At 58.4% G+C, this 57671-nt stretch carries 44 protein-coding genes and 3 pseudogenes; 24 read left to right on the top strand and 23 right to left on the bottom strand.

Features of this window, described 5'->3' with window-relative positions; translation table 11 throughout:
• Positions 1–4 precede the first annotated feature (4 nt).
• The 7 genes from EQW76_RS19515 to EQW76_RS19485 form a co-directional block, all read right to left on the bottom strand.
• The gene (locus EQW76_RS19515; protein WP_142831703.1) at positions 5–853 is read right to left on the bottom strand and encodes an ABC transporter permease; all 849 of its coding nucleotides are present in this window, start codon (positions 851–853) and stop codon (positions 5–7) included.
• A 3-nt stretch (positions 854–856) separates the two neighbouring features.
• On the bottom strand, positions 857–1780 hold the full coding sequence (locus EQW76_RS19510) for an ABC transporter permease (protein WP_143123076.1): 924 nt from the start codon (positions 1778–1780) through the stop codon (positions 857–859).
• Positions 1781–1898: 118 nt separating this feature from the next.
• On the bottom strand, positions 1899–3434 hold the full coding sequence (locus EQW76_RS19505; protein ID WP_142831705.1) for an ABC transporter substrate-binding protein: 1536 nt from the start codon (positions 3432–3434) through the stop codon (positions 1899–1901).
• A gap of 40 nt (positions 3435–3474) precedes the next feature.
• A complete protein-coding gene (locus tag EQW76_RS19500) occupies positions 3475–5295 on the bottom strand; it encodes an ABC transporter ATP-binding protein (RefSeq protein WP_142831706.1) in 1821 nt (606 codons plus the stop codon).
• On the bottom strand, positions 5292–7070 hold the full coding sequence (locus tag EQW76_RS19495) for a biotin carboxylase N-terminal domain-containing protein (RefSeq protein WP_142831707.1): 1779 nt from the start codon (positions 7068–7070) through the stop codon (positions 5292–5294). The genes EQW76_RS19500 and EQW76_RS19495 overlap by 4 nt, the downstream gene beginning before the upstream one ends.
• Positions 7070–8671 (bottom strand): 5-oxoprolinase subunit PxpB, encoded by a 1602-nt coding sequence (gene pxpB / locus EQW76_RS19490; RefSeq protein ID WP_202617184.1) that lies wholly within the window; start codon positions 8669–8671, stop codon positions 7070–7072. Before pxpB ends, EQW76_RS19495 begins: the two co-directional genes overlap by 1 nt.
• Before the next feature lie 50 nt (positions 8672–8721).
• Positions 8722–9489: a 5-oxoprolinase subunit PxpA gene (locus tag EQW76_RS19485; protein WP_142831709.1), complete on the bottom strand. Its 768-nt coding sequence runs from the start codon at positions 9487–9489 to the stop codon at positions 8722–8724.
• 273 nt (positions 9490–9762) lie between these two features.
• Between EQW76_RS19485 and EQW76_RS19480 the strand changes: the two genes are divergently transcribed.
• Positions 9763–10491, top strand: coding sequence for a GntR family transcriptional regulator (locus EQW76_RS19480; protein WP_142831710.1), 729 nt, complete (start codon positions 9763–9765; stop codon positions 10489–10491).
• A gap of 184 nt (positions 10492–10675) precedes the next feature.
• Here EQW76_RS19480 and EQW76_RS29855 read toward each other — a convergent pair.
• From EQW76_RS29855 to EQW76_RS19470, 3 genes and pseudogenes are all read right to left on the bottom strand, one after another.
• A pseudogene (locus EQW76_RS29855) lies at positions 10676–10951 on the bottom strand (hypothetical protein); the annotation flags it as partial.
• Between the two features lie 143 nt (positions 10952–11094).
• A pseudogene (locus EQW76_RS29850) lies at positions 11095–11364 on the bottom strand (FCD domain-containing protein); the annotation flags it as partial.
• Positions 11365–11588: 224 nt separating this feature from the next.
• Positions 11589–12299 carry a GntR family transcriptional regulator gene (locus EQW76_RS19470; RefSeq protein WP_142831711.1) on the bottom strand — a complete coding sequence of 237 codons (711 nt, stop codon included), beginning with the start codon at positions 12297–12299 and terminating at the stop codon, positions 11589–11591.
• A 166-nt stretch (positions 12300–12465) separates the two neighbouring features.
• Here EQW76_RS19470 and EQW76_RS19465 point away from each other — a divergent pair, with 166 nt between their 5' ends.
• The 5 genes from EQW76_RS19465 to EQW76_RS19445 are packed head-to-tail and all read left to right on the top strand — an operon-like array spanning position 12466 to position 18222.
• Positions 12466–13488 carry an amidohydrolase family protein gene (locus EQW76_RS19465; RefSeq protein WP_142831712.1) on the top strand — a complete coding sequence of 341 codons (1023 nt, stop codon included), beginning with the start codon at positions 12466–12468 and terminating at the stop codon, positions 13486–13488.
• Positions 13485–14375, top strand: coding sequence for a VOC family protein (locus EQW76_RS19460; protein ID WP_143123075.1), 891 nt, complete (start codon positions 13485–13487; stop codon positions 14373–14375). Before EQW76_RS19465 ends, EQW76_RS19460 begins: the two co-directional genes overlap by 4 nt.
• Positions 14376–14421: 46 nt before the next feature.
• Positions 14422–15984, top strand: coding sequence for a bifunctional 3-(3-hydroxy-phenyl)propionate/3-hydroxycinnamic acid hydroxylase (locus EQW76_RS19455; protein ID WP_142831714.1), 1563 nt, complete (start codon positions 14422–14424; stop codon positions 15982–15984).
• Positions 15985–16038: 54 nt separating this feature from the next.
• Positions 16039–17349, top strand: coding sequence for an MFS transporter (locus tag EQW76_RS19450; RefSeq protein ID WP_142831715.1), 1311 nt, complete (start codon positions 16039–16041; stop codon positions 17347–17349).
• 30 nt (positions 17350–17379) lie between these two features.
• The gene (locus EQW76_RS19445; protein ID WP_142831716.1) at positions 17380–18222 is read left to right on the top strand and encodes a fumarylacetoacetate hydrolase family protein; all 843 of its coding nucleotides are present in this window, start codon (positions 17380–17382) and stop codon (positions 18220–18222) included.
• A gap of 686 nt (positions 18223–18908) precedes the next feature.
• On the opposite strand, the gene EQW76_RS19440 is transcribed toward EQW76_RS19445, so the two are convergent.
• Positions 18909–19916: a LacI family DNA-binding transcriptional regulator gene (locus EQW76_RS19440; protein WP_142831744.1), complete on the bottom strand. Its 1008-nt coding sequence runs from the start codon at positions 19914–19916 to the stop codon at positions 18909–18911.
• Between the two features lie 186 nt (positions 19917–20102).
• Here EQW76_RS19440 and EQW76_RS19435 point away from each other — a divergent pair, with 186 nt between their 5' ends.
• From EQW76_RS19435 to EQW76_RS29845, 9 genes are all read left to right on the top strand, one after another.
• Complete coding sequence (locus EQW76_RS19435) at positions 20103–21131, top strand: ABC transporter substrate-binding protein (protein ID WP_142831717.1); 1029 nt, start codon at positions 20103–20105, stop codon at positions 21129–21131.
• A 70-nt stretch (positions 21132–21201) separates the two neighbouring features.
• Positions 21202–23436, top strand: a complete 2235-nt coding sequence (locus tag EQW76_RS19430) for an iron ABC transporter permease (RefSeq protein WP_142831718.1) — start codon at positions 21202–21204, stop codon at positions 23434–23436.
• Entirely contained in the window at positions 23433–24497 is a 1065-nt protein-coding gene (locus EQW76_RS19425; protein WP_142831719.1) for an ABC transporter ATP-binding protein, read from the top strand. Before EQW76_RS19430 ends, EQW76_RS19425 begins: the two co-directional genes overlap by 4 nt.
• A gap of 49 nt (positions 24498–24546) precedes the next feature.
• Positions 24547–25347 (top strand): inositol monophosphatase family protein, encoded by an 801-nt coding sequence (locus tag EQW76_RS19420; protein WP_142831720.1) that lies wholly within the window; start codon positions 24547–24549, stop codon positions 25345–25347.
• A gap of 550 nt (positions 25348–25897) precedes the next feature.
• Positions 25898–27190, top strand: coding sequence for a sn-glycerol-3-phosphate ABC transporter substrate-binding protein UgpB (ugpB, locus tag EQW76_RS19410; RefSeq protein WP_244615513.1), 1293 nt, complete (start codon positions 25898–25900; stop codon positions 27188–27190).
• Positions 27191–27253: 63 nt separating this feature from the next.
• Positions 27254–28135 carry a sn-glycerol-3-phosphate ABC transporter permease UgpA gene (ugpA, locus tag EQW76_RS19405; RefSeq protein WP_142831745.1) on the top strand — a complete coding sequence of 294 codons (882 nt, stop codon included), beginning with the start codon at positions 27254–27256 and terminating at the stop codon, positions 28133–28135.
• 9 nt (positions 28136–28144) lie between these two features.
• The gene (gene ugpE, locus EQW76_RS19400) at positions 28145–28993 is read left to right on the top strand and encodes a sn-glycerol-3-phosphate ABC transporter permease UgpE (protein WP_142831723.1); all 849 of its coding nucleotides are present in this window, start codon (positions 28145–28147) and stop codon (positions 28991–28993) included.
• The gene (locus EQW76_RS19395; RefSeq protein ID WP_142831724.1) at positions 28993–30048 is read left to right on the top strand and encodes a sn-glycerol-3-phosphate import ATP-binding protein UgpC; all 1056 of its coding nucleotides are present in this window, start codon (positions 28993–28995) and stop codon (positions 30046–30048) included. The genes ugpE and EQW76_RS19395 overlap by 1 nt, the downstream gene beginning before the upstream one ends.
• A 96-nt stretch (positions 30049–30144) precedes the next feature.
• On the top strand, positions 30145–30432 hold the full coding sequence (locus EQW76_RS29845; protein ID WP_244615511.1) for a hypothetical protein: 288 nt from the start codon (positions 30145–30147) through the stop codon (positions 30430–30432).
• Here EQW76_RS29845 and EQW76_RS30250 read toward each other — a convergent pair.
• From EQW76_RS30250 to EQW76_RS19375, 3 genes and pseudogenes are all read right to left on the bottom strand, one after another.
• A pseudogene (locus EQW76_RS30250) lies at positions 30354–30684 on the bottom strand (PIN domain-containing protein); the annotation flags it as partial. The gene EQW76_RS29845 and the pseudogene EQW76_RS30250 overlap by 79 nt on opposite strands.
• On the bottom strand, positions 30681–30935 hold the full coding sequence (locus EQW76_RS29840) for a plasmid stabilization protein (protein ID WP_142831726.1): 255 nt from the start codon (positions 30933–30935) through the stop codon (positions 30681–30683). The gene EQW76_RS29840 and the pseudogene EQW76_RS30250, both read right to left, overlap by 4 nt.
• 316 nt (positions 30936–31251) lie before the next feature.
• On the bottom strand, positions 31252–32049 hold the full coding sequence (locus tag EQW76_RS19375; protein ID WP_142831727.1) for a transporter substrate-binding domain-containing protein: 798 nt from the start codon (positions 32047–32049) through the stop codon (positions 31252–31254).
• A 173-nt stretch (positions 32050–32222) separates the two neighbouring features.
• Here EQW76_RS19375 and EQW76_RS19370 point away from each other — a divergent pair, with 173 nt between their 5' ends.
• Positions 32223–34520 (top strand): EAL domain-containing protein, encoded by a 2298-nt coding sequence (locus EQW76_RS19370; RefSeq protein ID WP_143123074.1) that lies wholly within the window; start codon positions 32223–32225, stop codon positions 34518–34520.
• A gap of 353 nt (positions 34521–34873) precedes the next feature.
• Here the strand turns inward: EQW76_RS19370 and EQW76_RS19360 are convergent, their stop codons facing one another.
• Positions 34874–36808 carry a DUF4139 domain-containing protein gene (locus EQW76_RS19360; RefSeq protein WP_143123073.1) on the bottom strand — a complete coding sequence of 645 codons (1935 nt, stop codon included), beginning with the start codon at positions 36806–36808 and terminating at the stop codon, positions 34874–34876.
• Between the two features lie 1298 nt (positions 36809–38106).
• On the opposite strand from EQW76_RS19360, the gene EQW76_RS19355 reads away from it, so the two are divergent.
• Genes EQW76_RS19355 through EQW76_RS19340 form a run of 4 tightly spaced genes read left to right on the top strand, consistent with a single transcriptional unit; the run spans position 38107 to position 41774 of the window.
• Complete coding sequence (locus EQW76_RS19355; RefSeq protein WP_142831730.1) at positions 38107–39273, top strand: Toxic anion resistance protein (TelA); 1167 nt, start codon at positions 38107–38109, stop codon at positions 39271–39273.
• A 16-nt stretch (positions 39274–39289) separates the two neighbouring features.
• Positions 39290–39985: a TerD family protein gene (locus EQW76_RS19350; RefSeq protein ID WP_142831731.1), complete on the top strand. Its 696-nt coding sequence runs from the start codon at positions 39290–39292 to the stop codon at positions 39983–39985.
• Positions 39986–39996: 11 nt separating this feature from the next.
• Entirely contained in the window at positions 39997–41001 is a 1005-nt protein-coding gene (locus tag EQW76_RS19345) for a hypothetical protein (protein WP_142831732.1), read from the top strand.
• Positions 40998–41774: a VWA domain-containing protein gene (locus EQW76_RS19340; protein WP_142831733.1), complete on the top strand. Its 777-nt coding sequence runs from the start codon at positions 40998–41000 to the stop codon at positions 41772–41774. Before EQW76_RS19345 ends, EQW76_RS19340 begins: the two co-directional genes overlap by 4 nt.
• Before the next feature lie 190 nt (positions 41775–41964).
• Here the strand turns inward: EQW76_RS19340 and EQW76_RS19335 are convergent, their stop codons facing one another.
• Positions 41965–44562 carry a heavy metal translocating P-type ATPase gene (locus tag EQW76_RS19335; RefSeq protein ID WP_162854788.1) on the bottom strand — a complete coding sequence of 866 codons (2598 nt, stop codon included), beginning with the start codon at positions 44560–44562 and terminating at the stop codon, positions 41965–41967.
• A gap of 291 nt (positions 44563–44853) precedes the next feature.
• Between EQW76_RS19335 and EQW76_RS19330 the strand changes: the two genes are divergently transcribed.
• From EQW76_RS19330 to EQW76_RS19320, 3 genes are all read left to right on the top strand, one after another.
• Positions 44854–45477, top strand: a complete 624-nt coding sequence (locus tag EQW76_RS19330) for a DUF433 domain-containing protein (protein ID WP_142831747.1) — start codon at positions 44854–44856, stop codon at positions 45475–45477.
• A 114-nt stretch (positions 45478–45591) separates the two neighbouring features.
• Positions 45592–45852 carry a hypothetical protein gene (locus EQW76_RS19325; protein ID WP_142831734.1) on the top strand — a complete coding sequence of 87 codons (261 nt, stop codon included), beginning with the start codon at positions 45592–45594 and terminating at the stop codon, positions 45850–45852.
• 1042 nt (positions 45853–46894) lie between these two features.
• Positions 46895–49324, top strand: coding sequence for a GGDEF domain-containing phosphodiesterase (locus EQW76_RS19320; protein WP_142831735.1), 2430 nt, complete (start codon positions 46895–46897; stop codon positions 49322–49324).
• Between the two features lie 225 nt (positions 49325–49549).
• Here the strand turns inward: EQW76_RS19320 and EQW76_RS19315 are convergent, their stop codons facing one another.
• The 6 genes from EQW76_RS19315 to EQW76_RS19290 form a co-directional block, all read right to left on the bottom strand.
• The gene (locus tag EQW76_RS19315) at positions 49550–50302 is read right to left on the bottom strand and encodes a hypothetical protein (protein ID WP_142831736.1); all 753 of its coding nucleotides are present in this window, start codon (positions 50300–50302) and stop codon (positions 49550–49552) included.
• Positions 50303–50744: 442 nt separating this feature from the next.
• Positions 50745–51095, bottom strand: a complete 351-nt coding sequence (locus EQW76_RS19310; protein WP_142831737.1) for a hypothetical protein — start codon at positions 51093–51095, stop codon at positions 50745–50747.
• A gap of 748 nt (positions 51096–51843) precedes the next feature.
• Positions 51844–52614, bottom strand: a complete 771-nt coding sequence (locus EQW76_RS19305; protein ID WP_142831738.1) for an MBL fold metallo-hydrolase — start codon at positions 52612–52614, stop codon at positions 51844–51846.
• Between the two features lie 69 nt (positions 52615–52683).
• Positions 52684–53487, bottom strand: coding sequence for an alpha/beta hydrolase (locus tag EQW76_RS19300; protein WP_143123072.1), 804 nt, complete (start codon positions 53485–53487; stop codon positions 52684–52686).
• 49 nt (positions 53488–53536) lie between these two features.
• Positions 53537–54211, bottom strand: a complete 675-nt coding sequence (locus EQW76_RS19295) for an alpha/beta hydrolase (RefSeq protein WP_142831740.1) — start codon at positions 54209–54211, stop codon at positions 53537–53539.
• Positions 54212–54265: 54 nt separating this feature from the next.
• Positions 54266–54949 (bottom strand): HD domain-containing protein, encoded by a 684-nt coding sequence (locus EQW76_RS19290; protein ID WP_143123071.1) that lies wholly within the window; start codon positions 54947–54949, stop codon positions 54266–54268.
• Between the two features lie 231 nt (positions 54950–55180).
• Between EQW76_RS19290 and EQW76_RS19285 the strand changes: the two genes are divergently transcribed.
• Positions 55181–56149, top strand: coding sequence for a GlxA family transcriptional regulator (locus EQW76_RS19285; protein WP_143123070.1), 969 nt, complete (start codon positions 55181–55183; stop codon positions 56147–56149).
• A gap of 335 nt (positions 56150–56484) precedes the next feature.
• Here EQW76_RS19285 and EQW76_RS19280 read toward each other — a convergent pair whose 3' ends face one another.
• Complete coding sequence (locus EQW76_RS19280; RefSeq protein ID WP_142831743.1) at positions 56485–57420, bottom strand: helix-turn-helix domain-containing GNAT family N-acetyltransferase; 936 nt, start codon at positions 57418–57420, stop codon at positions 56485–56487.
• Positions 57421–57671 lie beyond the last annotated feature (251 nt).

Below are 57671 nucleotides of genomic sequence, written 5' to 3'. Positions count from 1 at the left end.
GGTGCTACCTCGAGGTTCTGCCGGTCGGATCCAGGCTGTCGCGCAGCCAGTCGCCGAGAAGGTTGAGGCCAAGCACCGTCAGCAAAATGGCAAGGCCGGGGAAGACGCTGACCCACCAAGCGGTCTGCAGATAGGTGCGTCCGTCGGCCAGCATGCCACCCCAGCTCGGAATGGTCGGGTCGACGCCGAGGCCGAGGAAGGTCAGGCTGCTTTCCAGAAGAATGTTGTTGGCAACATTGAGCGTGGTGAGCACGATCACCGGGCCGACCAGGTTTGGCAAAAGGTGCTGGAAGATGATGCGCCAGTCGGCGACCCCGATGGCGCGGGCCGACAGGATGAACTCCCGCTCACGCAACGTCAGCACGGAGCCGCGCACCAGCCGGGCATACTGCACCCATTGCGACACGATCAAAAGGACGATGGTGTTGGTCAGGCTACCGCCGACGATTGCGATGAAGGTGATGGCGAGCAGAATGAACGGCAGGGCCAGCTGGATATCGGCAAAGCGCATAACGAGCATGTCCCAGAAGCCGCGATAATAGCCGGCCACCAGCCCCATCACCACGCCGATGACGACGGCGCCGGCGACTGAGGTAAAGCCGACCAGCAGCGAGATCTTCCCGCCGGCCACGACCCGGGCAAGGACATCGCGCCCCAACGGATCGGTGCCGAAGGGGTGGGCCAGGCTGACAAAGGGCCTCATCAGGCGCGCCATCAGGTCGAGGCGGTCGGCACCACCGGGAAAGAGCACGTCGGACAACAGCACGCAGACGCAGATGATCAGCGTCAGTGCGGCGCCGAGAATGAATTCGAGGCTGGCGAAACGCGAGCGGCGAGATGTGGCGGTGGCCATCTATTACTCCGTACGGATGCGCGGATCGACAAGCCCATAGGCGATATCGACCAGGAGGTTGATGCCCACGATCAGCAGCGACAGGACGGTGATCACGGCCTGCAGGACCGGGTAGTCACGGGCCGACACCGCATCGAAAGCCAGCGTGCCCAAGCCCGGCCAGTTGAAGACCCGCTCGATGACGACGATGCCGCCGAGAAGGCCGCCGAACTGCAGACCAAAATAGGTGATCAGCGGGATGGCGCAATTGCGCAGCGCGTGCTTGTAGAGCACCTTGGTTTCGCTGAGGCCCTTGGCCCGCGCCACCATGACGTATTGCGACTGCAGCGTCTCCAGCATCGAGGTGCGCACAAGACGCACATTGGTGGCGGTGAGGATAATGCCCATGGTGAGCGCCGGCATCACATAGCTTGCGGCCCCCGACATGCCGCTCGGCGGCAGCCAGCCCAGCGTGATGGCAAACAGCAAGACCATCATGGTCGCCAGCCAGAAGTTTGGAAACGACAAGCCGATCAACGACAAGATCCGGATAGCCTGGTCGGCGCCCCTGCCCTTGGCAGTGGCCGCCTTGATGCCCAGCGGGATCGACAAGGCGATCGAGACGGCCATGGTGATGAAGGCAAGCAACAGCGTGGCCGGCAAGGCATTGCCGATCAGAAGCGAGACCGGCGTGCCACCTGTAAAGCTGCGACCGAAGTCGAGCGTCACCAGGCCCTTGAGGAAGTTCAGATACTGGACGATGAACGGCTGATCGGTGCCGAGTGCTGCCCGGATGCGTGCCAGATCTTCGTCGGTCATGCTACCACTTCCCTGGAACATCATCGTCGCCGGATCGCCGGAGAGGCGAATGGCGAAGGAGACGATGAGCGTGATGGCAATCACGACGAAGATCGCCTGCAGCACACGCTTGATAAGGAAACTGGCCACGATTTCTGTCCTTCATGGTAAGCGGCAGGGTGCCACCCGGATCTGGGCGACACTTGGACATCGCTGCCGAGATCCCGATGGATCTTTCTGCAGGATGTCCATCTGCCAGTGCGTCAAACTACTCGACGGTGACGTCGGTCAGTTTCAGGCGGTTGTCTGGCGGTGCAATGAAACCCTTTACGCGCTTGGAAATGCCGTAGATGGACTTGCTGTTGTAGAGCGGCAGTTCAAGCGCCCGGTCGGCTGCGTAGTTTGCTACTTCCTTCAGGATCTTTTCGCGCGCGGCCTTGTCGATCAGCGGGCGCTGCGATTCCAGCAGCTTGTCGAGGGTTGCGTCCTTGTCGTAGGGGTTCCACTTTTCGCCCGAGTGGTACATCGCATAGGCCGTGTTGTCGAAATCGAAGGTCCAGCCTCCCCACTTCTGCTGGAACATGCCGCCGGTCTTGCCCTGCGGGATGATATCGTTCAGCAGCACGTTGGTCTCGTACGGCTTGATGCTGGCGGTGATGCCGACCATCTGCAGGTAGCTGGCGACGACCTGCGCCACTTCATTCATTGTCGTGTCATTGCCGCGTATATCGATCTGCAGCGTGGCACCCGGCTTCACGCCAGCCTCTGCAAGGAGCTTTTTAGCGGCGGCCGGATCGTAGGGGAGACCCTTCAGGTCCTTGTCGTAGCCGAAGGAGAGCGAGCTCTGGAAGCTGACGATCTCCGAGGCCTGGCCGGCCAGAATGGATTTCACGATGGTCGAGCGGTCGACGGCCATGATGATGGCCTTGCGCACCTTGGGATCGGCGGTGATGCCGTCACGGGTGTTGAAACGCAGCGCATCGACGGTCGGGCCGGGAACGCTGACGACTTCCAGCTTTGGATCACCTGAAATCACCGGGATCATGCCGACTGGGATGGTCGGCGGAATGACGAGATCGACGCGGCCGGCCTGCAGTTCGGCGACGGCGGTAGCAGGCTCCGAGATGAAGCGGAATTCGAGCTGAGACAGTTTGGGCGCGCCGCCCCAGTAGTCCGGATTGGCTTCGAGTGCTATGTTGACCTTCGGCTGGTAGGAGACGAACTTGAACGGGCCGGTGCCGACCGGGTGGGTATTAAAGTTGTCCTCGCCCTTTTCCTTGATGTACTTCGGCGGCACGATCATCGCGCCATAGCCCGCAAGCTTTGTCAGCAGCACCGGATCGGGGGATTTCAGCTTCATGTCCACCGTGTCGTCGTCAACGACCGTGACGCTGTCGATGGAAGTGTAGTTGGACCGCTGCGGACCCTTGGCACCCTGCTCGCCCAGCAGGCGCTCGAAGGTGAATTTCACCGCTTCTGCATTGAAGTCTTCGCCATCGTGGAATTTCACGTTGTGGCGCAGCTTGAAGCGGATGCGCTTTCCGCCGTCGAGCTCTTCCCAGGATTCGGCAAGACCGGGGACGACCTTGAGATCGGGGCCGCGATAGGTCAGGCCGTCGAAGATGTTGGTGGCGACCGATGCCCACTGCACCAGGAATGTATCGATCGGATCCCAGCTGCCCGGATCCTGCGGCGACGAGATCGTCATCTTGCCGGCGGCCGCCGCCGGCGCGGCGTAGAAGGCCGTTCCGCAAAGGGCAAGGGCCATGAAGGTTGCGGTCAGGCCGCGCGTGAGACTGTGCATATGCTGTTCCTCTTCAGATGCTTTCAATTGTTCGCAGGTTTCAGGCCTGTCTCGCGATGAAATGGCCTGGGCTTATTTCCTCGTGGCGGAAGATGTCGGGTTCCTCGTCGATCCTGTGGACAGGATTGGGAATTTCTCCCTCGATCAGTGTGGTGCTGCGGCCGCGCCCTGGATCGGCAACCGGCACTGCCGACAGCAGGCGGCGGGTGTAGTCGTGCTGCGGCGTTTCGAACACCTGCCGGCGGCTGCCTATTTCCATGATCTGCCCGAGATAGAGCACGGCCACCCGGTGGCTGATCTCCTCCACGACGGCCATGTCGTGACTGATGAACAGATAGGCCAAGCCCCGCTCGGCCTGCAGGTCCATGAACAGGGCGATGATCTGTGCCTGGATCGACACGTCGAGCGCCGACAGGGCTTCGTCGGCGATGATCAGCTTGGGGTCGGAGGCGAGCGCACGGGCGATGCAGACACGCTGGCGCTGGCCACCGGAGAACTCGTGCGGATAGCGGTCCGCATGGGTCGATGTCAGGCCGACGCGCTCTAGAAGTTCGTCCACCCGCCGGCGCACGGCCTTGCCGGACAGCACCCCGTGAGTGTTGATCGGCTCGGCAATCGAGAACCCGACCGTCTTGCGCGGATCGAGCGAGGCGAACGGATCCTGGAAAATATATTGCACATCCTTTCGCAGGCGAAAGCGTTCCGCTGCCGACATGCTCGCGAACGATTTGCCATTGAAGGCGATATCGCCAGAGCGGCTTTTCTGCAGCTGCTGGATGGTGCGCCCGATGGTGGACTTGCCGGAGCCGGACTCGCCGACCAGCGCCAGCGTCTCGCCGGGATAGATATCGAAGCTGACCTTCGACACGGCGTTCAGCCGATGCGTCACCCTGCCGAGCATCGTCCGGCGGATATCGAAGGTGACAGAGAGATCGTTGACCGATAGGAGCGGCGGTTCGTCGTAGCGCGCCGTGTCCTGCACGCGCTCAACGCCGACGAGAACGGGCTTGCCGTCCTCAAGCACTGTAAACGGCATGCGCTTGGGGAAATCCTGGCCCGCCATGCTGCCCAGACGCGGCACGGCGGCCAGAAGCGCGCGGGTGTAGGGATGCTTGGGATTGGCGAATATCTCGGCCACCGGGCCTTCCTCGACTTTCCTGCCCTTCCACATGACGACGACGTCGTCGGCCATCTCGGCCACCACGCCCATGTCGTGGGTAATGAAGATCATTCCCATCCCCAGCTCCGACTGGAGATCGCGTAGGATGGTGAGGATCTGCGCTTGGATGGTGACATCGAGCGCCGTGGTCGGCTCGTCGGCAATCAGCAGTTTCGGGCGGCAGGCGAGCGCCATGGCAATCATCACCCGCTGCCGCATGCCGCCGGAAAGCTGGTGTGGATAGCGCTTCAGCATCTGCTTGGAGTCGGGCAGCCGGACCCTATCGAGCAGGCGGCGCGCCTCTGATGTGGCTGCCGTCTTGCTCATGTTTTCATGCAGCAGCAGCACTTCGCAGATCTGGTCGCCGATGGTGAAGACCGGGTTCAGCGAGGTCATTGGCTCCTGGAAGATCATGGCGATCTCCTTGCCGCGAATGCGCCGCATGTCCTTGTCGGACGTCTTCAGCAGATCGCGCCCGCCAAACAGGATGCGGCCTTCGGGAAACGTCGCGCCCATGATGTCGGCAAGTCGCATGATCGAGAGAGAGGTGACGGACTTGCCGGAGCCCGATTCACCGACCACAGCCACGGTGCGCCCGGGCGAAACCGCGAAGGAGACGTTGTCGACGACACGGTTGCCGCCGAATTCGACGCTGAGTCCTTCGATCGAGATCAGGGGCGGGCCCGCATTGGTCGGTGTCATGTCAGCGCCTCCGGCCGGGAGCTGGCATCGGGTGGAGATGAAGCTGCGGCCGGGCCCGGCGTGATATGCGCGAGGATGGTTCCGGCGGGCTGGAAGGAGCCGGCTTCGACAGCAATGGTGAGAATGCCGGACCATGGCGCAGTGACGGCGGTTTCCATCTTCATCGCATCCATCATGGCAACCACGCTCCCCTGTTCGACGTGTTCGCCGCTCGACACCGTCCAGTGGACGAGGTTGCCCGACAGGGGGGCGAGAAGGGCCGTTTTGTCCGCCGGGTCTGGTGCAGGATGTTTGCCGTTTGCCGGTGCGCGTCCGAGGAGGCTGAGGAACGACGCAGGCAGACGCAGTTCGACGCGCTTGCCGTCGATCTCGACATGACCGCTCAGCGTTTCCTCAACAGCGACGGGCGCTGGACGGCGCTGGCTTTCCAGATTACCGGCGAAATCGGTCTCAATCCAACGGGTGTGCACTTTGAAATCGGCTCCGGCGAAATCCGGATGCTCCAGAACGGCGCGGTGAAAGGGCAGCACCGAGGGCACGCCGTCGATCGCAAATTCCGCCATTGCGCGGCGGGCCCGGGCAATCGCCAGCGCACGATCCGGCGCCCAGACGATGAGCTTTGCCACCAGCGAATCGAACATGGCAGCGACGTCCGCGCCGCTGGAGACGCCGGTGTCGAGGCGGACGCCTGGACCGGAGGGCGGTGCGAACCGCGTGATCCGGCCGGCAAATGGCAGGAAGCCCCGCGCGGGGTCCTCGATGTTGATGCGAAATTCGATGGCATGGCCCCGCGGCGCCGGCATCTCTGACACCTCCAGGGGCTGGCCTTCTGCAATGCGAAACTGTTCGAGAACGAGATCGAGACCGGTGGTCTCCTCGGTGACCGGGTGTTCCACCTGCAGGCGCGTGTTGACCTCGAGGAAGGAAATGATGCCGTCGGCGCTCAGCAGAAATTCCACCGTGCCGGCCCCGACATAGCGGGCTGCCTGGCAGATATCGCGCGCGGCCTTGTGGATGACATCGCGCTGTGCGTCGGAGAGGAATGGAGCAGGCGCCTCCTCGACCAGTTTCTGGTTGCGGCGCTGGAGCGAGCAATCGCGCGTGCCGACCACGAGCACGGTTCCGTGGCGGTCGGCCAAAACCTGCGCCTCGATATGGCGCGGGCGATCAAGAAACTGTTCGACATAGCATTCGCCGCGGCCGAAGGCGGCAACGGCCTCGCGGGTCGCCGAATTAAACAGGTCTTCGACCTCGTCAAGATGCCGTGCGATCTTGATCCCGCGTCCGCCACCGCCATGGGCGGCCTTTATCGCGATGGGCAGGCCGAAGCGGAGGGCAAAGGCCCGTGCCTCGAAAGCACTGGAAATGGCCCCGTCGCTGCCGGCCACCAGCGGCGCTCCGACGGAGCGGGCGATGTCGCGCGCCTTCAGCTTGTCGCCGAGCGCCTCGATGACATCAGGGTCCGGGCCGATCCAGGTGAGCCCGGCGGCCATGACGGCGGCGGCAAAGCGCGCGTTTTCCGACAGAAAACCGTATCCCGGATGCACCGCATCGGCACCGGCACGCCTGGCTATGGCGATCAGTTTCTCGCTATCGAGGTAGCTGTCCCGGGGGCTCGATCCCTGAAGCGCATAGGCCTCGTCCGCAAGTCCGACGAACAGCGCATCGACATCGACATCCGCATAAACGGCAACCGAGGTAAGGCCGTAGTCGCGGCAGGCCCGGATGAGGCGCACGGCAATCTCGCCGCGGTTGGCTATCAACACCTTCTTCATCACTGCTGTCTTCCTGCTATGGGCTGCGTGGCAAACGGAGCGGACGCAACAAAGCGGATGCGCGTACCGACTGGGATCTGCCCTGCAAGATCGAGATGATGGCCAGCGATATTGGCAATCACCGGATAACCGCCCGTCAGCGGATGATCGACGAGGAACAGAACCGGCTGACCGCTCGCAGGCACCTGAATGGCGCCGCGGATCGTCGCCTCGCTCGGCAGTTCCTTGACGATGGACCGCTCCAGCGCGTCGCCCTCGAGGCGCATGCCGACGCGGCTCGATTGCAGCGAGACGGTCCAGTCCTGCGCGAGGAAGCTTTCGATTGCGTCAGGCGTGAACCAGTCCGTGCGCGGGCCGAGCACGACGTCGAGGCGGACCGTTTCGCCAGCGCGAGGCATGGCAAATTCCGGCTCCTGGAGGAGTGCAACCGCAGAATGAGAGCCAGCCTGCACATTGGATATCGAAATGAACTCCCCGACCCTCAGCGGTTCCGGGCCGATCTGCGCCAGCATGTCCGTCGCGCAACTCTTCAGAACGGGGGCCACATAGAAGCCGCCTCTGATCGCCAGATAGCTGCGCATGCCGGACGTCGCGATGCCGAGCGTCACCAGGTCGCCATCCTCGACGGCAAAGGCACAATGATGCGGAGCCTCGATCGCCGCTCCCTCAGCCGTCGCGACGGAGACCCTTGCCTGCGCGCCTGTCATCGCCATGACGCCTTGGCCGTGCATGCGGAAGGACAGCCCGCCCAGCGGGATTTCCAGCGCGACCGTATTGTCCGGATTGCCGACAAGGCGATTGGCTGCTGCAAAACTTTTCCGATCGGCGGCACCGGAGCGGCCGATGCCCTGGTGTACCAGCCCCGAACGTCCGAGATCCTGAAACAGAACGGGAAGTCCGACGGAGACGATCTCGATGGCGGTCTGGCCATCCGTTGGAACGGTTGCGGGGCGTGTGGCAAACGACGGACCGGAAGACCTGGTCTGAATGGTGTAGGCGTGGTCGGTTGCCATGTCGCAAAACCGCACGCGCTGACCTGGCTGCAGCAGCGAGACCGGCTCGCGGGCAATGTCGAACATGTCGAGAGGGGTTCTCCCGATGAGTTGCCAGCCGCCTGGGCTCGCCTTGGGATAGACGCCGCTGAAGGCGCCTGCGAGGCCTACGGAACCGGCGGGAACCAGCGTACGCGGCGATTGCCTGCGCGGCACGCTAAGGCGCTCGTCGCCCTGGGTGAGATAGGCAAAGCCCGGCGCAAAACCGGTGAAGGCAACCAGATAGTCATGTCCGGTATGCAACCGGACCACCTCCTGCGGAGTCATGCCCAGCAGGGCGGCGACTTCCGGCAGGTCTTCACCCTCGTAACAAACCGGGATTTCCAATAACGGACCCAAGGCGGGCCCGGTCCTCGACAGGTCCAGGTCGGCGATTGCAGCATTCAGCATCGCGGTGGAGAGAACCGACGGATCGAACTCGATCATTAGCGTGCGCGCCGCCGGAATGAGTTCGCGAATCCCCAAAAGATTGCGGCGCAGAAGAGCATCGTAAAGGTCCAGTGCCGCTTCCAGATCGACGAGTTCGACAAGTACGCAATCGGCCCGCATGGGCAAAATCTGTGCATCGCAGGCTTTCTGGGGATCCGCCCCTCCCCTGATCATGCGGCGCCCGTAAAGGCGCGCACGGTCAGGCCCGCTTCTTCCAGGCGCCGACGCAGGGTCCTTGCCATCCGCACTGCGTCGGGGCTGTCGCCATGCACGCAGATACTCTGGGCCTTGATCCGCGTGGGCTTGCCGTCGATCGAGTCGACGACCCCTTCGCGAACGAGCCGCACCATGCGTTTGGCGACCTCTTCGGCATCATGTAGAACGGCGCCCGCTTGCCGGCGCGAAACGAGATGGCCATCGCAGGTGTAGGCACGGTCGGCAAAAGCTTCCTCCACCACCCGCAGCCCGGCGGCTTGCGCCTGCGCCACCAGGGGCGCGCCTGCCAACGCCATCAACACCAGTTCCGGATCGACCGCGCGGATCGCGGCAATCACGTCGGCGGCCTGCCGGGTGTCGGTGGCGATGGTATTGTAAAGGGCGCCGTGGGGTTTGACATAGCTGACGCGCGTTCCGGCAGCTTGGGCAAGACCCTTCAGCGCACCGATCTGATAGATGACGTCTCCGATCAGCTCTTCGCTCGTCGGGTCCATATTGCGGCGGCCAAAGCCGACAAGATCGCGGTAGCCGACATGGGCACCGATCGCCACGCCGCGCGCGGCGGCAGAGCGCAGCGTCCTTAGAATGCCGGCCGGATCGCCGGCATGAAAGCCACAAGCCACGTTCGTGCTCGTCACGACTTCGATCAGGGCATCATCTTCGCCCATTTTCCACGGGCCGAAGCTTTCACCGAGGTCGCTGTTGAGATCGATTGCCCACATCCGACAAACATTTCCATTGAAAACTGACAGGAGGCTATCAAGTGAGGACAATTCTGTCCAGAGTGTTGAACAATATCGATGCATTGCCCTACAGATAGCATATTGCCCATTTGTTGTGCAGCGCATCGGCGTGTCTTTTCCATTGATGTTTTCGCGTGAAAGAGCCTAAGCAGTGAAGACAGGCAGCGACTGACACATGCGTTCCGGCACGAGAACTCAACTGCTGAGAAATGGCAACGCCGCATGGGATGCGCGACAGATAGACGAGACGAGATGAAGGTGATCAGCCAAGCAGCAGACGGGACATCCGGATTGCCAAACGAGCAAACGTTGGGGCCGATATCCAGCCAGCCGGCCAGCCAGACCTTGGCAGAGGCGGTCGCGGGCCGCATGCGCGAGCAGGTAATCTCAGGACGCCTGACGCCGGGTAGCCATCTGTCCGAACTGGCGCTGAGCGAGGAGATGCAGGTATCGCGCAACACGCTACGCGAGGTTTTCCGCATATTGACGAAAGAGGGCCTGCTGCGGCACGAAGCCAATCGCGGCGTGTTCGTGACGACACCTAGCATGTCCACGATCATCGACATCTACCGGGTCCGCCGCATCATCGAGTGTCCCGCACTTGCCCAGGCGCACCCAAGCCATCCCAGTGCCCGAAAAATGCGTGTCGCCGTCGAGGCCGCCCGCCGCTGCCGCTCGGAGGGCGACTGGTTGGGCGTTGGCAGCGCGGATATCGCCTTTCACGCTGCGGTGGTCGACCTGGCCGATAGCCCCCGCCTTTCGGCATTCTTCCGCGAAGTATCGCTGGAACTGCGCCTGGTATTCGGGCTGTTGCGCGACCCCGAGTTCCTGCATGCTCCCTTCGTTGATCAGAACCTCAAGATCCTGACCGAATTTGAGGAGGAAAAACCCACACAGGCTGCCGCCGCCATGGAAATATATCTTAACCAGGCGGAGCGCTTCATCATGGGCGCCTATGGTCGCCTGTCCGGTAAACCCTGAGGCCAGTGGACACAGGCCTTGGAAGAGTCCCTGCTATCCAGCCCGCAAGCCGGTCTCGATGAAGGCCAATCTCTCCCGGTCCTTTGCATGGACTATTGTGCGGACAGATGGTTGCGGCGCGTTGGTAGAGCCGGTCTCCTGAGCTGGCCGACATGGGCTGGATGCGGCATCCCGAGATGGGCGCGTGCAGACAACCGGGCCAGTAGGAGACCTTCATGCCGCCCGCGTCGCGCGCCTCCACAAGCGCGGCCGGCCTGTCGCCCGCGCTCGCTGGCGTTCTGTGCCATCACCGGCCTGATCTCTTTGCCCGCCCTGTTTCCTTCTGGCGGCAGTAGACCATTCCGTCCTCGGGAAAATAGACCTTCTGGTGCGAGCTGCGGGGCTGGAGGAACGGGCCGGCATGATAGGAGGCGGCCAGATTGATGGTGTTGAGACCGGCGCGCTTACGCAGCTCGGCGCTGGCTTGACCGAGCGTCGAAGTCTTAAATCCTTATATAGGTGGGGAACTGAGGAGATCACATCGATTATGGAAAGCGTAGCGCACAGGTGCTTTCGCAAAGCCATCTCAGCATGTGCAGGTCGTCCTGAAACGATGGCGTCCACGATTGCTTCGTGTTCGGTAAGCACGGTTTGCATCTTCCCAGGCATAGGTAAGTGAAGTCGTCGGAGCCTGTCCAGATGGACACTTTGACGTCTGACACTAGCCCAAAGCTCAAGGATGCCGGTTTTCTCATAAAGTATTCTGTGGAACTCACGGTCGATGCTGTCGAATACGTCGTCGGTTTCCTGTGTCGCAACCGCAGCCTGCCGTACCAGCACCTCTCGCAGATCCTTTGCCGTTTCGGCCGACGCATCTGCCGTCAAGCGTCTCACGGCTTCAAGCTCGATTGAGAGCCGCAAGAACTGCGCCTGCCTGGCATGATCAAGGTCGATTTTGGCTACCACCGTGGCATACTGGGGATAAACATCAACCAAGCGTTCCTCTTGCAGTATCGAACTTCCGTCAGGGTAAAGTAATGCGGTTTTGACGGCGGCCTCCGGTTGAACCCTTCCGATTGTCTGTGCCCAATCTCCTCTATATTTGCCCTTTCGAGGCTTTAATAACCTTGCTCAGAACCAAACTGCTCAAGATCACCAACAATAGCTTCAGCCGTCCGTTTGTAATGCTTCTCCAGAAGTTCCGACGCCGTATTCACATTGCCCTTCAGCACTTCCTTCAGGATCGCCTCGTGCTCATCGGTCACGTGACGGGTCCGGAACACCTTCCTGATCGACATCTGGCGGTATCGGTACAGGCGGTCTGCAAGTTGCTCGGCGAATGCAATCAGCGGTCTCGAGCCACAATTGGCAATCAGGACTTGGTGGTAGCGACGATGTGCCCGTTCCCACTCCGGATTGTCTTCGAATTTATCTTCTCTAAGTGAGCGCGGAGTTCGGTCGAGCCGATGATGGGCAACGACAAGGTCTTCTTCCCATTGCGGTGTGCGGTTCGCCATCGACTCGCGCAGGGCGAGCCCCTCCACCCAGCACCTCGTCTTGGTCAACTCCACGAGCTCCGCCCTGCTGACAGGCTGAACGAAGAAGCCGCGCTGATCTCTTCCTTCAACTAGTTCCTCCGACGCCAGACGGTTCAGCGCCTCCCTTAGCGGCGTTTGGCCCGCGCCATAGTGGTCCATCAAAAACCGCAGCTGCAGTTTGCGACCAGGCTCCAGCACTGTGGTGAGAATGTCCGATTTCAGGCGCTCGTAGACGGAGCTGGCCTGTGTCGATGCCGACAAGGCGGGCTTCGTGACTGCAAGAGTATTCATTGGCGATTTTCCCCGACGATGCCGATGTGGGTATTTATATAACGCCGGTCGTCTTGGTGCAAATTTATAAATTATTGTTTACAGAGACTCTATTGTATAATATCCATTTGATGACGATGACATTTCACTGGGAGGGTGCGATGGTTTCCACGCAAAGAGGCAGGCTATGACGAGGCTATGCGGGTGCCGCGGCATCGACGTCCATTGCCATGTCGTACCCTCGGAGTTTGCGCCCTATCTCAAGGGGGCACCGCCTTCGAACTGGCCTTCCATGATGGCCCGGGACGCCTGCCACAGGACGATCGTGATCGACGGCAAGAACTATCGAACCGTCAGCGATGCCTGCTGGGACTCACAGCGTCGCATGGACGACATGGATCGAATGGGCATCAAGACGCAGGCGCTGTCGCCGATGCCCGAATTGTTCAACTACTGGATGGATATCGACCCAGCCAACGATCTTATCCATTACTTGAACGACACCATCGCAACCATGGCAAGCACCTCCGGCGGCCGGTTTGTCGGTCTCGGTTCGGTTCCGCTCCAGGATGTTGACAAGGCAATCGACGAGCTTCGCCGCTGCATGAGGGACCTCGGTTTCTCCGGCGTGGAGATCGGCAGCAACATCAACGGCATTCCGATCGGAGACCCGCGATTCTTGCCTTTTTTCGCCGAAGCTGAAGCGCTGGGTTCTGCGGTGTTCGTCCACGCGGTCAGACCGACCGGAATGGACAGGCTGGTCGGTCCCGGACAGTTGCAGCAAGTGCTGGCCTATCCGACGGACGTCGGATTGGCAGCCGCCTCTGTCATCACGGCGAACCTGATGCTCAAGCATCCAAGGCTGCGCCTGGCGTTCAGTCACGGCGGAGGAACACTCGCCTCGTTGTTGCCTCGGCTCGATGAAGGCTGGAAGGTCTTTCCGGCTCTGCGCGAGACGATCCTTGAGGAACCGTCCATCCAGGCCAAACGCCTCTACTACGACGCCCTGGTGTACGATGAGCCGACACTGCGGCACCTCGTTTCGATGTTCGGCGACGAGCGAGTCATTCTCGGTACCGACTACCCCTTCAACTTCCACGAAAAAGCCCCCCTCGCCCGGATCGAGGCCGCCTTCGGCGACGACCTTACCCGGGATAGACTGACTTTTTCCAATGCCGAAGCATTCCTGGCACTCGAGGCACAGTCATGACACAGTTTCCCGTGACCGCTCTAAAAAGCGTCGAACTTGGCACCCCGGATCTGAACCGTTCGGAAGAATTCTACACTGCTGTATGGGGACTGGAGGTCGTCGCCCGGCAGGGCGGCAAGGTGTTCCTCGCCGCTTCCGGCGACGATCATCACGTTCTCGAGTTGATCGGCAGCGACAGGTCCGAACTGCGCAAGATCACCTTCAGCGTCGGCAGCGCCGATGATCTCGGCCGACTGTCAGCATCAGCCGTGGCGCTTGGCTGCCAGTTGCTGCGTCCTGTCGAGCAAAGCCCCGGTCCCGCCGGCGGCCAGCGCTTCGTCATCCGGGAGCCGCAGGGAAGCACGCTCGAATTTGTCCACGGCGACATGACCAAGACCGGCGCTGCGGTTGCCAACCGGCCGCTTCGACTGGCGCATGTCAACATCAACAGCGCCGACGTCGATGGCCTATCGCGCTTCTACGAGCAATTGCTGGGTTTTCAGCTCACTGACCGATCGAAGATGATGGCCTTCCTGCGCTGCAACGACGATCACCATGCCGTCGTGCTTGCCGAGGCGAACGTCAATGGCCTGAACCATATTGCTTTCCTGATGCCGGATACGGAGTCCGTCATGCGCGCCTCCGGCCGCATGGTCGACAACGGCTATCCGATCGGCTGGGGTGTCGGCCGGCATGGTCCGGGAGACAATGTGTTCGCTTACTTCCTCGATCCGCTGGGCGTCGTCATCGAATACACATCCGATGTTCTCCAGGTGGATAACACCTATCAGCCAAAGGGCCCTGAGCAGTGGACATGGCCGCCCGGCCGCACAGATCATTGGGGTATCGCTCCACCAAAAAGTGACGTGGTGAAAGCAGCTCAGCTCGCCATCCCCTTCAAGGCGTGATCATCCGAACGGGCATTCCATTGCAACTTTGAAGCGGCTCAGAACAATGACGAACACATCAGAACATTACGACGTCGTGGTCGTAGGCTTTGGCCCGTCCGGCGCCGTTGCGGCCTCGCTGCTTGGCAGCCGGGGCATTCGCACACTCGCGATCGACAGGCAGGAGGACGTCTACGACAAGCCCCGCGCCATAGCCATCGACCACGAAATTCTTCGCCACCTGGACAATCTCGGCATTGCGGATGCGATCAAGCCCCATATCGCGGCGTTCCCCGCATCCGAGCATTTCGGCGCAAAGGGGCAGCTGATCCGCCGGATCGACATGGTGCCCGAGCCATATCCCCTCGGCTACATCCCGACAATGGTGTTTTCCCAGCCGCCCGTCGAAGCCATTCTGCGGGCCCATGCGCAAACCTATCCTTGCGTGACCGTGGAACTAGGCACGGAGCTGATCAGTCTTGCGCAGACGGAGGCGCAGGCGACGCTGCATCTGAAGGAGAAGGACGGCACCGCTCGAACCGTCACGGCCTCCTATGTGATTGCCTGTGACGGCGCGACGAGCGGCGTCCGACAGGCGCTGGGGCTCACGCTGGAAGACCTTGTCTTCGACGAACCCTGGTTGGTCGTCGACGTCATCGTCAACGAGACTTCTCTGGAAAAGCTGCCGAAGACCGCAGCGCAGTTCTGCGATCCGGCCCGGCCGACGTCCTTTATCGTTGGCCCCGGCACTCATCGGCGCTGGGAGATCATGCTGCTGCCCGGCGAGGACGCCAGGGAGATGGAAAAGCCCGCGAATGTCTGGAAGCTTTTGTCTCGCTGGCTGAAGCCGGAAGATGCGACACTCTGGCGGTCGGCGAGCTATCGGTTCCATGCGCTGGTGGCGGCCAATTGGGAACTCGGTCGTGTGTTCCTCGCCGGAGATGCCGCCCATCAGCAGCCGCCATTCATCGGCCAGGGTATGTGCCAGGGACTTCGGGATGTCTCGAACCTCATCTGGAAACTTGACCATGTCCTGAAAGGTCGGACGAACCTCGAGCTGCTCGACAGCTATCAGGTCGAGCGGAAGGCGCATGTCACGGAACTGACGACGCGCATCAAGGCGATAGGCCACGTCATCTGTGAGCGCGATCCGGCCGCTGCGGCCGCGCGCGACGAGCGGATCCTCGCCGAAGGCGGGGGTACGGCCCGAACTGTCACCCGTCAGGAAATCGTGCCGCCGCTTCGCGATGGTTTTTTTGCTAAACGAGCCAATCCGGCAAACGGAACGCTCGCGCCCCAGCCCTGGATCTACGGTGAGGAAGAACCCGTCCTTCTCGACAAGCTGACCGGTGCCGGCTGGCGCCTGATTGTGGATGGCCGCGCCGGCGACATCGATCCAAACACGCTCGAACGGCGCGAGATCTCCGTGGCGCAGGTCGGCCGGCGTAACGGCGGCGCTTCATCGACAGACAAGGGGCTCGTCGAGAAGGACGGGGTCATGGCAGCCTGGTTCGATAGCCACAAATGCAGTGCCGTTCTGGTGCGACCCGACCATTACGTCTTCGGGACCGCGAAATCGGCAGACGAAATTCACGCACTTTACGCAGAGCTGGAGGAAGCGCTCGCCTGACGGCGTGGCGTCACGCGATGCGGGGTAATCGAGGCACGTCATGGGGAGGAAAACATGACCAATTCAACGAGCGCAAGTCACGCCGGAAAATGGCGTCCATACACAGTCTTGATCATGCTCTTTCTGTTTCAGACGCTGAACTTCTTCGACAAGCTTGTCTTCGGCCTGTCCGCCGTTCCGATGATGAAGGAACTGTCGCTGTCGCCACAGCAGTTCGGCCTGATCGGCAGCAGCTTCTTTCTGCTGTTTTCCATCTCCGGCATTCTCGTCGGCCTGTTCGTCACCGGCCGTGTTCCGGTCAGGTGGATCTTGGCTATCCTGGCTCTCATCTGGTCCGCGACGCAAATTCCGATCTTCTTCAGCACGTCGATCACCGTTCTTATCGGCTGCCGGATCCTGCTCGGTTTCGGTGAAGGACCGGGCCTGCCAACGGCGATCCACGCCTGCTACGACTGGTTCTCGACCGAGAAGCGGAGCGTTCCGAGCGCAATCATCCTCCAGGGCATCAGTGTGGGCTTGCTGGTTGGCAGCCCGCTGCTGACCTATGTGATTGTCTCCTATGGCTGGCGCAGCGGCTTTCTGTTCTGCGGCGTCTTGGGTCTGGTCTGGCTCGCTGCCTGGCTCTTCATCGGCGGAGAAGGTCCCTATGCCGTCAAGACCGTGGATCATGGCGTGGTCGATACATCGCCCCGCATTCCGGCAACGAAGCTGTGGCTCGATCCGACTGTCATCGGCGTCATCATCATGTCGACGATGTCCTACTGGATCGTCGGCATGTCGGCGACCTGGCTGCCGCCCTACCTGCAACAGGGTCTTGGATATTCCCACAGTGAAACGGGGTGGATCATCTCTGGTGTCTATATCTTTCAGTCGCCCCTACTCCTCGCAGGATCGTGGCTCGCCCAGCGGATGCTGAACGCCGGCTGGAGCAGACGCACCACGCTTGGAAGCGCTTCGGGATGGGCTCTGCTCGTCAGCGGCGCCGCCTTGGTGCTCGGCGTATATGCCTCAGGTCCCCTTCAGCTCGTCCTGATTGCCATCGCCTTCGCGGCGCCGAGCCTGACGACGATCTACGGCCCGGTCACGCTCGGTGCCATCGCCCCTGCGGCCCAACGCGGCAAGCTCATCATCGTCATCTATTCGGGCAACGCTGCTTCCGCGCTCGTTTCGAACGCAGTAACCGGCAGCATCGTGCAGGCATCCGGCTCCGACGGGCCCGGCGGTTATGCCAATGCTATGCTGTTCACCGCCGGCATCCTTCTTATTGGCGCGATCGCCGCGTTTGCACTGATCTTCCCCGAGCGGACGCTCAGTCGGTTTTCAAGCATCCCCGGCCTGAAGGGGCTGGGTCTTCGTCAAGCATAGGGCAGCGCCCGCCTCCAAGGAGACCACAAGATGAAACTCTCAACATTCAGTCACGACGGCCAGACGAGCTGGGGCGTTGTCCAAGACGACCGGGCCTTCGACGTCGGAGCGGCCTTGGCGTCCCGCTACCCCGATCTCAAGGCAGCGATATCGGCTGGACTGGACGGAATCAGCGCCGCGCTCGAAGGCGCAAAATCCTATCCACTGTCCGAAGTGATGTGGCTGCCGGTGGTGCCGAACCCGGACAAGATCCTCTGCGTTGGATTGAACTACGAAATGCACCGCAAGGAAACCGGCCGCAGCGAAGTCGAGCACCCGACGATTTTTGCTCGCTATGCCAACAGCCAGACGGGCCATCTCGCGCCGATCGTCCGTCCGAAAGTTTCGGCCGAACTCGACTTCGAAGGCGAACTGGCTGTTATCATCGGCAAGGCCGGGCGATATATCACTCGCGAGGAGGCGATGTCGCATGTTGCGGGCTATGCCTGCTACAACGACGGCAGTGTGCGCGACTTTCAGCGCCATACCATCCAGTTCACGCCAGGCAAGAACTTCCCGGATACCGGTGCCTTCGGTCCCTGGATGATGACGCCGGATGAACTGGGCCCGCTCGGCGACCTTCGCATTCAGACACGCTTGAATGGTCAGGTCGTGCAGGAAGCCAAGTTCGACCAGATGATTTTCGATATCCCGAAGCAGATCGAATATATCTCTACGTTTACCCGCCTCGAGCCTGGCGACGTGATTGTCAGCGGCACCCCTGGGGGCGTCGGAGCGAAGAGAAATCCGCCGCTCTGGATGAAGGCCGGAGATGTGATCGAGGTGGATATAGAGGGCTTGGCCGTCCTGAAGAATGCCGTTGTCGATGAGTGATTCTGCGCTCGGTCTGTTTTAAGGCATGAATTGAAGCTCGGAGTATAGTGTGAACTTTCCACACCGTACTCCGTTCAAACTATTCGGTGCCTTGATGGGATGAGAACAGTTGACCTGCTGCTTCTGCCACAGAGCCGAGTGGTAAATTTGTGATTGCAATCTAGCATGAAATAATTGTTGCACGCTCTCCCAATTTCTCCTGGGTATAACCACAAACGCGCGCGCCGGTTGCCGTATCAAATGCATGTGCCCTTGTTGAGCAGTTGCTAGCTTGGGCGCGTGCTCAGACGGTCCCTGGATATGATAGTAAGGTGGTGCCCGGCCAGCCGAGCCGTGACGTGCGTTTCCAAACCCGTGGGCTCGTGCGAACGCTTCATCCGCTTGCGCAAGCCTCTCATTAGAACCGCAACCCAGGACGGCTCAGCGGTACTTGGTGTTGATGAGTGTCACAAGAGCAATGAGACCGAAAGGAAATGCCATTCTAGCCCTCTTCTGAGAAACCCAAACAGGCAAAACCGGAAGGCTTTCCCGATCGGCTTTCTGTTAGCCGACTATGGTTTCCAACCTGCCTCGATAAAGCAAGCGCCATTGTCACAAACGTCATATATCCCAATTTCTCTCGTTTAGACAGATAGTTGACCGCGATCGACATTTTGCACGCCCAGTCTTGAGGGGCGACTGAACGACTACCCCGCTCGGACGGATCCTCTCCACACGAATTCGGCATGCAGTCGTTTTGATGTCTGATCGGGGTCGCCTGACGGCTCCGCCGACAGCCATTGGACGGCCTCGCTTGCAATTGCCATCACTGGCTGCGCGAAGGTGGTCAGCTCGTAGGAAGACCATGACGCTTGTTCGATATCGTCGAAGCCAACAATGCTGAGGCTCTCAGGAACCGAAATCGAAAACTGATGACGGGCAGCATCCATAAACCCGCACGCCAACAGGTCAGTCGCGCAAAACACGGCGTCAGGGCGCTCGCTTTTGGTAAGCAGTCGTTGTGCCAGCACCTTCCCGGATTCATATCCGGTGAGACCGTAACGCTCGACGGTGACATCCAGTCCCTGCGCCTTCGCTGCGGCAACGAAACCCGTCTCACGCGCCATCAGACTTGGCGTGCCCGCGTCGGAATTGGCAAATGCAAGCCGTCGGCATCCGGCCCGCACGAATGCGGTTACGACCCTTTGCGCCGCTTCGGTATCATCTAGATTGATCCGCAAGGGGCCCGGCTGGTCGTCGTCGCGATTGATCAGCACAAGCCTTTGGCCGCTGCGCAAACAGAGCTGGGCGATCGACTTGTCGGGTAGACCGGACATGATGATCGATGCATCGGCTCGATATCGGATGGCCTGTTGCAGGGCGCGATCAACGCTGCCGTCCGATCGATCCGTATTGACAAGCATGGCGACCTTGCCTGCCAACTGGAGCTGCTGCGTCAGCTCCCGCAAAAGCGCCGACCGATAGGGTGTGGCGACATCAGAAACGATGAGGCAAACAATCCCACTTTCGTTGCGCATCAGGCCACGGGCAAGATGATTGACATGATAGCCAAGTTCTTCGGCAGCCTGGACCACCTTTTGACGCGTCGATGCCGACACGGACGCGCCAGGTGTAAACGCCCTCGACACGGCCGAGCGCGACACCCCTGCCCGCTTGGCGACCTCGTCCGCACTGACGAAGAGTTTTTGAGACACGCACCTAGCTCCCTGTGTTTTGCACAGATTCATGCACCTTTTTGCAAAGCCGTGCAAGAAGCATGCTGTCGACTTTAATGTTATTTTTATGACAAACATGTTGACAGGCTTAGTATTCGCAGGCAGCATTTGCACACGCTTGCAAACAGCGAACGGCGTGGAGGCGTCGTATTAACGGAGGAAACTATGCGATCCATCAAATTGGCCGCGGCATTGCTTGCCACGGGTGTGTCCCTTTGCGCCTATTCGGCCCATGCGGCAGGCGACCTCAACATGATCTGCTCGGCAGACCCCGAGGTTTGCGACGTTATGAAGAGCCTGTTCGAGAAGCAGTCGGACATCAAGGTGAACATGGTTCGCCTCTCCGCAGGCGAGACCTACGCGAAAATCCGCGCCGAAGCCCGCAATCCGAAGACCGACATCTGGTGGGCGGGGACAGGCGATCCGCATCTTCAGGCCGCCGCCGAAGGTTTGACGCAGGAATACAAATCACCATTGTTCGATCAACTTCAGGATTGGGCCAAAAAGCAGGCCGAAACCTCCAAGTTCCGTACGGTCGGCGTCTACGCCGGCGCACTTGGCTGGGGCTACAATACGGAGCTCTTGAAGAAGAAAGGCTTTAAGGAACCGAAATGTTGGGCTGATCTTCTCGACCCCTCCTACAAGGGTGAAATCCAGATCGCCAATCCAAACTCGTCGGGGACATCGTACAACAGCCTTGCCACGCTCGTGCAAATCATGGGTGAGGATAAGGCCTTCGAGTATCTCACCAAGCTGAACGCAAACATTTCCCAGTACACGAAATCCGGCTCTGCGCCCGTCAAGTCCGCCGCGCGCGGTGAAGCGACGATCGGAATCGTATTCATGCACGATGCTGTAGCCCAGACGGTCGAGGGCTTCCCAATCAAGACAGTCGCGCCCTGCGAGGGCACGGGTTACGAAATCGGCTCGATGTCGATCGTAAAGGGCGCGAGGAACCTGGAAAATGCCGAGAAATGGTATGACTGGGCTCTGTCGGCAGAAGCGCAATCGCACATGAAGGACGGCAAGTCCTATCAGCTTCCGTCCAACAAGTTTGCCGAGGTGCCGAAGGAAGCGCCGAAGTTCGACGACATCAAGCTTATTGATTACGACTTCGCCAAATATGGCGATCCGACTGTCCGCAAGGCCTTGCTCTCCCGCTGGAACAAGGAGATCGGCGCCAAGGCTAACTGAGCCCCAGTGCCGTTGGCTGCCGAACTGATCTTTGGCAGCCTTCACAAAACTTGAGCGGAGATAAATAGACATGACACAAGCCAGTCGCAGGCAGGATGTCGCCTTCATTGTCGGACTTTTGGCCATGATCGTGTTGCCCTGGTACCGGATCGAGGGCGGCTTCTACAGTTTTGGTTGGCTCTCCAGCTATCCGAATGATCTGGCAATAGCCCCTGCGGCTCTCGAAATATTTGGGCGTTGGTGGCTGCTGGTTGCGGCTGTTCCGCTTCTGGTGGCGGGCGCATCGCGCTTCATCGGCGCGCCTGAGCGTCAAGGGCTCGTCCTTGCCTGGGCGGGTGCAATCGGCGTCGCCTATCTGATATTCCAAGGCCTTGCGATCAACTTCTCCGGCTGGAGCTGGTCCGTCAGCGAAACTCTGTTTGGACCTATGTCGGACGGGCAGCCCTCGATGGGCGCCGGCGCCATTGTCACAGCAATCGTGTTTGTCCTGCTTTTTTCGTTCGGCCTTGCGAAACGCGGTGTGATGAAGGGCGATGCGTTTGTCATAGGCTCGATCACCATGTTGATCTTCCTTGTGGCCATCTTTGTATTCTACCCGGTCGGCAGCATGTTCGTCGGGGCCTTCCAGTCTATCGACGGCTCATTCGACGCGACGGGCTTCATCTCCAATATCCAGGATCCTTCGGTCTGGAGCCTGAGTTGCATTGTCGGCGGCGACAGTTGCGGCGTCGCATGGCGGACGCTTTGCCTCGCGATCCTGACTGCGACGGGAGCAACCCTGCTTGGGCTCTGTTTTGCCCTTGTTGCCACCCGCACCCGATTTCCTTTCAAAAAGGGTCTGCGGCTGCTGACCATCCTACCGATCATCACGCCGCCCTTCGTCATCGGTCTGGCGCTGATTCTGCTGTTCGGACGCTCCGGTGTCGTCACTGAATGGGTGGGCAGCTTGACCGGAGCGGAACCCAGCCGTTGGCTCTATGGCCTGACAGGGATCTGGATTGCTCAGGTGCTATCCTTTACCCCGATTTCGTTTCTGGTGCTGATTGGTGTCGTCGAAGGTGTAAGTCCTTCGATGGAAGAGGCCTCGCAAACATTGCGCGCCAATCGCTGGCGGACATTCTGGCGGGTGTCGCTGCCGCTGATGACGCCGGGTCTGGCAAATGCATTCCTGATCGGATTCATCGAAAGCATGGCGGATTTCGGCAATCCAATGGTGCTAGGCGGGAGCCACGGCGTGCTGTCCACGGAAATCTTCTTCGCTGTGGTCGGCTCGCAGAACGATCCGTCAAGAGCAGCCGTGCTTGCGATGATCCTTCTGGTGTTCACGATGACAGCCTTCATCACGCAGCGCTTCTGGCTTTCCGGCAAGAGCTTTGCCACCGTGACCGGCAAGGGTGATTCGGGTGCGCACATTGCCCTGCCGAAAGGCCTGTCGATCGCCGTCCACGCCATGGTTATTCCGTGGATTGCATTCACGCTCGTCGTTTACGGTATGATCCTGTTCGGTGGCTTCGTGAAAACATGGGGGCTAGATAGCAGCCTGACCATCGAACACTACATCAAAGCGTTCTCCATCGGCTTGCGCAACGACGGGGGGCTGGAATGGTCCGGGGTTGCCTGGAACTCATTCTGGACGACGATGGAAATCGCTCTGATCTCCGCACCCTTGACGGCCGCTGTCGGCCTGCTGACCGCCTATATCATTGTTCGCCAGCGGTTCGTCGGCCGGAACATCTTCGAGTTCGCACTGATGATGAGCTTCGCTATTCCGGGCACCGTCATCGGCATCAGCTACATCATGGCATTCAATCTGCCGCCACTGGAAATGACAGGCACCGCGCTGATCCTTGTTGCCTGCTTCGTCTTCCGCAACATGCCGGTCGGCGTCCGAGGCGGCGTTGCCGCCATGAGCCAGCTCGACAAGAGCCTCGATGAGGCATCCCTGACGCTGGGCGCCACCAGCTTCCGGACGATCCGAAAGGTTATCCTTCCCCTCCTTCGCCCTGCCATCACGGCGGCACTCGTCTATTCCTTCGTGCGCGCCATCACATCGATCAGCGCTGTGATCTTTCTCGTCAGCGCCCAGTACAACATGTCCACCGCTTTCATTGTCGGCTTGGTCGAAAATGGCGAATACGGCGTCGCCATCGCCTACTCCTCGGCGCTGATCGTCGTGATGATCGCCGTCATCACAGGCTTCCAGTTCATCGTCGGTGAACGCCGTCTGCGACGCGAGAACCGCGTTGCGATCGCCGCCCCCGTCGTAATCGCACCCACGCCGATCGGTCAGGAGAATCCAACATGAGCATGATCAAACCCGGTTCCGTGGTTTTCCAGAGTGTCAGGAAGATCTTTGGCGCCTTCACCGCCATTCCGGATCTGTCGTTGACCATTGCGCCTGGGACGCTGGTGACGCTCCTCGGCCCCTCTGGCTGCGGCAAGACGACGACATTGCGGATGCTCGCGGGTCTCGAGCATCCGTCCTCTGGCCGCATCCTGATTGCCGGCAAGGATGTGACGATGCTGCCCGCCAACGAGCGCGATGTCTCCATGGTTTTCCAGAGCTACGCCCTGTTTCCCCATATGACTTCGCTCGACAATGTCGCCTATGGTCTGGAGTCTTCCGGGTTGAAGAGGAAGGAAGCGCGTGAGCGGGCCGAAGAGGGCTTGAAGTTGGTCGGGCTTGGCGGCATGGGCAAGCGGCTGCCAGCCGAACTCTCCGGCGGCCAGCAGCAGCGTGTCGCTGTCGCCCGCGCTCTCGTTCTGGAGCCACAGGTTCTGCTCCTCGACGAGCCGCTCTCCAATCTCGATGCGCGACTGCGCAGACGGGTGCGGACGGAAATTCGCGAGTTGCAGCAACGTCTAGGCTTTACGGCCGTCTATGTTACCCACGACCAGGATGAGGCGCTGGCCGTGTCTGATCAGATTATCGTCATGAAGGATGGCGAGATCGCCCAGCAAGGCGCACCGCGCGATCTCTACGAAACACCTGCCTCGGCCTTCATTGCCGACTTCATGGGGGAGGCGAATGTCGTTCCCTGTGATGTGATCGCAATCGAGCCTGGCCACGCGGTGATCAACGTCGAGGGTCTGCAGCACCGGATGCCAACCTTGAAGGCCGCAAAGGGCCCAGCCCAGCTCGCCGTTAGGCCGAACGCCATAACGCTTTCGCCGGGTGCCTCGCCCGGCAGCTTCAGCGGCCACATCATACATGCAGCATATCTGGGAGATCACGTCGAATATGAGGTCAAGACGCGGTCGTCGACGCTGTTCGTTATCGACAGTGCGGTCGAAAAGCCTCTTCCGTCTTCGACCGAGGTGACAATCGGCTTTCGGGAGCGGGGCATCGCCATCATCGGCGCATGAAGCATGCCGCCGTTTCAATTCCGTGCAGTATCCCACAAGGAAAATCGCAATGACCTCCCAAACCGTCTCCGGCCTTGAAGGGCGCTTCACTCTAGCCCAGACCGTTGCCCTTGAAGCTGGAAAGCTCGCGTTCGACTATTTCAACCGTCGCGAAACGCTTGTGATCGAAACGAAGCGCGACCTTCAGGACGTCGTATCGATCGCCGATCGTGAGGTCGAAGAGCTAATCCGTTCCCGTTTCGGCGAGGCATACGGCGCGGATGGCGTGTTGGGAGAGGAATACGGCCTTCAGGCTGGAACCTCTGGTTATACCTGGGTCGTCGATCCTATCGATGGGACGAGCCCGTTCGTCAACGGCATGCCAAACTGGTGCGTTTCCATCGCCCTTCTTCATGACTGTATCCCTGTCGTCGGGGTAATTTACGCTCCCTGCTTCGACGAAGTGTACGCGGGCTGCCTCGGGAGAGGTGCGACACTAAATGGCAAGTCACTCTCGCTCGACGCAAGCCGCACTATACAGAATGCGGTGACAGGGTTTGGTGCCAACAGCCACGTGACCCCCGCCTCCGTGGGCAAGATTGTCGAAGGCATCCTCGAAGCGGGGGGTAATTTCATCCGCAACGGCTCCGGCGCGCTGATGCTCGCCTACGTCGCGGCAGGTCGCCTCGTCGGTTACTATGAGCCCTACATGCACGCCTGGGATTGCCTGGCGGGCTATTGCCTCGTGAAGGAAGCCGGCGGCTGGTACCACCCCTTTCCGACAGAAGGCGAGCGTCTGACCAGGGGCTCCCAGGTCCTTGCCGCAGCCCCGGGCGCGATTGATGATCTCAAAAAGATTGCTGGCTTGTAAATCAGGACTAGGTTGATTGGAACATGATGTACAGGAGATACCGATGATCTTGCAATCGCGACCTCCACAAGTCAGAAGCGAACTGCTCGTCTGTCTGACGAAGACAGGTCTTTTGCAGGAGCAACTGATGCGCCTCGCCGATTGCGCGCTCGGGCATCCAGACAGGAGGGCATTCGGGTCATACAAGACCGTCGCCTTATCTGCAGGTGTCCCTACCAGTGCGGTATCGCGCCTGGCAGTCGGGCTTGGCTTGTCCTCGTTTCACGAGTTGCGGGACAATTTCCGCAATGAACTGAGAGGTATCCCGCAATCCAGGCATGTCGGCGCAAGTGTCCGGGATTGGCCAAGAACGATAGCTGGCTTATAAATATCTCCCTCCATCTGGACGGAGAACCACGCTGCTCTAAATCCCGTGAACGCCTTTGCATCCAGAGCGGAAGCACTGGGATTTTGGAGAGCGTACGGCAGTTGCAATGGTGATCTGGGAGGGTCGCCGTTGCATGTGATTGAAGATGAAGGACAGGGAGGAAACATGACCAATCGTTTCATTATGACATGCTCCATCGCGGCAATGGCTTCGATAGCAGGCGCCCCGCACACGTTTGCAGCGACAGAGCTTCAATGGTGGCATGCTATGTCGGGCGCCAACAACGAAGTGGTCGACAATCTCGCCAAAGAATTCAACGAGAGCCAAAAGGATTTCAAGGTGGTCCCTGTCTTCAAGGGCACCTATCCGGAAACGTTGAACGCAGGTATCGCAGCATTCCGCGCCAAGCAATCGCCGGCAATCCTGCAGGTCTTCGATGCGGGTAGCGGCGTCATGATGGGAGCCGAAGGAGCGATCATGCCGGCGGCCGACGTTCTGAAGAAGGCAGGCTACGAGTTCAACAAGGCAGACTACCTGCCGGGGATCGTCTCCTATTACTCGAAGCCGGACGGTACCATGCTGTCCTTCCCGTACAATTCCTCCTCGCCAATCCTCTACTACAACAAGGACATCTTCAAGAAAGCCGGCCTGGATGCGGCGATCCCGCCAAAGACATGGGCACAGGTGTTCGACGCTGCAAAGAAGATCAAGTCGAGTGGCGCCGCAAATTGCGGGCTGACCTCGACCTGGCTCACCTGGATTCAGACGGAAAATTATGCCGCCTGGAACAACGTGCCCTATAGCACGAATGAAAATGGTCTTGGCGGCACGGACGTCAAGCTGGAGTTCAACTCGGCACCGTTTGTCCAACATTTCCAGGCAATCGCCGATTTGGCGAAGGATGGAACGTTCCGTTATGGCGGCCGCACATCAGAGGCCAAGCAACTCTTTACATCTGGCGAATGCGGGATCCTGACGGAGTCTTCTGGCGGCCTTGGTGATATCGTCAAGGCCGGCATTGCCTATGGCATTGGCCAGCTTCCCTATGACGAGGGAGATGGTCGTCCGCAAAACACCATTCCCGGCGGTGCGAGCCTCTGGGTCCTCACCGGCAAGACCGATCAGGAATACAAAGGCATCGGTGAGTTTTTCCACTTCCTGTCGCAGACCAAGATCCAGGCCCGTCTGCACCAGGTCTCCGGCTACCTGCCGGTGACGATGGCCGCCTATGAGGAAACGAAGAAGTCCGGCTTCTACCAGAAGAACCCCGGCATGGAGACGCCGATCCTGCAGATGATGGGCAAACCGCCGACGGCAAACTCCAAGGGTGTCCGCCTCGTCAATCTGCCACAGGTCCGCGACATCATGAATGAGGAATTCGAGGCGATGCTTGCCGGCAAGCAGGACGCAAAGACGGCCCTCGACAAGGCCGTGGAACGAGGCAACGCAGCGATCGCACAGGCGAACGGTAACTGAATGCAAGAAGCCATGGTCCGCGCGCCCTGTTCGCGGACCGCCCTCCCCTTCGAGGAGATCGCCGTGCAAAACGTCGTCTTTCCAAACAAGATCCTGCCCTACCTCCTGGTCGCGCCGCAGATCATCCTGACAGTGGTGTTCTTCTTCTGGCCGGCCAGCCAGGCACTCTACCAGTCACTCCAGCGTGAAGATCCGTTCGGCATGAAGAGTGGATTCGTCGGTCTGGCGAACTTCCGGCAGGTCCTCGGCGATCCGAGCTACCTCCATTCGCTACAGGTGACAGTCGTCTTCAGCGTGGCGACTGCGGTACTCTCCATGATCGCAGCCCTTGCATTGGCGACAGCAGCCGACAAGGTGGTGCGAGGCAAGACCCTCTACCGGACACTGCTGATCTGGCCCTATGCCGTGGCGCCAGCCGTCGCCGGCATGCTCTGGCTTTTCATGTTCAATCCCGCCATGGGTACGTTCGCATACCTGCTTCGTCGCAATGGGTTTGCCTGGGATCCGTTGCTAAAAGGCGACCAGGCGATTTCGCTTGTCGTCGTTGCCGCGGCCTGGAAACAAATTAGCTACAACTTCCTGTTCTTTGTCGCGGGCTTGCAGGCCATTCCCAAATCCTTGCTTGAGGCCGCGGCCATCGACGGCTCTCGTGGCGCCCGACGCTTCTGGACTATCGTGTTCCCGTTGCTGGCCCCGACGACCTTCTTCCTGCTGGTCGTCAACACTGTCTACGCGTTCTTCGACACCTTCGGCATCATCGATTCCGTCACTAAGGGTGGCCCGGCCAAGGCGACCGAGACCTTGGTCTATAAGGTCTACAATGATGGCTTCGTAAATCTCAACCTGGGCTCATCCGCTGCCCAATCGGTAATCCTGATGGCAATCGTAATCGGGCTGACAGCTTTCCAGTTCCGCTTCGTCGAACGGCGGGTGCACTATGCGTGAGATTCGCTTATGATCGAAAAACGTCCCATCGCCAATCTTGTCGGGCACCTGATGCTGATCCTTGGCATTATCATTGTCGCCTTTCCGATCTATTACACCTTCGTCGCATCAACGATGACCTCTGCGGAAATCTTGAAACCTCCGATATCGCTGCTGCCCGGCAGTCACTTCCTGGAGAACTATGGCGACGCTCTTTCGGGCGGCGTCGAGAAAGTGGTTGGCGTCAGCCTGGAGCGAATGCTCTGGAACACTATCGTCGTCTCGGTCGTGATTGCCGCAGGTAAGATCGTCATCTCATTCCTGTCAGCCTACGCCATCGTGTTCTTTCGCTTCCCGCTTCGCATGGTGTTTTTCTGGATGATCTTCATCACGTTGATGTTGCCGGTCGAGGTCCGCATCCTGCCGACCTACAAAGTGGTCGTCGATCTCGGAATGATCGATAGCTATGCCGGCCTTACCTTGCCGTTGATGGCGTCGGCCACTGCGACCTTCCTGTTTCGTCAGTTCTTCCTCACGATCCCCGGCGAACTGCTCGAGGCCGCGCGGATCGACAATGCCGGGCCGTTCCGCTTCATGCGGGATATTCTGCTTCCGCTATCGAGCACCAACATCGCAGCCCTCTTCGTCATCCTGTTCATCTATGGCTGGACGCAGTATCTCTGGCCGCTCCTGGTCACAAACGACGCCCAGATGACCACGATCATCATCGGACTGCGAAAGATGGTCGATTTCACCGACGCATCGACACCGTGGAACCTCGTCATGGTGACAGCGATTCTGGCAATCATTCCCCCCATACTCGTCGTGGTGCTGATGCAGCGCTGGTTCGTCAAAGGGCTCGTGGAGACTGAGAAGTAATGGCTGCAATCACCCTCAAGAATGTCCGCAAGACCTATGGCAAGACTATCGAGGCCATCTCCGGCGTTTCGCTGGAGATCGGGGACGGCGAATTCGTTGTTCTGGTCGGCCCGTCGGGCTGCGGGAAATCGACGCTGCTGCGAATGATTGCCGGCCTGGAGAGCATATCCTCAGGCGAGATCTCTATCGGCGGCCGTGTCGTCAACGAACTCGAGCCCTCCGAGCGCGACATCGCCATGGTCTTCCAGAACTACGCGCTCTATCCGCATATGACGGTGCGCCAGAACCTCGCCTATGGGTTAAAGAACCGCAATATGCCCAAGGCCGAAATCGATAGCCGCATCCAAAAGGCCGCATCATCGCTGGAGATTGAGACTTTTCTCGAAAGAAAGCCGCGGCAACTATCCGGCGGCCAGCGTCAACGTGTTGCCATGGGCCGGGCAATCGTGAGAGAGCCGGCAGCCTTCCTGTTCGACGAACCGCTATCGAACCTGGATGCAAAGCTGCGCGTCCAGATGCGTGTCGAGATTAAGAGCCTGCAGTTCTCGCTAAAAACGACGAGTGTCTATGTCACGCATGACCAGATGGAAGCGATGACGTTGGCAGATCGGCTGGTCGTGCTCAACGCCGGCCGGATCGAGCAGGTGGGTTCGCCCATCGAGCTTTACGAGAAGCCTGCCACGACCTTCGTTGCCACCTTTATAGGCTCTCCATCAATGAACCTCCTGAACTGCGTCCCGGAAAATCCGGACTTCCGTCTTGGAGATAGGCTCGCAGCCAAGCAGGTCACAACGATTGGCATCAGGCCGGAAGATTTCTTGGTGACCGATGCTGAAGGCCAACAAGCGTTTCGTGCGAAGGTTCGCGTCCTTGCGGTCGAGCTGGTCGGGGCGGAAAGCTACGTTCATGCAGTCTTGCCAGACCGTCAGGCAATCACGTTCCGTGTACCGGGACGTTCCGCCGTCAGGATCAACGATGAAGTCGTGATCGCGGCCCCGGAGACGGCCCTTCACTTCTTTGACCACCAGGGAAAGCGTTGCGAGACGTTATCCTGACGCAACCGCATTTGTGACAAGCGCGAACGAGACCTGCGTTGACATCGAAGATGTTGCCGCGAAAAAAATGGCAGGGTTCAACACAAGGAGGAATGCATGAGGAAAAGACAGATCCACCGCTACGCCGCAAGTACTGCGCTTCTGCTGTTCCCTGGAACTTTGGGCGCATCGTTCGTATCGGCCGCCGATCTGGTCGCAACACAGGCCAACGACAATCTCAATGCGGTTCTGTGGGACCAGACGTCGGTCGAGTCGAAGGGCAACGCGCTTGGAGCCTATGCGCTCGGGCAGGTACGGCTAGATCAGGCACTGGCTGACAAAACGTGGACGGCGGTTACAATAGCCTTCCCATATACCCGAGCGCGCACCAGGAGTTCAAAATAGAGGTGTGAAGCCGCTAGATTGAATGCCAGTATGCGCTCTGAAAGTGCATCAGCACCTCTCCTTCAAGGCGATCTCGGAGAATGGATTGCCGCTTCCCTAAGGGCATCGCAGCAATCTGAAGCGTAGCTCAGCAATTGTTATCGCTGAGAGAAACAGTGTCTAAATAGCTTTGGCATCTAACCATGCGACCACCGCCAGATCGGGAACCGGCTTCCATGGCTCTGAAATGACGTTCGTATCCAACAAGATCATTCGAAAATCATCGGTTCAGCAGGTCCGTTATCGCGACTTTTCTGCAGTGCCTCAACATCGCCATTAGCAAGCCCGGTATCACGACCAATCGCAGCTAGGAGAGAACCAAGTTTAAGGCGCTCAGAGGGACGTACGGCGGCCTCTATGATAGCACGGATCTCGGCTTCAGTGCTTCGGCCATGATGAGCCGCCCGCACCCGTAGGGCATGATGCGTTTCGTCAGACAGATTTCGACTAGTGACAGCAGGCATTGACATCACCTTTCAAAAACGATGGCGTTGATATCAACACAGTCAGAATGATGCCATCTTTCAAGTAGATTTACGAGGGCGAAAACCCCACTTGTCGAAGATTTACGTCTATAAGGGGCTCGTCTCGGTGACCAGCAAAGGACCTGTGTGTCTTTGTATAGCGCAACACTAATTTATTGAACTCAGGTCCAGCTTCACGCGCTAACGAGCTAAATGCATGTTGTGATAGGCGAACTACTATTTTGTGGCTTTGTCTCCGTGTCAATGTCAACTTCCAAAAAGCGTCGGCATCCTAGTAAGATTTCTTCAGGTAGCGTTAGCGTATGCTGAACGGGAAGTATTTGGCATTAATAGTATCGTACGTATCGTCCGCTTCGATTACCTCAATCGCAGAATTCAATTTTTTCAGCAGTTCCGTGTCGGAAGGGCGCACCGCAATCCCCGCGCCATCGCCAAAATACTCCGTATTCTTTATATCGGATCCTTTATACTCGCAGCAACTACCTGCTTTTGTGTTTGCCAGCCAATCGTAGATTGCCAGTTTATCCTCAATAATTATATCCACACTTCCATCGACAAGCGCTTTATAAAGGTCTGGCGATGCATGAAACTCAGTAGTAGACACACCCGCGTAAAACCGTCTCGCATAAGCTTCTTGTGAAGTGGCTGCCGTCACGCCTAGCCGGAGCTTCTTTAAGTCCTCCATGCCTGTACCCGCAATATTGCTCCCTTTTCTAACGATGAATACCGATGGGCTGTCATAGTACTTCTGGGTGAATGCAACGCTTTTTCGTCTTTCCGCGCTCATCGACATGGACGAGACAATTGCGTCAAAGCGATCCGCTAGCAAATCAGGGATCATGGTTGTCCATTCTTGCACAACAAACTCACACTTCAACTCCGCAACCTTGCAAAGCGCTTTTCCAATATCGACATCGAAACCTTGGAGTTGATTGTTGGAATCGACATAGTTGAACGGCGGAAACGCCCCCTCAACGGCGATCCTGATGCTTTTGGAATCTGAAGTTTCTCCAGCGAGGCCAACGCCCGCGGCGAATAGACATCCGAGCGACGTCAGACACACAAATCCCAGTAAGATTTTTATAAAATTCATGTCTCACCAATGCTGATGCGCTCGGCAGTGTTGCCAAAGACCTGACATCGCTTTGGTCATACATATCATGCAACTATTAAGGAGCTTTTTCGCCTGTATGCTAATTTCAGCATGACTTGAAAAGCAATTCGTAATCAATACAAGTCAATGTCCAGTCGACTGGGGGAAGTCGCGTGCTTGGCAATTCGATCCAAAATCTATTTACTTATAGAGTGACGCGAACATCATCTGGATCGATATTGATTCTGCTCGCTGTTAGCGCGCTCGGGATCCTTGCGCTAGTATTCTTGGCTGCCGTTTGGGCCGGTTCGGAAAGCGATGCTGCAGCCCTTGATCGTCAGCGGCAACTTGTCACTGGCCGTTTGAGTGATCAGGTGACGCGTGTCTCTCAAGAAATGCAACTGATAGGCGCTGGCTACGCTTCCTTTTTGATTGGCGATACGGTTTTAGCGAAGGGCGATACTGGTCTTCCAAGCGAAGGCCGTAAACCCGCATCTGCAGAAACCTTCGGAAGGATTGCTACGACAGCCTTTGGTTTCAATGCCGCTTTTCTAACTACCGCCAAGGGAGAGCTTGCCCTCACCTCGGACCCAGAAGCAACGCGCCGTTTCAAGTGGGTCAGGCCGCTGCTCCAACCGCTTGTCGTCGATCTGGAAAAACGGTTGGTGCAACATGATCCGCTAACTGCCTCTGGACGCGTTGGTTTGATGCGACTTGAGGGCCGCCCTTCTGTCGTGGGCGTGATCCCTGTAGTAAGTTCGACGACCGCCAGGGATGAAGAAGGAGAACATTTATATCTCTTGGTCGTTCGTTTCCTCGATGGCGTTACGCTCGACACCCTCAGTCGCGAACAAGGCTTGGCCGGCGCCCGGTACGCGCGTAGTGCGGATCAGGATTCCACTGAAGTTGCTTTTGAAATAGATGCGACGGCAACAGGTGAACCTATAGGCTTCATCATTTGGAAGCCCGACTTGCCAGGTTCAAGAGTTCTAGGACGCCTGATCCCTGTACTCTCCATTGCGGGATTGATTATCGCAGGTTCGTTTTTTGCATTGATGGGGCGCTTGCGCGGAAGCCTGAATGAGTTGAGTGCTAGCGAGCACCATGCAAAACATCTCTCGCTTCACGACGTGTTGACCGGACTTCCCAATCGAGCTTTGTTCACCTCTCGCTTTGAGGCGTGTCTTGCCTCGATGAAGGCCGATCGTAGCACCGCTGTTATCGCACTCATCGATTTGGACAGATTCAAACAAGTAAATGATACATACGGACATGCCACCGGTGACGAACTTCTGCTTGCGGTCGTCGCAAGGATTTCCAACCTGATAACTTCGAGTGACACCCTCGCCCGTGTTGGCAGAGACGAGTTTGCGTTGCTAATGCCTAAGCGTGGAGGAGATGCTGATCATCAGATCGTCTTTTGTGAAAAAATCATCAGGGCCTTGAGTGATCCCTTTCAGCTTCGCGGCGGCGACATCGTTGTTCGCGTAGGAGGCTCGATTGGCGTCACGACATTCGATGATGACAGACAGACGCTCGATGAGTTCCTTCGCCGCGCAGACGTTGCGCTTTACCAGGCGAAGACGGCCGGTCGAGGCAGAGCTGTTGCCTATGATCATTCAATGGACAGCATAGTCGAGGCACGGGAGGCTCTCAAAAGGGATCTGCGTCTCGTCCTGGAAGGCAGTTCGTCTGCCTCCGTGGAAAGCGGCCGGCCAGACATCGATAAGGGCAATCTGGAGGTTTATTTTCAGGGAGTGTATCGTTCCGACCAAATTTGCGAGCTTTCAAGCGCCGAGGCGCTCGTCCGGTGGAACCACCCGACGCATGGGCTGCTAACGCCTGATAAATTCATTTCGATTGCTGAGGAAGCCGGTATTATCAATCAGCTCGGCGCATGGGTCTTGAGAGAGGCGGCTGAAGCTGCATCAAACTGGCCAACAGAGATATCTATCGCAGTCAACGTTTCGCCTTCGCAAATGCGGCATCCCGAATTTGATCGTCATGTGCTTGAAATACTCGCGGTGACAGGGTTATCTCCATCCCGGCTGGAACTAGAGTTGACAGAAGCAACACTGTTCAACATCAACGAGAACGCTTTGGCCGCGCTAACACGGCTACGGGCTCACGGTGTTCGTATCGCCCTCGACGATTTCGGCACAGGGTTCTCGTCACTCAGCCACGTCATTCAATTTAACATCGACAGAATTAAAATCGATAGATCTTTTGTCAGGCTACTCGGCACGCGCGCCGAGGGTGCGGCTATCATATCCGCGATCGTCGGCCTGAGCCGTACATTGGGCAAGGAGACTACAGCGGAAGGTGTCGAAACTCAGGGTCAACGTGACTTCTTGATCGCAGTGGGCTGCACCGATTTGCAAGGTTTTTTGTTTTCTAGACCTGAGCCCTTGAGTGACTTTAGATCACGGATAATACATCCCATACATAAGGTTGCTGCTCCCCTCGGCTGATGAGTGCCGATTCTGATGAAGCACGCCCCGTTGTTCCGAGATGCGCCCTACAGGTCGCACGTCATATGGCGCTCCGGATGACTCAGCTGCCTCGGCAAACAAGGAAGGTGTCGACACCGAGGATTGCCTTGAGGAGAAACGCGCTTTCGATCAGGACGGTGGAGGCTGCACGGATCACCGATGCGAGCCGTCACACCATCAAAGATCACCTCAAAACACTCGTGAATCAAGGGCACCTCGTCCTGCACGGTGCCGGCCGCGGCGCCTGGTACGGTCTTTCCTAAAGGATGGGATGTCAGGCCTATCTGAATGTGTGCGCTTGATGGGATCCGAACGGTGCACCCCAGACATTTTCAAAATGATCTGATAATGGCCGCAACCTTCGCGTCTGCGGTTTGGGCGACTTTTCGCTGTTCAGCCCGAGCTAGCTCGATCTTCTCCAGCTTGTCCTCCGTTCCGTTCAGCAGCTTCTCGAACCTTGTCTTGGTGTCGCCGCTGCCAACCGATTGCAGATTGGACCTGGCCCGCTGCTGATCCGCCTCAACCAGCGCGAACTGCTGGTTCAGTTCCTCAAGCGTCTTCCTTGCCGCATCCTGCGCAGCCTTCGCCTTCACGAGGTCATCGAGTTTTTCCCGCATCGCAGGGTCGATGGCTGCGTCCTGCCACTGGGTCAATTCATCCGATCCAGCATCCGCCAAGGCAAAGCTTTCCTGATTGACGATTGACAGCGTGGACGTCACCACTTTGGTTTCTCCTGCCTTCACAACCGTCTTGATGCGGTCCTTTGTGGATGTGTCATCAGTCATGCCGTCCGCTTTGAAGGTCCAGCCCGGCCGCTTGATTTGCTCGATCAGCACAACTCTTGATGCGTCACTGGCACCCACGATCCTGTAGACCGTATCCTCGCGGGTCATCGACGAGGTTTTGATGATGCCATCGGCCACCTTGATCTGGGTGATCGTCGTTTCGGACCGGGGTTGTGAAGTGATGGAGACCTTCTGGTCGAGTGCGAAGCTGACGGCCTGCTTCTGCCCTGTCGGCAGTCCCATGGTCTTAGCGTCACCGACATATCCTTGTTTGCCGTCATAAACGGTCACGATGCCCGGAGGCAGGCTGATGCCGCTGTCGTTGTCGATCATGGCGGCGGCGGTCGGGTGCTCACCCCCCGCTTCAGCCTGGTAAAGTGACACCATCTCCGCCTTCACGCCTTGGTGCAGGATCGGAACGGACAGCGTGTCGCCATTCCTGACGTCGTAAGTGCCCGCGAGCGCGAAGGTCGAGGTGACAGAGCCCTCCTCCGTCAGGACGGGATCAGCCGGTTCTGCCATCGAGGCGTCGCTGCTCTTTTCCATCATTGGCGCCGGAGGCGGTGCCGCTATGGCCATCGCTGGAATACTTTTCCTGGCCAGTGGTTTGGCCGCCATGGCCTGATAGACGGCCACAGAGGTGGTGTCGACGGATACCTCCGTGCGCTGCTTCCAAAACAGGCTATGCAGCCGCTGCCTCAGCGTGACCGGCTTGCCGGATGACAGGGTGATTCCGACGCCATTCCAGTCTTCGCCCGAGGCATTCTCGAAGATGGCCCACGCCTGCAGCCGGACTGTACCATCCTGGCCGGGAACCAACCTGTAGGATGTCTTCCAGATCGGAGCGGGAACGACATAGGAAATATAGACATTGCGGCTCGCCGGTCCGTCCAGCTGGATACTGATAGTCCGAGCATTATCGGCGCTTGCTTTCGAGATGACGGCCATCGCGCTTTTGAGCTTTTCCTGAATGGCCGGATCGATGATCGTGATCTGGGTTCCCGGAATCGGGACCATCGAGATCGCGCCGTCGTCGCGCAGGAATGACAGCTGCCAACTCAGTTGCGTCTGGGCATTGCCTGGGATTTCAGTAACGCCGAGCACAACACCTTGCTGCTCACCGGCCTGGATGCGACTGCCGTGGATCGAATTTAACAGTGCCGGCAGGGACGTCAGGTCGGATGGCTTGAACGGCAGCGTTTTAAAGGTCTCATCGACCGGAGTAGGGCCAGCCAGGGACAAGCTCTTGACGTGGCCTTTGTTGTCGCGAACGATGATGCTCTTGAGGATGTCGTCAACCTGGTCCAGCGGGACGTCGATGTTGATCCAGGCATTCTGACCGACGGTGGCAGAACGAACGATCTCTGCCAAGCCGCCAGAAGATAGGGTGACGGACTTGACCGGGTCGCTGGTCCCGGCAAATGCGGTTGAGGCTGCGAGGGACAGGAAAAACGCTGACAAAGTCGCGATCGAAACAGACATGAATTCTCCCCACAAATTCACCGCAAGCGCCCTTTAGCAATCCACGGGCGCACTTACGATCTGATCAACCTCTGAGTTTAGGATAATTGTAGCAAATTTGGGGTGGATAGCCGAACTCATCGGCAGATGGTTCATATATCGAAGCACCTCATGCAATCTAAACCATCGGCCACTCAATGTAGTAACTTCCTGTACGGCTGAACGAGCTAGGATCGCAAGGCCCGGCTCACCAATGTCCGTGCTCGCATCGCTGACCTGCCTGCTTCTCGCCTCCTTGGGCCGTTGCCATCAGGAATAGAAGCGTCGTGGTCAGGCAGAAGACTCGCGGCATCCTGCATCCACATCCTTTCCATCATAGCTCAGATCAACGTCGCCCACACAGCTGGATCTCCCGAAGGTTCACCGTATAGTGTCCTATCTCAAGGCTCACTCGATTGACGAGGATCCACAAGGCCAACTGAGGAGATGCCAACGGTGACTTCGGGATGCAAAGAGAGCTTATGCGTTTGATCACCCTATAGCTTATATCTTGCGGTGCCGCCCCAAGTTCAAGACTGTTCCGCTGGCGGTTCGCTCACCCATCCTTCCGCAAGAGGAGGCCCCTTCGATGAAGAGTTGCGATAACTGCGAACGAGAAATCTCTGATTACCTTGCAGTCTGCCCGTATTGTCACAGGTTTCAAATGTCCGCTGATCATAGGATTAGCCAAAACAGGAGGGTGCTGCTCGTGGCCATATTGACCATCATGCTGTTAAGCGGTTGGGCGCTTTTTCGGTATTATTCACGCGGTGTAATACCACATTTATAATGAAGTCGGTTTGGAGTATGGCGCATAGCCGCGACATCGTCCCCGACAATACAAATTTGGCAGCGGCCGGAAGGTCGTCGCGCTCAAACGAAGGAACGGCTTTGACGCTATGGCGTCGCCGCGGAGATTTGCCTTGAAAAATTGTGATCCGTGAACTCTACTGTTCAAAAAAAAGGTCTTTAAAGGGTCTGAACCGCCGCCCCGTTTGGATTCGTTTTAGTTACGAGAAATAACAAAAAGTGTGTTGCAGCGAATTTGCAGTTATCAAGACGCCGGTGACCATTGTGAACGAATATACGATGATCGGCGCCTGCGCGCCTCGAACCACGAGATTGCCTTACGAGTAGTAGCAGCCTCGCTGCGCTGATAATTCTCCTCCCAAACGCGTCCGCAGTCTGCTTCTCGTCCAGCGCGTGATGGCTAGCCCGGCTAAGATCATTGCCTCCTAGGCCCTCCTCCGTTACATTCTGCGACCAGCCCATAGGAGCATATGGCCATTTCCGACGACCTTCCAACAGCGACAGGCACGCAGAACCAGATCGCATTCCCGGCAGGCTGGCCGCTTGCCACCGTCAAGGTGACGCTTCCCGCGGAACGGGTGGCCGAGGCCGAAGTCATCGCGGACCGGTCTGCCTTGGATGCGATGGAGGCCAGCACCCTTGTGACGTTCGGCCAGGAGGCGGTCTTGGGGTTCGGCGCCAAGCTCGACGCGATCCTCGATCAGATCACAAAGGCGCAGTCTCCCGTACTCTTCGAACTGTTCCGGACGATCCGCGACGGGGTCAAGGGGGCCGATCTCGAGACCCTGGAGGCAGACATCCGTGAAAAGCTCAAGGGCGGCTTCATCGAGAGGCTCCTCAACGCCATAGGCCTTGGGGATCCCGCAGAGAGGTTGAAGCGGGTGTCGGACGAGGTCCGCGGGATGCTTCAGAGTAAGGCGAAGTCCCTCTCCGACCTGGTAAAGCCCATGGAGGCGAAGGTTGAAGAGGAGAGCGCTAAGCTCGTTGGCGAAGTCTCCCGCATGAGCCAGCTCGCGGATGCCTACAGGGAATCGATCATAGCGCTGGGCGTTTTCGTGACGGCGGGACGCAGGATTGTCGAGACGGCCGAGGCCAACTTGGACCGGCTGACCCGCGAAGCTGCAACAGGCGACCCTCTTCTCGTCCAGACGGCGAGAGATCATGCCCAGAAGCTCGACATCTTCCGCAACCGCCTCCTCGTTCTCGAGACTGCCTACGCCAAGGCACCCGCCGACCTAGACTCGATCGGGATTGCCCGTGGGGCGGCACTGGCAACACTGGCGGAGACGGTCTCTGCGGCGAATGCGGAATTCAACGACATCAAGTCCGTCCTCATCCGGCTCCATGTTCTTTTCCAGATGCAATCGATCCAGCAGATGAACGACATGCGCCGCCAACTCAGGTCTTCGCTTCAGAAATACGGTATGAACGTCCTCGAGGACGTTTCGGTGAACGCCGCCCGCGCGTCCGGCGAGAACCGTCTGGAGGATGCAGAGCTGGTGCTGGGCACGGCGCAGCGTCTTCGCGCGATCGCCGACAAGGTCGTCGCCGAGGGAGACAAGAACAAACAAAGATTTGCCGAGGCGCGCTCGAAGCTCGAGCAGGCGCGCGCGCTCGTCACCGACAGACCGATCTGAAGAAAGCGGAGCATGAATGGCCACGTTCAACCTCTCGAAGGGGCAGTCTTTTCAAATAGAAAAAGCAATGGAGCTGGTTCACTCCGGTCTTGTCTGGGATCCGCCGGAGGGCTCCGCCCCTGCCTTCGACCTTGACGTCCATTGCTTCGCCCTCGTGCATCCGGGCGGTGATCCTTCGCGCGCGCGTCTCTACAACGACGGCTCGCATGCGCTTTGCTACGCTTTCGTGCGCGGCCCGTCGAACGTCGAAGGTTCGCTGAAGAAGAACCCCGACGGCTCCTTCCAGACCGAAGACGGATCGATGTGGCACGAGCGCGACGATCGGACAGGCCGCGGTGGGAGTCCCGCGAAGCATGACGATGATGACGGCGACAAGAAGGAAGGCCACCACGGCGAAGGCTTCCGCGAGGAGTTCAAGATTGTGCTCGGCGATCTCCCGGCCGAGGTCGCCGAACTGGCCGTCTGGTCGACGATCCACGACGCGGAGCGCAAGAGACAGGACTTCGGCAAGGTAAAGAACGCCTATATCGAGGTGTGCGACGCGATGGACGACGAACTCTGCCGCTATCAGCTCACGTCGGAATTCGCAGGGATGACGACCATACAGGTAGCCTCCTTCCTGAAGCAGGGTGACGGGTCGTGGAAGTTCCACGCGGTCGGAGCGGGCTCGAACGCCGGGCTGGGCGAAGTCATCAACGCCTATCTGGCCTAAAGGTGGCTCGCGTGCCCCCGGCCGACGATGATGCTCGCTCAGGCCCGAGGGTGCCGTTCGGTCGGGACTCGGTGCGACCCGCGCCGAAGCCTGCTTCGGGTCCGATGATACCGTTCGGCGCAGCAAGAGTTCCCCGCACCCTCGACGACGGTCCGCGGATCGTCGGGGGCGGCATCGTCAGGCTCAGGATATCATGCTCCATCGATGAACTTCGTACCCTCGATCCGGCGGTATCCGACCCGGTTCTGCGGCAGGCCAAGAGAGTCGTCGATGCGGTTAACTTCGACGATCACGAATTTGACGACGTCGTGCGTTTCGGTGCGCCTCTGCAAGAGGAGCATGGGAGGCTTGCCGAGGACCAGCTTGCATTGGCAGGCGACGCACGCCTCGAGGAGGCGAAGCGTCTCTCCTCCGACCTCCTCGCACAACTTTCCCAACTCAATCCGGCATCCCTATTCGATCGGGATCGAGGCCTGATCGGTGGCATGAAGGCGGCGCTCTCCCGGTCCGCCGAACTCGAACGCTTTCAGCAACGTTCGGCAGCAGTTTTGCAGACCGCCCGCCAGATCAAGGAGCGTGGTCAAGAGTTCGACGAATTCGAACGTCGGGCGAACCTTCTGATGAAAAGATGGATCACGCTCGGTGTCGGACTGGACGCTCACCTCCTTGCTGGCAGGTTTCTGACGCGACACATCTCAGAACATCTGCTGCCCGACCCCGAAGCTGCGGTGCATCGCCTGTCACAGAAGGACGCGCTGGAGACGAGGCTCGCGTCGCTTGCATCGACCGCGTCATCGGTAGCCCTTGGCGGACGCGTCCTGCAAGCGATCATTTCCACGATTGGCGGCGCACGGACATTTGGGCAGGACATGGTCGACAGCGACCTGCCCGTCTGGCAGACCGCATGCGCTGCCGCGCTGATTGCCAGATCGGAGGGCCGGTCCTTTGACACGTCGCCCATTCGAAGCCTTTACGAGAAACTTGTGAACACGCTGACACGGAGGCATGGAACATGACGACATTCAGACTCGAGAAGCCCGAAGAAGAGATTCGGAGGGTCGGCTTCGTGCTTGAAAAGCAGGGAATACACGATCGCATTCCCGCGCAGGTTGGACTGAATATCGACGTTTCCGGTTCGATGAAGGGTCTTTATGAGACAGGTGTGGTCCAGTCTGCGCTCGAGCGCGTCCTCCCGGTAGCGCTTTACTTCGACGAAGACGGCCGCATCGACACATGGGTGTTTTCTAACGATGAAAAGACGGCGTCGCTTACGCCGGTAACGGCTTCGACCTACGACGGGTACGTCGAAAGGGAGATAACCGGAAATCCCGCCCTGCAGCGCATTCTTTGGGGCGGCACCGATTACGAACCCGTCATCCGTTCCAACCTCATGGCATACGGTCTGCTCAAGGAGCGAAACGCCGGAGGGCTGCTAGGAATGATCTTCGGGCAGAAGCGGGACAGCTTCGGCGAGGAGACGCGGTCAGGCATTCCGGCGATCAACTACTTCCTGACGGACGGCGTGAATTCGGACCACGACAAGGCCTGGCGGCTGCTTTCGGAGGCAGAGCATGCTGAATCGCAGATCTACTACGTGATGGTCGGCATCGGGGACGAGGACTTCGTGTTCCTGCGGGAAGCCGCGAAGGAATTTCCAAACGTTGGCTTCGTCAGCGCCAGGGACCTTGGGGAATTCATCGGCGGAGACGACGCCTATGAGAAGCTATTGCCCGCCGAGCTGTGCTCATGGCTCAAGCATGAGCATGAGGGCGAGGACGACCATCACTGATCTCAAAACCGTCGCGGCCCGTCAGATGGCTGACGGGCCGGAGAAAGTGCACCGAACCCGGCACGGCGGCCGGGTCTCGTGATCGATGAGTGCGGATGTCAGTCCTTCCACACAGCAATCACACCGAAAAGGCTGAACTAGATCAACGCGGTGACCAGGACGATGCCGCCGGACCCGGCCTTTCTGTGCATCACACTTCCCGGATCGGACGCAGCAGGCGCAGAGCGTTCAGGGTTACGAGAACGGTCGCTCCCGTGTCGGCAAGGATCGCTGGCCACAGGCCTGTAATGCCGAGAATTGTGGTCACAAGGAAAACCACCTTCAATCCGAGGGCAATGGTGATGTTCTGGAAGATATTGCGCATGGTCCGCTTGGAAAGGTCAATCATAAGGGCAACGTCGCCCACCCTGCCATGCAGCACGGCAGCATCGGCGGTCTCAAGTGCGACGTCCGTTCCGCCGCCCATCGCGATCCCAACGTCGGCTGCCGCCAGCGCAGGAGCATCGTTGATGCCATCGCCGATCTTGCCGACGACGTAGCCTTCCTTCTTCAGTTCGCCGACGATCCGCTGCTTGTCCTCGGGCATCAGCTCAGCGCGGACCTCTATGCCGAGCTGTGCGCCGATGGCCGTGGCCGTCCGCTTGTTATCGCCCGTCAGCATGACCGTCTTGATGCCAGCGTCGGTCAAAGCCTTGAGGCCCGTTACGGCGTCGGCACGCGGTTCGTCGCGCATGGCGATGGCACCTGCGAGAACGTCGCCTATCAAAAGTACGGAGACGGTCTTTCCCTCGTCGTTGAGCAACGTGATCGCCTTCGAATGCGCCATCGGCATCGTGACCCGCTCGGCTGCTGCCTTCGACGAGCCGAAGAAGACCTCGACCCCATTTATCACGGCGGTCACGCCCTTTCCGCCGAGCGCCTTCGCGTCGGTCGCGACTGGAACGTCGATGCCGTCCTCCTTCGCCTTGTCGAGAATGGCGACAGCGAGCGGATGGCTCGACCCGATCTCGAGCGCGGCGGCGTAGCGCAAGACCTCATCGACCTTTCGGCCGAAAGGCACCACGTCGGTTACCTTGGGTTTGCCTTCTGTGAGTGTACCCGTTTTGTCAAAGGCGATCGCAGTGAGTTTGCCGAGTCCTTCGAGAACGGCTCCGCCCTTGAGAAGCAGGCCGCGTCGCGCGCCGGAAGACAGCGATGCGGCAATCGCAGCCGGAGTCGAGATAACCAGCGCACAAGGGCACCCGATGAGGAGGACCGCAAGGCCCTTGTAGACCCACTCGCTCCAGACACCGCCCCCGACGAGCGGAGGAACGACGGCCACCAATGCGGCCACGAGGACGACACCCGGCGTGTAGTAGCGTGAAAAGCGGTCGATGAAGCGTTCGGTCGGAGCCTTTGATTCCTGGGCCTCCTCCACCAGCCGCACGACGCGGGCGATGGTGTTGTCGGCGGCAGCGGCCGTGACCCTCACGCGGAGTGCCGCGTCGCCGTTGACGGTGCCTGCGAAGACGGTGTCATTGACGACCTTGCGGACCGGCACGCTCTCCCCTGTGACAGGGGCTTCGTCTATCGAGCTCTCTCCTGCAACGATGATTCCGTCGGCAGAGATACGGTCGCCGGGGCGAACCAAGATGATGGAACCTACCGCAAGGGTCTCGGCCGGAACTTCGCGGATCTTCCCGCCCTCCTCCAGCAGCGCCGTTTTAGGCACGAGCGCCGTGAGGGATTTGATGCTGTCGCGCGCCTTGCCTGCGGCAACTCCCTCTAGCAGTTCACCGATCAAGAACAGAAAGACGACCGCCGCAGCCTCCTCGGTGGCGTTGATGATCACTGCGCCGATAGCGGCGATCGTCATGAGCATCTCAATCGAGAATGGGGTTCCCGCACGTGCCGCCATGAAGGCCCGGCGGGCGATCGGAACGAGGCCGACCAGCATGGCGACGATGAAGGCGTAGGTCGCGATGGCCGGGAACAGATGACCGATGCCGTAGGCAACGACAAGCGCTGCACCCGCCATGATGGTCAGACGGCCTTTCTTGCTGTTCCACCATGGGCCTTCGGTCGGATTATGGTCGTGGCCATGAAGGCCTTCGATCTCCGCACCCGACGAAGCGGATCCGTGATCATGGCCCGAATGGGGGCCGCTCTGGCTCGCTGACGGCGCCGCCTTGAGGATGGGGACAATCGAATAGCCGAGACCTGAGACCTGCTTCTCGACGGCTTTCATGTCCGCGGACTGGCGATGCTTCACCGTCATCGTCCCCGAGGTGACCGAGACGGACACGTCCTCGATATCGTCTATGCGCCTGACAGCCGTGTCGATCTTTGCCGCGCAGGATGCACAGTCCATGCCGCCAATCCGAAAGCGGGCCTGCAGGGTTCCGGGCGCCGTGTCCTGTGGCGGTGCGTTCTGGTCAGGTCCATAGCCATCGTCGGCATGATTATGACCAGAATGATCGTGGTGATGGTCATGGTCCGAGTGGTCGTGGGAGTCGGCATGTTGATGGTCGTGCGCGCAGTCCGAACCATGGGCATAGACGGGTTCCGCAGCGACTGGTTTGGACTTCGTCGGAATAGGTGTCGCTTTGTAGCCGAGACCGAACAGTTTCTTTGGAATCGCGTCGAGATCGCTGGTGTCGTCGTGTTTGACCGTCATCGTTCCGGCAGTGACCGAGACGGACACGTCGGTGACGCCGGGGATACGCCTCACGGCCGTATCGATCTTGGTGGCGCAAGACGCACAGTCCATGCCCCCGACCCGAAATTTCGTCTGCAGCAAATCGCTCATCTCGGAATCCTCACTATCACCGTGAGAGTTCTACGACCTCTAGCGACTAGAGGTGCAAGGGAAAATCTGGCCAATCGATGCGAAAGACTGATACCCCTTATCCCGAGGGGCATTTCGAATTGAACCCATCAGCATCGCTCACTTCCAACTCCGCATCACTATCGCCAAAAGGTGCCAATCCATCGCCTCCTGGCCTTGGATGAGTGATTGAAAAGAGATTGCAGAAAACTCGAATATGAGGGCTTTACCACCAGCATTCGTCGCATCATATCCTTCTCCAAAAGGAGAATGATTATGGCTGTTTCACGCGCCTATACGCCGACTGAAGCTGCAGCTCTGAGCGAGATCGCAGTGAAGTCGGTGCACAACGCGATCGACAAGCAAATCATTGCGCAGTTTATCGGGGGCGAAGGGCGTACGCTCAATAATGACGATCTGTTGCGGCTGAAGCTTTGGTATGGGGTAGGGTCAATCCTATCTGCCGAGCGCCGCAAACGACTGTTCGACACCATCGAACAGAACCCCGACGCGGATACGGTACGGGCGGACGACTATCTCATCGTGGATGTTGCGCGCGCCCGTAAACAGTTAGCAGCACGGGCTGAATCACTGAGGCAGGCAGAGCAGGTGATACAAATCGTCAAGGGAGTCATGGGTGGAGAGCCAGTTTACAAAGGGACCCGCATTCCAGTGAGAATGATCGCCGCGATGAAAGCTCAGGGGGCTAGTACATCGGAAATTCTTGAAGGCTATCCGTCTCTCAGCCCAGGAATGGTTGAGTCTGCTGAAATCTGGGCTGCCGCCCATCCGGCAAGGGGACGGCCGCGAAAGCTGTCTGAACTCGGATTGAAGGCGACATCCACAAAGCGTTTGCGTGTTGGGACGACTTCCAATTCGTCCGGCTCGGCATCGTGAAATTTATGATCGACGAATGCCTTCACACGTCGCTCGTTGCCGTGGCCCAAAGTGCCGGCCACGACTGCTCCCCTGTCAACTGGCTGGGTTTGAGCGGCGAAACGGACTGGGATAATGCCGCGGATCGTGGCCGAGGATTTCACATTCGTAACGAACAACACTCGCGACTTTCGCAAGCTCTATGCAAAAGAAGAGTTTCATGCGGGCTTGGTGATCATTGTTCCGCAGGTCCTACCGGCCCTACAACAGGAATTGTTCGCGCTCATTCTGGAAGAATTCGTCGTGGGGCAGGACTTCGTCAACGAAGTCATCGAAGTGACCATTGAGGGCGAAGACAGCGCGGTGCTCACCTGCTATTCGCTTCCGAAAGTCTGAGCGCAGCCTCCGCCACAGTCCGCCAATCCTGAAGAGATCGATAGGCATCCCGACCAAGGGGTAAGGGTCCTCGTGACGCAACTGTCTCTCTGATCTGGCTGCCTTATATCAAAAAACCTTACCGAAATGCGTAACGCACGATTATGGGTTTCATACCAGTCCCACTCGAGGTTTACAGTTTCGCCTTTGAATACAAGTTTGCCCGACCATGCTGCTAGAAAAGAATATTTCTCTCCGGCGATCACCATGACGTGTTGGTGCCAGGCGCGCTTGTTGCCGCCAGGACTCGGTGAACGCGATTTATCTTTTAGATAAACGCCGTAGCTCTCAATTTCGGCTTTCTCAAGACCCTGACACCTAGTATCCGGAACCCGAGGGACGCTTATATCGACTATTCCTACTATAGCAACCTATACGACAAACCTCCGTTCAGGAATTGCCGTCGAGCCTCACATTGCGACAGGGTTTGTCGTGCAAAAAATGACCCTGTTGCATGGCGAACTTTGCCCCGCGACCGACCTGAGCGGAAATCATGGGTAGCGAGCGATTTTTACGCTCTCTGCCTCTTCGGCCGCACGACGAAGGCGCTTTGCCGCAGAAAGCTTTCTGTGAAGGTCCTAAAACGCACTTGGAACAGCGGGGTTACTGACGCTCATTGTTTATACAGAAAACTATAGGGCTGATGGGAGGACGCACGACGGTGAGCCAACAGACACCATTAGACACCAACAACCAGTCGATGCCGCAACGGATCCTCGGCTATGCTCGCATTGCGAGGACGAGCAATGTGAGGACACACAATTAGCTCCGGACAAGTACGTGTGGCACCGTGAGGAAAACGTGCGAACCAGCAGTGCCAGTTCCGTACAGCGGCATGGGACGCCTGCGCAGTAAAGCTTCACGCCACAGGTTCTATTAACGATGTACAAAGTAACATCGCGCAGTGGGGGTTTCCCTTTGCGTGAGTGCTGAATATTTCATATCTCTTGGATAAATTTTGCAGATGGTAAACGGGCAATACTACTGTCGTTAGGTGATCCAGGTGAAAGCCACGAGATTGAAAACACTCTTCGCGCAAGAAACCCTTCCGCCGTCTATTAAAAAGTCTTTCGTCGACACACTTTTCATGCAGACAGAGACGCTGGTCACGGGCTGGGTTTCGCAATGCGCGGTCTGTCTGCTCGGCTACTTCAACCTTGGCCGCAGCGAATTCCTATATCTGATCGCTGTCCTAACTCTCATTCTCGCCGTGCGGATGTGGGACTCGTCCAACTTCAATAGGCAGATGGCCCGCAAACGCGGGTATGAGGTCACGGACGCCCAGATCCGTATCTGGAGAGCCCGCTATATCATCGGTTCCTGCTCCACGGCCCTTTGCCTGGCTTTTATCTCCTGTTTTACCGTCTGGATCGATCCCGGTTCCCTTGCCACGCTCGCTGCAATTGGTCTGGCGCTCGGGACATTGAACTCGGTGGTCGGCAAGAACTTCGGCGACAAGTTTAACATCGACGCTCTCGTCTTCATCACCTGCGCGCCCATGATGTTAACTTTGGCACTCAAGGGTGTCTTGGCGAATGATAAAATCATGGTCGTCACGGCCCTTCTGCTCCTTCCCGTCATGCTGATTGCACGCCAGATGGCGCGCCAGGTCCGTGGAATCCTGTACAGCAGTTTGACCAACCTTCATCACGCCAATGCTTTTCGGAAGCTGTTCGAAGCGGCTCTGAACTATATGCCTGGCGGCCTCATCATGATCGACGACAACGACAAGGTCTCCATCATGAACTTCAAGGCCGCAAGAATGTTTGGCATCCCGGACCAGGCGGCGGTTGTGGCCAACAGGACGCGCCTTTTGCGACTGGTCACCCTTGGCATGGTCAGCAATCAACTGACCCGTGGCGAAGCGTCCGAGTTAAGGGCGGCAATTGGCGACCTCATGGGTGGCGACTCGGCCTCAAAGACGGTCAACATCGGTGACAAGCATATCCAGTTGACCGTCAACAAACTACCCACGAGAACCCCGAAAGAGGATGAGGCCATTGGCGGTGCTGTCCTTATTTGCGAGGACGTAACACTGAGGGTCGAGGCCTATGAGAGAGCCAGGCTCAATGCGAACTTCGACCACCTGTCCGGGCTGCCAAACCGCCGTTACCTGATCGAACAGATCAACGAAGCCGTGCAAGGGATGGGCGATGAAGAATTGATCGCCATCGGGCAACTCGATATCAACAAGTTCAAGCTCATCAATGACAATTTTGGCCACGCGACGGGCGACGCCGCCATTCGCAGTGTTGGCCAGGCGATCAACGCGCTCGAGACCGAGCGCATGCTGCGCGGGCGCTGGGGCGGCGACGAATTCATGATCGCGATTTTGGGCCTCAAGGATGAGCGCCATATCAAGGAGGAGCTAGACAAAATCTTCACGCGACTTTGCCGCCGTTATGAAATTGCGGACGATGGCGACAATGATGACGGTGTCGTCATGCAGCGCGTGAGCAAGCTTGATATCAAATGTTCGGGCGGCGTGGTCATCTGTAGAAAGGACTCGTTCGTCCTCGAAGATGCTATGAAAAAGGCCGATGTCGCGCTTCTGACAGCCAAGAAAGAGCCTGATATCGGCTGGTTGCAATTCGATGAGGCGATGGCTGCAGAGTATCACAAGGAACAGAAGCTGAAGGATGACTTCAGGATCGCCCTGCGCGAGGGTTACATCACGCCAGTCTACCAGCCAATGTACACGCCCGACGGCGCCAGGCTGGTCTGCTGTGAGGCGTTGGCGCGCTGGCACCACCCGGAACTCGGTAGCATCGTGCCGGCGCGATTTATTCCCATCGCCGAGCAATACGGGTTTATTCACGAGCTGACAGTGTCCATGATGAACCGTGCCTGCAGGGATTGCGCCGGGTGGCACGACCCGACCATATGCGTGTCGGTCAACCTGAGCGCCGTTGACCTTGCCAACCACAGGATACTCGACGTCATAAAAATTGCGCTTACCAGTGCGAAACTTGACCCGCATCGACTGCAAATAGAGGTGACAGAAAGCGTTTTCGTAAAGGACCGCGGCCAAGCCGCAGGCGTCCTGCGCAATCTGCAAGATATGGGGATCAGGATCGCCATTGATGATTTCGGAACTGGGTATTCCAACCTGGCGCTCATCAACGACATGCCACTTGATAAACTGAAAATAGATCGGTCGTTTGTCGAGAACATTGTCACGGATCAGCGTGCCAGAACGTTTTTCACCTCGATGGTCACCTTTACCAAATCCCTTGGGTTCGGGATCGTGGTTGAAGGGGTGGAGACGCTCGAGCAGCTTAATATTATACAGATGTCCAATGTCGATCTCATTCAGGGCTATTTGTTTGGGCGGCCGATGGTGAACGACGACATCAATGCGCGCATAGATGAACTCCTGGCGATTGACAAAGGGCAGACGGGAAAGAAAGTTGTTCGGATCAAAAAGCCTTGATGCCGCCATCGGTGGTCGTATTTGCTCAGATGCACGCACTCGCCTGCCATGATTGAGCGAAGAGAGGTCCGGTCAAAGGCGGCATAAAAAGCCTTATATTGCGTCCGATTGACCTTTTGTCAGACACGATATCGGGGCATCCACGATGACGCGATTTGCCTGTTAGAACAAAAAAACCGACCTGTGCGGTTAACGGGTGTCGCAGGCAATGTTGGAACGAAAGATCTAACGCGCGATCAAAATTGCGGCTTCAGCCGACGGAATGACCGAAACGGATTCCACACCCTCCGGCGGCGTGCTGAAAAGGCGTTTGCGTTCTGAGCTCAGGGATCTGAAGAAAGGAAGTCGACTCAGGATGGAATCGCTGTTTTCGAGTTTTCCATTGGCGTAGAGATCCACTTCATGGGCGAACCAGTCGACCTTCTGGCTGCCTCTCCATTTTTTCATGCCGTAGTAACGCTTATAAAAGCCTGCATGCTCCGGACGAATAACGGACAGCGTGAAGTCTGCGTCGAAAAAGATGCATGCCATCGCCGTCAGCCGTATCGTCATGAAGGGCAGAAATGGAAGGATACCGGACAGGTATGAATCGGCGCAAAAGCGACTGGAATCGATAAATTTGAAACCTCTGTCAAAATGGGAATCCAGAGCGCCGGGAAAATGCGAATTCGTTGGACAAGTTCGCTCTGTGGGTGTCGCGAAATGAATGCGAAGCGAGCTCGCGAGACGATCCTCGAAATAGAGGCCGAAAATCTGGGCATTCGGCGAACTGTCATAGGCGTCCGCGCTCTGATGGGACGCATCGGACTCGATCAGTTCTTCGCGCCGATAGGCGTTGTATCGCAGGCGGAAAATCTCTTCGAGATCGTTACCGGCGACGACGCGTCGGTATTCAATCCGATTGAGTGCGGCAAGTCCTTGAGCCGCAAAGCTTGTCGTGGCAGCCAGAGGGTGTAAAGATTTATTGCGCACCGTCATCGTCTTTTCCTTTGCCCCCAAAAGATCCTAACGATTTATTAAAATCATAACAATCCTCGTCGCGATCGATCGCCTCCACCGTTCACAATATGGTTAATTTGCAAAGGGCCGCGAGCCCCTCGCCACGCAACTTTAGGTTGGCCGCCGGCGTCGATGGCTTGCATTTCTGCTGGTTTCGCAGTGAACGGGCGGCAACAGCAAAACGAGGGCTGCGAGCCGTGCGGGCTTCCACCAGTTTCACACTCTGGTTGTCGCGCGACGGAATAGACGTGCGCCCTATGTACCGGGAACGTTGATGTGGCCGAGTTGGATACCATTCAATACCAGACCCGCCAACATTGGCAAAGCGAGATGGCAGTCGCGGTCTTCACACCGCCAATCTTTTGACATGCTTTTTCGACGGAACGGAAATTCCGGCAAACTGTGGGAAAGGTACGGCGACCTATTGAAACTGCTTGTATTCGATCCTGAAACGATCCGGGACTGTTACGGGAGAGCTCTGTCTTATGATATCGAACACCGCGCCATAACCGCTGTCGCAGACGATCCTCTCGAGCTCCGCATTGGCAAGCATGGCCATGGTCGCCAAATCGCTTTCCGTAACCAAGGCCTCGTCGCTCAGCTCCAGGAATACCACGCAGTCTCCAAAGCTCTCACACCTGAACGTCGCCACCGCCTCTCGCGAATCCTCGGACAGCTGATAGTCGACGCGATCGACATGGGCAGCGTCCGCATAGGAGATCAGTCGCAATTCAATGTCGACGTTCCTGCCGGCTTTAAAACAGGCGCTCATAACTGTCCTTGTGTATCAAAGATGGTGTCGACAAGATACAGGCGTATCCTGCTAAAAACGACGATGCAAGCTCGAGTATTTTTCTAGCAGCTAATACTAAGCGGACCAATAAGAGCGCCGGCCCTTATTCGCCCTATAGTTAACCAAATATTACTCGATGATACAACTGTTCACAAATCGAACGGCCGTTGCCAATTAGTCTTGACGTCATTCGCAGTCACGAACCCGATCTCCGATGCCGCTGAAGACTGATAACGTCGAAATTGTTTCGCGCCGGGTTGCAAATGTCGTCAACCCTCGTCCCGCGCTCTCCGTCTCATAGCGCCAGGCAGGGTGCCAACGCGTCGGCAAAGCTCTCTTGTTTAACATGGAAGAGCATCGTCCATTTAAGATCTGCCGAGGCCGACAGACGAAACACACACCTAAGACGTGCAGGCATGGCAAATTGTGACTGACGATCACGCTGATTGAGACGTTGAGACGTTGAGGCAGCATCAGATCGCTGCCCTGACTTTGCGGGTTGTCGCAACCGCTGTCCGCAAGAGCGTCCGCATCAGGGATTTTCCCCTATCGATCGCCGTCACCCTTTTAGGTTGTCTATCCTCCGGTGTGAGTCAGAGCCCAGAAATGACCCTATCAACGTGAGGAATAACAAGCGTTTTATCATGCGTATCGGCATCGGGACCCCTAGCCGATTTACAGCCTGACTGCGCTGCGCTAGACACGCTACCTTGAAGCAACCTCATCACTATAGCCCTTCTAGGCGGGTATGATTGCAGTTGCCATGCTGGCCGCATTGAGATGCAGTATGCGACAGTCGTTTTGTATGGCGCAAAACTTCCTCTGGTCCAAGCGGGCCGCCATGGCCCATATAAAAGCGCCTCTTCCCGCCCTCTACCATACGGTTTAATTCTCGGGCCACTGCGTGTGGATCGTCTTCGAAAGGCGGACGTATCGCACGGCCCGTGAACGCCACGCCTCCTATGAGAATTCCAGATGCGAGCAGGTCTCCGACCAGGACGTCCTGCGACCCCAGCTCCACAGAGATCGAACCTGCGGTGTGACCTGCCGTGTGGCGTACCAGTCCGTCGACGCCAAAGTTCAGGAGATTTACCGTCTCGCCGTTGGTCATCAGCATGTCGGGCTCGAAGCCTTCATAGGGCTGATGAGGGGCAGGCGTCCTAAAAAACAGCTTTCCCACCAGACCGGTCGGACAGTAGGTCATGGGACGCCGGCGGGTGTAGAAATCGACATCGTCCGCGTGCGCGAGGATTGGCGCACCTGACAGCGCCCGAAGGCGGGCGGCGCTCCCGGCGTGATCCGTATGGGCATGGGTGACAACTATCAGCTTGATGTCACGAAACGACAATCCGTGCCGGCCGAGAACCTGGCCGATCTTGCCCTCCGATCCGGGTATTCCGGCGTCGACGAGGATGCACCCGGCCTCGCAGCGAATGACGTGCGCATTGACCATCTTCAGGGGCAGAATGGGAATGCGGATAATCTCTGTTTCGAACATGGTGGTATCCTCGTGGTCGCTTGCCTAGCCCCAACAGTCGACGCGGCTGGGTCGAAAATATCTGCATGATCAAAACAGCGAACGGATTGGGACCTTGGCCATGGCAGTAGCAAAGGTTCGGATCAATCCGGCCAGCTCCCGCGGCGCTTCCAGCGGAGAAAGGTGACCTACCCCCGGAAGAATGTGCAATGTCGCTTGCGGGATGCGCGGTAGCAGTTCCCTCTGCAGGACGGACGGAGGGTCAACCTGATCGAGTTCACCGGAAATTACCAGCGTCGGGACCGTCACATCGACAACAGCCTTCGTGATGTCCTCCTGGCTGGCGGCGAGCGGCCACGCCGCCTTGGCGGCCGGAGCGCCGCGCATGCTGTCGGTGATCACGCGGACGAGATCGTCAGGATCAAGCGGGCTGCCTGCAAGGACTTGCTCGACCGTTGCGATGACGCTCTCGCGGCTTGTATACGCACCGACCATCCCCTCTCTCACTTCCAGCGGCAGGCCGAGTGGCGACGGCGGCGATGGGGCGACCAGTATCAATCCGACCAGCCCTGTTGGCTGGCGGGCGGCAAGAAGCTGCGCAACCTTGCCGCCCATGGAATGTCCCACCACGATGTATCGATCGAGGCCCAGCACATCGATCACACCAGAGGCATCGTTCGCAAGGTCTTTCAGGGCGTATCCGTCATCGGGCGCATCCGACTCGCCCCAGCCGCGCTGGTCTATCGCGACCGTGCGATAGCCGGGTGGCAGAGCGTCGATGACGTGCCGCCACGTCCGCGACGAACCGCCCCAGTAGTGCAGAAAGACGAGAGCCGGTGCACCTACACCGCGGTCCTCGACATGGAGTCGTATGCCGTTCGAATGGATGTCCATTGCAATAGTCCTTCTATCTGAGGTCGAGCGCCGTCGCGGAAGCCTTCGGTTAAGCGGCAGCCTTGAGGATGAAGTTGGCCACGACGTCCGGATGCGAAAGCATCGGCACATGGCTGGCATCGACATGGGCAACAGTGGCGTTCATACGGGCCGCCATTCGCTCCTGTTCCACGGGCAGGATGGCCATGTCCTGGTCGCCGATCAGGTAGTAGGTCGGCCGGGTGCGCCATGCGGCCTGGGTCAGCGTCCCGCCAAGCGCTGCACCGTTGACCGGTCCCTGGGTGGCATATAGAAGCGCCTGCTCTGCGGCATCGAGGTCCTGTGCGAAGAGCGTCGAAATGCCCACTTGCGTCAGTTTCAGGAAGCCTTCCGCGTCCGGACGGATTTCACCGTTCAGCGGCGCTGCTTCGAACTGTGCGAAGAGCGAACCGGCGGATTCCCCGCCGTCGGGCGCGAATGCGTCGACGTAGACAAGGCTCGCCACCTTCGGATCGTTCCCGGCTTCGCCAATGACTGCGCCGGCATAACTATGGCCGACCAGTATGACCTCGCCGTCGGCCAGTGCAATCGCACGGCGGACTGCTGCGACGTCTTGTTCGAAGCTTGTCAGCGGAAGCTGCACGGCCGTAACCGTGCGATTAGTAGCTGCCAGCAGCGGGATGACCTTGTTCCAGCAAGAACCGTCTGCCCATGCGCCGTGAACCAGAATGACGTTGGAAACCATTGTATTTCTCCGTGATGATTTGGGTATGAATTTTGAGGTTGAGGATGGGTGCGATCAGGCATTCCAGCCTGAGCACCGGATGACGGAGCAGAAATTGCCGCGGCAGAAGTGCGGCTCCTTGCCGGCAATGACGTCCGCCTTGACGTTGCCGAAAGTCGTATCGGGTTTATGTTTGATGCCGTCGTAGAAGGCCTGAATGATATCTTCCTTGAAGGCGGGTTTGCGCGGAAACGCGGCGACTACGGCTTCGCGGATGTCGTCGGCATACTGGTCGTAGGTCAGACCGAGGACGTCCATCTCGACACCCGCCGTAGTCAGCGCAATGACGGGGTGCATGAACTCGGGCACGCCCGGTGTCGTGTGCAGGGCGATGCCAGTCCAGACCTTCTCGATATCGGAAGGATCGACGTTGTGGGCCGTCAGAAAATCGCGGGCAGCGTTTGCACCGTCAACTTCGAACCGTAGGTGAGGGCTACTGTGCGATGGCATCAGACCCACGTCGTGGAACATCGTCGCGGCATAGAGTAGTTCGCGATTGACTGTGAGACCGCGCTTTTGGCCGGCGATCGCGCCGAAGAAGTAGACGCGGCTTGAATGGTTGAACAACAGTTCGGTCTCGGTGTCCCTGACGAACTCGGTGACGGCGCGGCAAAGCGCGCTGTCGAGAATCGAGACCCCGTCGATCTCCGGCTTCGAGAAAAGTGCTTCTGATATCGTCGACGTTTTGCCTTGTGCCATGTCTTCTCTCCGTACCTGCAGACACGCCTCCGCCATCCCAAAATCGGGGTGGTTGCGAGCCTTGCGATCGTTTGTTCGTTGAACGCCTTGTCAGGGCTGAGGCGGCGTTGTGTTCCGCCCCTCCTTGATCGCAGATGGGCGTTCTGACCGCAACGACGGCGGACATTGAGAAACTGCCAACTGTGTGTGATAACCTGCCTCAGCGTAAAATTTGCGATCGGATGGTAGGCCATGGCAATAAGGGAGGTGGCAGTGGTCATTCATGACGGGGTTCAGGCGTTGGACGTCGCGGGACCGCTCGATGTGTTCGCCGCAGCCAATGGGTTTCTTCCGGCTGAAGACCACTATCGATGCCTGCTGGTGGCTGGGAGCAAGACACCTGTCCAAAGTTCGAACGGCATGTGGATGATGCCCGATCTCGACTACGAAGAAGCCAGTCGCGAATTCAATACGGTGCTGGTTGCTGGCGGACCCGGTCTTCCCGGTAGAGCGCCAGACGACGCTATGTCGGCCTGGCTCCAAAACTGGGGAACACAGGCCGAGCGCTACGGCTCCATATGCAACGGCACATTCGCGCTCGGGCACGCCGGTCTTATTGACGGCCGGACGGTGACCACCCACTGGATATGTTCAGCCCAGCTTGCAGCCATGTTCCCGACTGCTCGTGTGGAGCATGACCGGATACACGCCCGTGACGATCGCCTCGTGACGTCGGCAGGTGTCACGGCAGGGATAGACCTTAGTCTCGCTCTCGTCGGCGAAGATCACGGATCTGCGGTATCGCTGGCATGTGCCAAAGGCCTCGTCGTCGTGGCTCAACGCCAAGGCGGCCAGTCCCAGTTCAGTCCGCTGCTGCGAGCGCCAGGCGAGACGGTCACGCCACTGGCCAAGGTCCAGGCTTATGTCATGGAGCATTTCGGCGAGGCTTTCCCGGTCGAGCGGCTTGCTGAGATCGCAGGTGTCAGCTCGCGCAGCATCGCGCGAATGTTCGTACGGGAGATGGATATAACGCCCCACGACTTCGTGGAGGGCATTCGAATAGATCAGGCGCGGAGCCTGCTCGAGGCAACCGACTATCCGCTCAAGGTCGTGGCGTTCGACTGCGGTTTCGGCAGTCCAGATCAGATGCGTAGTGCTTTCCAGCGCAAGCTCGGTGTGACGCCCCTACGATATAGGGAGAGTTTTAGGATTGCGTCATAAGAAAATTGACTTGAACTTTCCTCCAGGGTTCGCGTCGCTAGAGTGCGATGAAGGGCGACTAACGCGACAAACCTTGCGACACCCCGACAGCGCTCGCTATTCGGTCCTAACTGCCGCTAGAGCGATCGCCACCTGAAGACCCTGACACCTAGTATGAGGAGCCCGAAGCACGCTTATATCGACTATTTCTACTATAGCAACTTATACGACAAACCTCCGTTCAGGAATTGCCGTCGAGCCTCACATTGCGACAGGGTTTGTCGTGCAAAAAATGACCCTGTTGCATGGCGAACTTTGCCCCGCCATCAACCTGAGCAGAAATCATTTGTTTCCCGTCACGGTCTCGCCCTGACAAAGCGTTGCTCCCAGACCTCGCTTCCCCATTGGTTGCCGGCCCGCTCCTCTATGAGCGAGAACCCATAAGCTTCATAAAGATGCCTGGCCGCATCGAGCCCTCCAAAGGTCCAAAGATGAGTTTCGACGAATGCCTGAGCGTCTACGAAGTCCAGTGCTGCAGACAACAACTTTCGCCCGGCGCCGGTACCACGTATGCCATCATCGATGATGAACCAGCGCAGATGGGCGATGCCCGCCCCCAGATCTTCTCCGTCGATTGCGACCGATCCGACGATCTCCCCGTCTCGCAAAACTGTCCAGATCGCATTTTGCGGATTGTCCAGTCTGCCACAGAACTCAGCGAGACCACTCGCCACGACGCTCTCGAACCGCTGTCCGAAGCCCGATGTCCTGGTATAGTAGAGGGCGTGCATTTGCGTGATGCGGGCAATGAGACCTGGCTGGTATCCAGCGGCGATCCCAATGACTGGAGCGGGCACGGTCTTCCCGAGTGCCCCGGCGTAAAGTCGCAGCCCGTCCAGCACGATGCGGGCCTGTTGGGGGCGAAGATGGGCAAGAGCATCCGACACTTGCGCCCGCGCAAACGCATGGATGGCCGCAACGCGCTCCCTGCCCAAGGGCGTCAGTGACAGAAGCTTCACTCGCCCATCATCTCTTCCAGGATTCTCGCCCACCATGCGCGACACGATCAGCTTGCGCAGCAGGCGGCTCACGCTCGACTTTTCCAGCTTGAGAGCTTTGCCGAGTTCGACTGCGGTGGCGTTTCCTTTCTCAATCTCGATCAAGGCGTGCACCGCAGACGGAGGGAGTTCAGTACCGGCGAAAGACGCCCCCGTAAAACCCAATTCACGCACCAGATCGCGTGATGCCGCACGAACAGGATCAACAAGAGCAGAATGCTGAAGGGATACCATAGTCACACTCAAAAGGTTGCGTCATACAACTATCGTAACGTCCTAGGGTCGATTGTCAATGATCGCGTGCCCTGCAGTTGTGCACCTATTGTGCGTCTGCTCACACGGACGTCGCTGTCCATCTCGGCCGAACCAAGACCTCGGGGGCCGACCAGATGAAATCGTCTATCGAACTTGTCGGCCGGTCGAGAGCTCGGTGCGGGTTTCACAAAGTCCCGGACAAAGATTTCAGTAAGTCGCGGACACCGAAT

The organism is Rhizobium sp. rho-13.1 (genome assembly GCF_007000305.1).
GTDB classification, from domain to species: domain Bacteria; phylum Pseudomonadota; class Alphaproteobacteria; order Rhizobiales; family Rhizobiaceae; genus Rhizobium; species Rhizobium rhododendri.
Note: the sequence above shows the minus strand (reverse complement) of the source record. Positions and strands in the feature narration are given on the sequence as shown.

What these genes read in the sequence shown, in the direction of transcription:
- EQW76_RS19315 (WP_142831736.1), bottom strand. Translation starts at nt 50,302, where the DNA reads ATGACGGTGCGCAATAAATCTTTACACCCTCTGGCTGCCACGACAAGC.
- EQW76_RS19425 (WP_142831719.1), top strand. Translation starts at nt 23,433, where the DNA reads ATGAGCATGATCAAACCCGGTTCCGTGGTTTTCCAGAGTGTCAGGAAG.
- EQW76_RS19500 (WP_142831706.1), bottom strand. Translation starts at nt 5,295, where the DNA reads ATGACACCGACCAATGCGGGCCCGCCCCTGATCTCGATCGAAGGACTC.
- EQW76_RS19515 (WP_142831703.1), bottom strand. Translation starts at nt 853, where the DNA reads ATGGCCACCGCCACATCTCGCCGCTCGCGTTTCGCCAGCCTCGAATTC.
- EQW76_RS19445 (WP_142831716.1), top strand. Translation starts at nt 17,380, where the DNA reads ATGAAACTCTCAACATTCAGTCACGACGGCCAGACGAGCTGGGGCGTT.
- EQW76_RS19455 (WP_142831714.1), top strand. Translation starts at nt 14,422, where the DNA reads ATGACGAACACATCAGAACATTACGACGTCGTGGTCGTAGGCTTTGGC.
- EQW76_RS19450 (WP_142831715.1), top strand. Translation starts at nt 16,039, where the DNA reads ATGACCAATTCAACGAGCGCAAGTCACGCCGGAAAATGGCGTCCATAC.
- EQW76_RS19295 (WP_142831740.1), bottom strand. Translation starts at nt 54,211, where the DNA reads ATGGTTTCCAACGTCATTCTGGTTCACGGCGCATGGGCAGACGGTTCT.
- EQW76_RS19350 (WP_142831731.1), top strand. Translation starts at nt 39,290, where the DNA reads ATGGCCACGTTCAACCTCTCGAAGGGGCAGTCTTTTCAAATAGAAAAA.
- ugpB (WP_244615513.1), top strand. Translation starts at nt 25,898, where the DNA reads ATGACATGCTCCATCGCGGCAATGGCTTCGATAGCAGGCGCCCCGCAC.
- EQW76_RS19285 (WP_143123070.1), top strand. Translation starts at nt 55,181, where the DNA reads ATGGCAATAAGGGAGGTGGCAGTGGTCATTCATGACGGGGTTCAGGCG.
- EQW76_RS19435 (WP_142831717.1), top strand. Translation starts at nt 20,103, where the DNA reads ATGCGATCCATCAAATTGGCCGCGGCATTGCTTGCCACGGGTGTGTCC.
- ugpE (WP_142831723.1), top strand. Translation starts at nt 28,145, where the DNA reads ATGATCGAAAAACGTCCCATCGCCAATCTTGTCGGGCACCTGATGCTG.
- EQW76_RS19465 (WP_142831712.1), top strand. Translation starts at nt 12,466, where the DNA reads ATGACGAGGCTATGCGGGTGCCGCGGCATCGACGTCCATTGCCATGTC.
- EQW76_RS19325 (WP_142831734.1), top strand. Translation starts at nt 45,592, where the DNA reads ATGCCGCGGATCGTGGCCGAGGATTTCACATTCGTAACGAACAACACT.
- EQW76_RS19305 (WP_142831738.1), bottom strand. Translation starts at nt 52,614, where the DNA reads ATGTTCGAAACAGAGATTATCCGCATTCCCATTCTGCCCCTGAAGATG.
- EQW76_RS19300 (WP_143123072.1), bottom strand. Translation starts at nt 53,487, where the DNA reads ATGGACATCCATTCGAACGGCATACGACTCCATGTCGAGGACCGCGGT.
- EQW76_RS19480 (WP_142831710.1), top strand. Translation starts at nt 9,763, where the DNA reads ATGAAGGTGATCAGCCAAGCAGCAGACGGGACATCCGGATTGCCAAAC.
- EQW76_RS19505 (WP_142831705.1), bottom strand. Translation starts at nt 3,434, where the DNA reads ATGCACAGTCTCACGCGCGGCCTGACCGCAACCTTCATGGCCCTTGCC.
- EQW76_RS19310 (WP_142831737.1), bottom strand. Translation starts at nt 51,095, where the DNA reads ATGAGCGCCTGTTTTAAAGCCGGCAGGAACGTCGACATTGAATTGCGA.
- EQW76_RS19495 (WP_142831707.1), bottom strand. Translation starts at nt 7,070, where the DNA reads ATGAAGAAGGTGTTGATAGCCAACCGCGGCGAGATTGCCGTGCGCCTC.
- EQW76_RS29840 (WP_142831726.1), bottom strand. Translation starts at nt 30,935, where the DNA reads ATGCCTGCTGTCACTAGTCGAAATCTGTCTGACGAAACGCATCATGCC.
- EQW76_RS19280 (WP_142831743.1), bottom strand. Translation starts at nt 57,420, where the DNA reads ATGGTATCCCTTCAGCATTCTGCTCTTGTTGATCCTGTTCGTGCGGCA.
- EQW76_RS19430 (WP_142831718.1), top strand. Translation starts at nt 21,202, where the DNA reads ATGACACAAGCCAGTCGCAGGCAGGATGTCGCCTTCATTGTCGGACTT.
- EQW76_RS19470 (WP_142831711.1), bottom strand. Translation starts at nt 12,299, where the DNA reads ATGAATACTCTTGCAGTCACGAAGCCCGCCTTGTCGGCATCGACACAG.
- EQW76_RS19485 (WP_142831709.1), bottom strand. Translation starts at nt 9,489, where the DNA reads ATGTGGGCAATCGATCTCAACAGCGACCTCGGTGAAAGCTTCGGCCCG.
- EQW76_RS19290 (WP_143123071.1), bottom strand. Translation starts at nt 54,949, where the DNA reads ATGGCACAAGGCAAAACGTCGACGATATCAGAAGCACTTTTCTCGAAG.
- EQW76_RS19335 (WP_162854788.1), bottom strand. Translation starts at nt 44,562, where the DNA reads ATGAGCGATTTGCTGCAGACGAAATTTCGGGTCGGGGGCATGGACTGT.
- EQW76_RS29845 (WP_244615511.1), top strand. Translation starts at nt 30,145, where the DNA reads ATGAGGAAAAGACAGATCCACCGCTACGCCGCAAGTACTGCGCTTCTG.
- EQW76_RS19355 (WP_142831730.1), top strand. Translation starts at nt 38,107, where the DNA reads ATGGCCATTTCCGACGACCTTCCAACAGCGACAGGCACGCAGAACCAG.
- EQW76_RS19395 (WP_142831724.1), top strand. Translation starts at nt 28,993, where the DNA reads ATGGCTGCAATCACCCTCAAGAATGTCCGCAAGACCTATGGCAAGACT.
- pxpB (WP_202617184.1), bottom strand. Translation starts at nt 8,671, where the DNA reads ATGCGGGCCGATTGCGTACTTGTCGAACTCGTCGATCTGGAAGCGGCA.
- EQW76_RS19460 (WP_143123075.1), top strand. Translation starts at nt 13,485, where the DNA reads ATGACACAGTTTCCCGTGACCGCTCTAAAAAGCGTCGAACTTGGCACC.
- EQW76_RS19420 (WP_142831720.1), top strand. Translation starts at nt 24,547, where the DNA reads ATGACCTCCCAAACCGTCTCCGGCCTTGAAGGGCGCTTCACTCTAGCC.
- EQW76_RS19375 (WP_142831727.1), bottom strand. Translation starts at nt 32,049, where the DNA reads ATGAATTTTATAAAAATCTTACTGGGATTTGTGTGTCTGACGTCGCTC.
- EQW76_RS19340 (WP_142831733.1), top strand. Translation starts at nt 40,998, where the DNA reads ATGACGACATTCAGACTCGAGAAGCCCGAAGAAGAGATTCGGAGGGTC.
- EQW76_RS19360 (WP_143123073.1), bottom strand. Translation starts at nt 36,808, where the DNA reads ATGTCTGTTTCGATCGCGACTTTGTCAGCGTTTTTCCTGTCCCTCGCA.